This window comes from Enterobacter nematophilus (assembly GCF_026344075.1).
Taxonomy (GTDB): domain Bacteria; phylum Pseudomonadota; class Gammaproteobacteria; order Enterobacterales; family Enterobacteriaceae; genus Enterobacter; species Enterobacter nematophilus.
On the sequence record NZ_JAPKNE010000006.1, the window covers coordinates 114,287 to 171,957 of the forward strand.

52 protein-coding genes (2 of these 52 running past the window's edge) are annotated in these 57,671 nt (G+C 56.5%); 31 read left to right on the top strand and 21 right to left on the bottom strand.

What is annotated here, in order from left to right; translation table 11 throughout:
• Positions 1-644 carry the 3' portion of an AroM family protein gene (locus OSH03_RS16260; RefSeq protein WP_266179586.1) on the top strand. 34 nt of this gene lie to the left of the window's left edge, so the window shows 644 of its 678 coding nt (coding positions 35-678); its start codon lies off the left edge, out of view; the stop codon is at positions 642-644.
• Between the two features lie 71 nt (positions 645-715).
• A complete protein-coding gene (ppnP, locus tag OSH03_RS16265) occupies positions 716-1,003 on the top strand; it encodes a pyrimidine/purine nucleoside phosphorylase (RefSeq protein ID WP_008503270.1) in 288 nt (95 codons plus the stop codon).
• Between the two features lie 46 nt (positions 1,004-1,049).
• Here ppnP and rdgC read toward each other — a convergent pair whose 3' ends face one another.
• Entirely contained in the window at positions 1,050-1,964 is a 915-nt protein-coding gene (gene rdgC, locus OSH03_RS16270; protein WP_014882739.1) for a recombination-associated protein RdgC, read from the bottom strand.
• A gap of 123 nt (positions 1,965-2,087) precedes the next feature.
• Between rdgC and mak the strand changes: the two genes are divergently transcribed.
• Positions 2,088-2,993 (top strand): fructokinase, encoded by a 906-nt coding sequence (gene mak, locus OSH03_RS16275; RefSeq protein ID WP_266179587.1) that lies wholly within the window; start codon positions 2,088-2,090, stop codon positions 2,991-2,993.
• A gap of 98 nt (positions 2,994-3,091) precedes the next feature.
• On the opposite strand, the gene sbcC is transcribed toward mak, so the two are convergent.
• Positions 3,092-6,223, bottom strand: coding sequence for an exonuclease subunit SbcC (gene sbcC / locus OSH03_RS16280; protein WP_266179588.1), 3,132 nt, complete (start codon positions 6,221-6,223; stop codon positions 3,092-3,094).
• A complete protein-coding gene (gene sbcD / locus OSH03_RS16285; protein WP_266179589.1) occupies positions 6,220-7,425 on the bottom strand; it encodes an exonuclease subunit SbcD in 1,206 nt (401 codons plus the stop codon). The genes sbcC and sbcD overlap by 4 nt, the downstream gene beginning before the upstream one ends.
• A 187-nt stretch (positions 7,426-7,612) precedes the next feature.
• On the opposite strand from sbcD, the gene phoB reads away from it, so the two are divergent.
• The 7 genes from phoB to OSH03_RS16320 all read left to right on the top strand — a co-directional run bounded on the left by phoB (position 7,613) and on the right by OSH03_RS16320 (position 18,851).
• Positions 7,613-8,302, top strand: coding sequence for a phosphate response regulator transcription factor PhoB (gene phoB / locus OSH03_RS16290; protein ID WP_008503265.1), 690 nt, complete (start codon positions 7,613-7,615; stop codon positions 8,300-8,302).
• Positions 8,303-8,323: 21 nt separating this feature from the next.
• The gene (gene phoR / locus OSH03_RS16295) at positions 8,324-9,619 is read left to right on the top strand and encodes a phosphate regulon sensor histidine kinase PhoR (protein WP_253540899.1); all 1,296 of its coding nucleotides are present in this window, start codon (positions 8,324-8,326) and stop codon (positions 9,617-9,619) included.
• Between the two features lie 409 nt (positions 9,620-10,028).
• A complete protein-coding gene (gene brnQ, locus OSH03_RS16300; RefSeq protein ID WP_061099062.1) occupies positions 10,029-11,348 on the top strand; it encodes a branched-chain amino acid transporter carrier protein BrnQ in 1,320 nt (439 codons plus the stop codon).
• An 81-nt stretch (positions 11,349-11,429) separates the two neighbouring features.
• Entirely contained in the window at positions 11,430-12,803 is a 1,374-nt protein-coding gene (proY, locus tag OSH03_RS16305; protein ID WP_028012135.1) for a proline-specific permease ProY, read from the top strand.
• 140 nt (positions 12,804-12,943) lie between these two features.
• Entirely contained in the window at positions 12,944-14,761 is a 1,818-nt protein-coding gene (malZ, locus tag OSH03_RS16310) for a maltodextrin glucosidase (RefSeq protein ID WP_266179590.1), read from the top strand.
• 86 nt (positions 14,762-14,847) lie between these two features.
• The gene (locus OSH03_RS16315) at positions 14,848-17,469 is read left to right on the top strand and encodes a DUF2339 domain-containing protein (protein WP_266179591.1); all 2,622 of its coding nucleotides are present in this window, start codon (positions 14,848-14,850) and stop codon (positions 17,467-17,469) included.
• A complete protein-coding gene (locus OSH03_RS16320; RefSeq protein ID WP_266179592.1) occupies positions 17,466-18,851 on the top strand; it encodes a DUF3999 domain-containing protein in 1,386 nt (461 codons plus the stop codon). The genes OSH03_RS16315 and OSH03_RS16320 overlap by 4 nt, the downstream gene beginning before the upstream one ends.
• A gap of 43 nt (positions 18,852-18,894) precedes the next feature.
• On the opposite strand, the gene OSH03_RS16325 is transcribed toward OSH03_RS16320, so the two are convergent.
• Positions 18,895-19,497 carry a peroxiredoxin C gene (locus OSH03_RS16325; protein ID WP_003859113.1) on the bottom strand — a complete coding sequence of 201 codons (603 nt, stop codon included), beginning with the start codon at positions 19,495-19,497 and terminating at the stop codon, positions 18,895-18,897.
• 127 nt (positions 19,498-19,624) lie between these two features.
• Positions 19,625-20,206, bottom strand: a complete 582-nt coding sequence (gene acpH / locus OSH03_RS16330) for an ACP phosphodiesterase (RefSeq protein WP_061099057.1) — start codon at positions 20,204-20,206, stop codon at positions 19,625-19,627.
• Between the two features lie 92 nt (positions 20,207-20,298).
• Here acpH and queA point away from each other — a divergent pair, with 92 nt between their 5' ends.
• The 7 genes from queA to OSH03_RS16365 all read left to right on the top strand — a co-directional run bounded on the left by queA (position 20,299) and on the right by OSH03_RS16365 (position 26,966).
• On the top strand, positions 20,299-21,369 hold the full coding sequence (gene queA / locus OSH03_RS16335; protein ID WP_028012140.1) for a tRNA preQ1(34) S-adenosylmethionine ribosyltransferase-isomerase QueA: 1,071 nt from the start codon (positions 20,299-20,301) through the stop codon (positions 21,367-21,369).
• A 55-nt stretch (positions 21,370-21,424) separates the two neighbouring features.
• Positions 21,425-22,552: a tRNA guanosine(34) transglycosylase Tgt gene (gene tgt / locus OSH03_RS16340; protein WP_266179593.1), complete on the top strand. Its 1,128-nt coding sequence runs from the start codon at positions 21,425-21,427 to the stop codon at positions 22,550-22,552.
• Positions 22,553-22,574: 22 nt separating this feature from the next.
• Positions 22,575-22,907 (top strand): preprotein translocase subunit YajC, encoded by a 333-nt coding sequence (yajC, locus tag OSH03_RS16345; RefSeq protein ID WP_000007630.1) that lies wholly within the window; start codon positions 22,575-22,577, stop codon positions 22,905-22,907.
• 27 nt (positions 22,908-22,934) lie between these two features.
• The gene (gene secD, locus OSH03_RS16350; RefSeq protein ID WP_071888278.1) at positions 22,935-24,782 is read left to right on the top strand and encodes a protein translocase subunit SecD; all 1,848 of its coding nucleotides are present in this window, start codon (positions 22,935-22,937) and stop codon (positions 24,780-24,782) included.
• Positions 24,783-24,792: 10 nt separating this feature from the next.
• Positions 24,793-25,764 (top strand): protein translocase subunit SecF, encoded by a 972-nt coding sequence (gene secF / locus OSH03_RS16355; RefSeq protein ID WP_028012143.1) that lies wholly within the window; start codon positions 24,793-24,795, stop codon positions 25,762-25,764.
• Between the two features lie 141 nt (positions 25,765-25,905).
• A complete protein-coding gene (locus OSH03_RS16360) occupies positions 25,906-26,271 on the top strand; it encodes a VOC family protein (RefSeq protein ID WP_061099054.1) in 366 nt (121 codons plus the stop codon).
• Between the two features lie 14 nt (positions 26,272-26,285).
• Complete coding sequence (locus OSH03_RS16365; protein WP_061099053.1) at positions 26,286-26,966, top strand: helix-turn-helix transcriptional regulator; 681 nt, start codon at positions 26,286-26,288, stop codon at positions 26,964-26,966.
• Positions 26,967-27,086: 120 nt separating this feature from the next.
• Here the strand turns inward: OSH03_RS16365 and OSH03_RS16370 are convergent, their stop codons facing one another.
• Both OSH03_RS16370 and OSH03_RS16375 read right to left on the bottom strand, forming a co-directional pair.
• Positions 27,087-27,971 carry a nucleoside-specific channel-forming protein Tsx gene (locus OSH03_RS16370; RefSeq protein WP_028012146.1) on the bottom strand — a complete coding sequence of 295 codons (885 nt, stop codon included), beginning with the start codon at positions 27,969-27,971 and terminating at the stop codon, positions 27,087-27,089.
• Between the two features lie 269 nt (positions 27,972-28,240).
• The gene (locus tag OSH03_RS16375; protein WP_266179594.1) at positions 28,241-28,780 is read right to left on the bottom strand and encodes a SadB/YajI family lipoprotein; all 540 of its coding nucleotides are present in this window, start codon (positions 28,778-28,780) and stop codon (positions 28,241-28,243) included.
• Between the two features lie 153 nt (positions 28,781-28,933).
• Here OSH03_RS16375 and nrdR point away from each other — a divergent pair, with 153 nt between their 5' ends.
• The 5 genes from nrdR to thiL all read left to right on the top strand — a co-directional run bounded on the left by nrdR (position 28,934) and on the right by thiL (position 32,539).
• Positions 28,934-29,383 carry a transcriptional regulator NrdR gene (gene nrdR / locus OSH03_RS16380; protein ID WP_008503337.1) on the top strand — a complete coding sequence of 150 codons (450 nt, stop codon included), beginning with the start codon at positions 28,934-28,936 and terminating at the stop codon, positions 29,381-29,383.
• Between the two features lie 4 nt (positions 29,384-29,387).
• Positions 29,388-30,491 carry a bifunctional diaminohydroxyphosphoribosylaminopyrimidine deaminase/5-amino-6-(5-phosphoribosylamino)uracil reductase RibD gene (gene ribD / locus OSH03_RS16385; protein WP_266179595.1) on the top strand — a complete coding sequence of 368 codons (1,104 nt, stop codon included), beginning with the start codon at positions 29,388-29,390 and terminating at the stop codon, positions 30,489-30,491.
• A gap of 87 nt (positions 30,492-30,578) precedes the next feature.
• Positions 30,579-31,049 (top strand): 6,7-dimethyl-8-ribityllumazine synthase, encoded by a 471-nt coding sequence (gene ribH, locus OSH03_RS16390; RefSeq protein ID WP_006176874.1) that lies wholly within the window; start codon positions 30,579-30,581, stop codon positions 31,047-31,049.
• Between the two features lie 21 nt (positions 31,050-31,070).
• A complete protein-coding gene (gene nusB / locus OSH03_RS16395) occupies positions 31,071-31,490 on the top strand; it encodes a transcription antitermination factor NusB (RefSeq protein ID WP_006809908.1) in 420 nt (139 codons plus the stop codon).
• Positions 31,491-31,567: 77 nt separating this feature from the next.
• Positions 31,568-32,539 carry a thiamine-phosphate kinase gene (gene thiL / locus OSH03_RS16400; protein WP_061099051.1) on the top strand — a complete coding sequence of 324 codons (972 nt, stop codon included), beginning with the start codon at positions 31,568-31,570 and terminating at the stop codon, positions 32,537-32,539.
• 57 nt (positions 32,540-32,596) lie between these two features.
• Here the strand turns inward: thiL and OSH03_RS16405 are convergent, their stop codons facing one another.
• From OSH03_RS16405 to xseB, 4 genes are read right to left on the bottom strand one after another with little or no spacing between them, the layout of a single operon-like run.
• Entirely contained in the window at positions 32,597-33,571 is a 975-nt protein-coding gene (locus OSH03_RS16405; RefSeq protein ID WP_061099050.1) for an aldo/keto reductase, read from the bottom strand.
• 60 nt (positions 33,572-33,631) lie between these two features.
• Positions 33,632-35,494, bottom strand: a complete 1,863-nt coding sequence (dxs, locus tag OSH03_RS16410) for a 1-deoxy-D-xylulose-5-phosphate synthase (RefSeq protein ID WP_266179596.1) — start codon at positions 35,492-35,494, stop codon at positions 33,632-33,634.
• A gap of 24 nt (positions 35,495-35,518) precedes the next feature.
• Positions 35,519-36,418: a (2E,6E)-farnesyl diphosphate synthase gene (gene ispA / locus OSH03_RS16415; protein WP_008503332.1), complete on the bottom strand. Its 900-nt coding sequence runs from the start codon at positions 36,416-36,418 to the stop codon at positions 35,519-35,521.
• Positions 36,419-36,661: an exodeoxyribonuclease VII small subunit gene (gene xseB, locus OSH03_RS16420; protein WP_008503331.1), complete on the bottom strand. Its 243-nt coding sequence runs from the start codon at positions 36,659-36,661 to the stop codon at positions 36,419-36,421.
• Positions 36,662-36,852: 191 nt separating this feature from the next.
• Between xseB and thiI the strand changes: the two genes are divergently transcribed.
• Entirely contained in the window at positions 36,853-38,301 is a 1,449-nt protein-coding gene (gene thiI / locus OSH03_RS16425) for a tRNA uracil 4-sulfurtransferase ThiI (protein WP_253540916.1), read from the top strand.
• A 67-nt stretch (positions 38,302-38,368) separates the two neighbouring features.
• Here thiI and yajL read toward each other — a convergent pair whose 3' ends face one another.
• Entirely contained in the window at positions 38,369-38,959 is a 591-nt protein-coding gene (gene yajL, locus OSH03_RS16430; RefSeq protein ID WP_266179597.1) for a protein deglycase YajL, read from the bottom strand.
• On the bottom strand, positions 38,922-39,833 hold the full coding sequence (gene panE, locus OSH03_RS16435) for a 2-dehydropantoate 2-reductase (RefSeq protein WP_061099046.1): 912 nt from the start codon (positions 39,831-39,833) through the stop codon (positions 38,922-38,924). The genes yajL and panE overlap by 38 nt, the downstream gene beginning before the upstream one ends.
• A gap of 121 nt (positions 39,834-39,954) precedes the next feature.
• Here panE and OSH03_RS16440 point away from each other — a divergent pair, with 121 nt between their 5' ends.
• Positions 39,955-40,446 (top strand): YajQ family cyclic di-GMP-binding protein, encoded by a 492-nt coding sequence (locus OSH03_RS16440; RefSeq protein ID WP_023293165.1) that lies wholly within the window; start codon positions 39,955-39,957, stop codon positions 40,444-40,446.
• A 32-nt stretch (positions 40,447-40,478) separates the two neighbouring features.
• Here the strand turns inward: OSH03_RS16440 and OSH03_RS16445 are convergent, their stop codons facing one another.
• The 8 genes from OSH03_RS16445 to OSH03_RS16480 all read right to left on the bottom strand — a co-directional run bounded on the left by OSH03_RS16445 (position 40,479) and on the right by OSH03_RS16480 (position 49,350).
• Positions 40,479-41,840 carry an MFS transporter gene (locus OSH03_RS16445; RefSeq protein ID WP_266179598.1) on the bottom strand — a complete coding sequence of 454 codons (1,362 nt, stop codon included), beginning with the start codon at positions 41,838-41,840 and terminating at the stop codon, positions 40,479-40,481.
• Positions 41,841-41,988: 148 nt separating this feature from the next.
• A complete protein-coding gene (gene cyoE, locus OSH03_RS16450; RefSeq protein WP_119915243.1) occupies positions 41,989-42,876 on the bottom strand; it encodes a heme o synthase in 888 nt (295 codons plus the stop codon).
• A gap of 11 nt (positions 42,877-42,887) precedes the next feature.
• The gene (locus OSH03_RS16455) at positions 42,888-43,214 is read right to left on the bottom strand and encodes a cytochrome o ubiquinol oxidase subunit IV (RefSeq protein WP_006176899.1); all 327 of its coding nucleotides are present in this window, start codon (positions 43,212-43,214) and stop codon (positions 42,888-42,890) included.
• The gene (locus OSH03_RS16460; protein WP_003859057.1) at positions 43,214-43,828 is read right to left on the bottom strand and encodes a cytochrome o ubiquinol oxidase subunit III; all 615 of its coding nucleotides are present in this window, start codon (positions 43,826-43,828) and stop codon (positions 43,214-43,216) included. Before OSH03_RS16460 ends, OSH03_RS16455 begins: the two co-directional genes overlap by 1 nt.
• Positions 43,818-45,809 (bottom strand): cytochrome o ubiquinol oxidase subunit I, encoded by a 1,992-nt coding sequence (gene cyoB, locus OSH03_RS16465; protein WP_028012157.1) that lies wholly within the window; start codon positions 45,807-45,809, stop codon positions 43,818-43,820. Before cyoB ends, OSH03_RS16460 begins: the two co-directional genes overlap by 11 nt.
• A 16-nt stretch (positions 45,810-45,825) precedes the next feature.
• Positions 45,826-46,773, bottom strand: coding sequence for a cytochrome o ubiquinol oxidase subunit II (gene cyoA, locus OSH03_RS16470; protein ID WP_008503322.1), 948 nt, complete (start codon positions 46,771-46,773; stop codon positions 45,826-45,828).
• Positions 46,774-47,250: 477 nt separating this feature from the next.
• Positions 47,251-48,726, bottom strand: a complete 1,476-nt coding sequence (gene ampG / locus OSH03_RS16475; protein WP_266179600.1) for a muropeptide MFS transporter AmpG — start codon at positions 48,724-48,726, stop codon at positions 47,251-47,253.
• Positions 48,727-48,771: 45 nt separating this feature from the next.
• Positions 48,772-49,350, bottom strand: a complete 579-nt coding sequence (locus OSH03_RS16480; protein WP_023310568.1) for a lipoprotein — start codon at positions 49,348-49,350, stop codon at positions 48,772-48,774.
• A 305-nt stretch (positions 49,351-49,655) separates the two neighbouring features.
• Here OSH03_RS16480 and bolA point away from each other — a divergent pair, with 305 nt between their 5' ends.
• From bolA to ppiD, 7 genes are all read left to right on the top strand, one after another.
• A complete protein-coding gene (gene bolA / locus OSH03_RS16485; protein WP_003859051.1) occupies positions 49,656-49,973 on the top strand; it encodes a transcriptional regulator BolA in 318 nt (105 codons plus the stop codon).
• A 330-nt stretch (positions 49,974-50,303) separates the two neighbouring features.
• On the top strand, positions 50,304-51,602 hold the full coding sequence (gene tig, locus OSH03_RS16490) for a trigger factor (protein ID WP_008503318.1): 1,299 nt from the start codon (positions 50,304-50,306) through the stop codon (positions 51,600-51,602).
• Between the two features lie 260 nt (positions 51,603-51,862).
• Positions 51,863-52,486, top strand: coding sequence for an ATP-dependent Clp endopeptidase proteolytic subunit ClpP (gene clpP, locus OSH03_RS16495; RefSeq protein ID WP_014069126.1), 624 nt, complete (start codon positions 51,863-51,865; stop codon positions 52,484-52,486).
• A 125-nt stretch (positions 52,487-52,611) separates the two neighbouring features.
• The gene (gene clpX / locus OSH03_RS16500; protein WP_061099041.1) at positions 52,612-53,886 is read left to right on the top strand and encodes an ATP-dependent protease ATP-binding subunit ClpX; all 1,275 of its coding nucleotides are present in this window, start codon (positions 52,612-52,614) and stop codon (positions 53,884-53,886) included.
• Positions 53,887-54,069: 183 nt separating this feature from the next.
• Entirely contained in the window at positions 54,070-56,424 is a 2,355-nt protein-coding gene (gene lon / locus OSH03_RS16505) for an endopeptidase La (RefSeq protein ID WP_061099040.1), read from the top strand.
• Positions 56,425-56,634: 210 nt separating this feature from the next.
• Positions 56,635-56,907 carry a nucleoid-associated protein HU-beta gene (gene hupB / locus OSH03_RS16510; RefSeq protein ID WP_002444653.1) on the top strand — a complete coding sequence of 91 codons (273 nt, stop codon included), beginning with the start codon at positions 56,635-56,637 and terminating at the stop codon, positions 56,905-56,907.
• A 212-nt stretch (positions 56,908-57,119) separates the two neighbouring features.
• Positions 57,120-57,671, top strand: the 5' end (the start) of a protein-coding gene (ppiD, locus tag OSH03_RS16515) for a peptidylprolyl isomerase (protein ID WP_266179601.1). 1,320 nt of this gene lie beyond the right edge of the window; the window shows 552 of its 1,872 coding nt (coding positions 1-552); it begins with the start codon at positions 57,120-57,122; the stop codon falls past the right edge of the window.

The window sequence follows — 57,671 nt, forward strand, 5'->3', positions numbered from 1 at the left end:
TGGTCCCTGTAAGCGAAGTGTTACCGCTCTTAACCGAGCATGTATCTGAACAACAGATCACGCATCTCAGCCTGCTGGGTAAGATGAGTCGGGAAGAGGTCATGGAAGACTACGCTGTAGAGGCAGGGGAGGATCCCCTGGCGACGTTATTAAGCGACGGTAAACTGGCGCATGTTTCTCGACAGAAAATAGAGCGCTCGCTGCAGGCAGTAATAGAAGTACTCGATAATCAACAATATGACGTTATTTTGCTGATGAGCACCGCCCCCATTAAGGGACTCATTGCGCGCAATGCGATTTTGCTTGAGCCGATGCGCATTATTCCTCCGCTGGTGGCCTCCATTGTTGACGGGCATCAGGTGGGGGTAATTGTCCCCATTGAGGAGCTCATGGACAACCAGGAAGCAAAATGGCACATGCTCGAAAAAACGCCCCTGTATGCCCTGGCAAACCCCTTCTGGGACAGCGAGGCTAAACTTATTGCTGCCGGGAAGGAGCTGCTGGAGAGAGGGGCAGATGTATTGATTCTGGACTGTCTTGGTTTCCACCAGCATCACCGGGATTTACTGCAAAAGGCGCTGGACGTACCGGTGCTGTTGTCCAACGTTCTGATGGCTCGCCTGGCCTCAGAGCTTCTGACGTAATGATTTTGCGTGACAGGTGATGAGCATGGCCCCTATAGTGAATTTTTATCTCTGAATATAAGGGCCAGTTCATGCTTCAAAGTAACGAATACTTTTCCGGTAAAGTGAAATCCATCGGTTTTACCAGCAGCAGCACTGGCCGCGCCAGTGTGGGCGTTATGGCCGAAGGGGAATACACCTTTGGCACGGCGGAAGCGGAAGAGATGACGGTGGTCAGCGGCGCGCTGAACGTCTTACTGCCGGGTGAAACGGAATGGAAAGTTTACGCTGCCGGGCAAGTTTTCAACGTCCCTGGCCACAGCGAATTTCATTTGCAGGTCGCTGAACCGACCTCTTATCTGTGCCGCTACCTGAAATAATCTTCTTTCCTCTCCCCTTTGGGGAGAGGAGCAGTGTGAGGGGAAATTATCTCTGCGCTTCGCCGCCGAGACCTTCCACCAGATTCTGAATTAACGCGGCCAGCTCGCCGGTCATCAGGATAAAGTCCGCGTCAAAGCGCTGGGCGTAATCCTCCCGGTCGATATCTTCGTTTTGATCGCGCAGCTCGTCGCAGAACTTCAGACGCTTCACGGAGCCGTCGTCGCACATCACGAACTGAATGCGCTGCTGCCAGTCGAGCGCCAGTTTGGTGACCACTTTGCCCGCTTCAATGTGTACGGCGATCTCGTCGCTCACCAGATCCTGCTTTTTCGCGCGGATCACGCCGCCATCTTCCAGCAGGGCTTTCAGCTCGGCTTCGTCCAGGATCTGGAAACCTTGCGCCGCGGTACCGCTGCGGACCCACTCGGTCAGAGTCAGCTCAATCGGCGTTTCCAGCGCCAGCGGTACGACCGGTAAAGAGCCGATGCTTTTACGCAGCAGGGCTAGCGTGTCTTCCGCTTTTTTGGCGCTGGCGCAGTCCACCATGATCAGCCCGTTAACGGTATCGATCCACATCATCGTCTGGCTGAAGCGGCTGAAGGCGCGCGGCAGCAGAGAGTGCAGAACTTCATCTTTCAGCGAATCTTTTTCGGTTTTTTTCAGCTTGCGGCCCTGTTCGGCTTCCAGCTTGAAAATTTTTGCTTCAAGCGCCTGCTTAACCACCGGCGTGGGCAGAATTTTCTCTTCTTTGCGGGCGCAGACGATGATTTGACCCGTGCTGCTTGCGTGGGTCAGTGCATCGCTTTGTGAACCCATTGGCGGAACCCAACCGGTTTTCGCCATATCCTGGCTACCGCAAGGGGAAAAGCTATAAGCGGCTAACTGTTTTTCCATCTCTTCTGCGCGCAGCGAAACGTCGCGGCTGAGACGGTAAACCATCAAATTTTTGAACCACAGCATGATAATTTCCACGGCCTTGTCGTTAAATCAGCGGGCATGATAACGAATTGTCGCATCGCTTGCATTGCTAATCGGGAAGCGTGCTTCTACTCTGTTGATAATCAAAATAATGAGGAGAGTCTTGTGCGTATTGGGATTGATTTGGGCGGCACCAAAACAGAAGTCATCGCACTGAGCGAGCAGGGGGAACAGCTTTTCCGCCACCGTCTGCCGACGCCGCGCGATGACTATCACCAGACGATCGAGACGATTGCCCAACTGGTTGAGATGGCCGAGCAGGCGACAGGGCAAACCGGCAGCGTCGGAATGGGGATCCCGGGGTCGATCTCGCCGTATACCGGGGTGGTAAAAAACGCCAACTCCACCTGGCTCAACGGTCAGCCGTTTGATAAAGATTTAAGCGCGCGCCTGAACCGGGAAGTGCGTCTGGCTAACGATGCCAACTGCCTGGCGGTCTCTGAGGCCATCGACGGCGCGGCTGCCGGGGCGCAGACCGTGTTTGCGGTGATTATCGGTACCGGCTGCGGCGCGGGCGTGGCCTTTGGCGGACGTTCACATATCGGCGGCAACGGCACGGCGGGCGAGTGGGGACACAATCCGCTGCCGTGGATGGATGAAGATGAACTCAAATACCGCGCTGAAGTGCCGTGCTACTGCGGCAAGCAAGGCTGTATTGAGACGTTTATCTCCGGCACCGGTTTTGCGACCGACTACCACCGCCTGAGCGGCCAGCCGCTCAAGGGGAACGAGATTATGCGTTTGGTGGAAGAACAGGATCCGGTGGCCGAACTGGCGCTCAGCCGCTACGAAATGCGCCTGGCGAAATCGCTGGCGCACGTGGTGAATATTCTCGATCCGGACGTGATTGTGCTCGGCGGCGGCATGAGCAACGTTGACCGGCTGTACGCCACGGTACCGAACCTGGTTAAGCAGTGGGTCTTCGGCGGCGAGTGCGAAACCCCGATCCGCAAAGCCGTCCACGGCGACTCCAGCGGCGTGCGCGGCGCGGCGTGGCTGTGGCCGGAATAAACGCAAAACAGCAACGCAAGTTGCTGTTTTTGATGTTTTTACCCTCTCCCCGTGGGAGAGGGCCAGGGTGAGGGCACCAGACCGCACCATTCCACCATTCACCCCACCGCAAACTCCCTGTCCAGCCTGCTGTACCCCAGCCCGTTGATCTTCTTCACCTTGATCTGCACCGGAATGCGCTCTTTCATCGCCTCGACGTGGCTAATCACCCCGATGGTTTTCCCGGTGGCGTTCAGCGCGTCGAGCGCATCCAGCGCGGTATCCAGCGTTTCACTGTCGAGCGTGCCGAAGCCCTCATCGAGGAACAGGGAATCAATCCGCGTTTTGTGGCTTACCAGGTCAGAAAGCGCTAGCGCCAGCGCCAGGCTGACCAGGAAGCTCTCGCCGCCGGAAAGCGTGCGCGTATCGCGCACCGCATCGGCCTGCCAGGTGTCGACCACTTCCAGCTCCAGCGCCTCGCTGGCTTTGCGCTGCAGCAGATAACGCCCGTGCAGGCGGTTAAGCTGCTGGTTAGCCAGCCAGACCAGATTATCCAGCGTCAGCCCCTGCGCGAACTTGCGGAACTTGTCGCCGGTGCTGGAGCCGATCAGCGCGTTAAGATAGCCCCAGTCGTCGGCCTGGCGCGCGGCCTCTTCAATTTGCAGCATTAACGCCTGCTGATGCTGGCGGTTATCGCTGTCCTGCTTAAGCTGCTGGCGGATCTCGCCCTGATGCGTGGTGTTCTCGCGAAGCCGTTGCGCCAGCTGCTGCAGCTGGCTTTGCAGGGTAGACGCATCCGCGTCAAGTTTTTCCGGGCGCAGCGCAAGGTGCGCCTGCAGCTGCTGATTAGCCTGACCGGAAAGGGCCGCGGCCTGCTGTATCTGGTTTTCCAACGACTGTTTCAGCTGTTCGAGGCGGCGAATAGCGTCGTCATCCAGGAGCGCGGCAAGAAACGCGTCCCGATCGGCAAAACAGCTTGCGGAGAGCGCCGCGGTGAACTGCGTCTGCGACTGCTGCAGGCGCTCGCGCTCCAGCGCTTCCTGCTGCTGCTGGGCGGCGAGCTGGCTTTGCAGCGACACGCATTCATTATGGACGTCGCGCCAGTCATAAGGAATGGTCGGTTCAGCCTCTTCGCCGTGTGTTTCCGGAAGCGTGTCGAGCAGCGGCTTCAGCGCGCCCACGCGTTCCTGAAGCACGCCGTGCTGCGTTTGCTTCTCCTGCCACTGGGCAAATTCCGCTTCGCGGGCGTGCAGCCAGTCGGCTTCATTGCCCTCTTCGGGAACGCTAAGCGAGAGCGCGAGCAGGGTATGTTCCAGCGCCTGGCGCGTTGCGGTGCGCTGCTGCTGATACTGGCGTTCATGCGCTTCCTGCTCGCTCAGCTGGTGTTGCAGGGTCAGACGCTGGCTGTGCTGATAAAGCTGACGCTCGTAGTGTTCCTGCTCGTTCATCCACGGCGCGATATCCTCCTGAATATTCAATGTAATATTCAAGGACGTGCAGGCCTCCAGCCACGCTTTAGTGAGCGCTTGCTCCTCCTGAGACAAGGCCTGCGCTTCGTCTGTCTCACGCTGGATCTGCTGAGCCAGGGCATTAACTTGTCCCAGTACCAGCAGGCCTTCATCTTTAAGCGCGGCGACCTCTTTTTCCAGCGCATCACGGCGACGCTGGTTGTCCGTCAGCTCAAGCGACCGGTAGGTCTCCACGGCAGGATGCTCGTGGGAGCCGCACAGCGGGCAGGGTTTGCCTGCCTCAAGCTGTGAGCGATAGCTTTCCAGATCTTTAATCGTCGCTTCACGTTCGCACAGGGCTTTCAGGTCCAGATAGTGCTGATGTTTCTCTTTGTACTGCTGGCGGCGCAGCGCCAGGGTTTCATTGAGCTTGCTCTGCTCCGCCTGCGCTTTCTGCACGCTTTCACCGTTCTGGCTCAGGCGCTTTTGCAGCGGCTGATAGCGGGCATGCAGCGACGTCAGCTGCTGGCGCAGCGTGCGGGACCGGGACTGCTGCTCCATGGCCGCGCTGACCTCATCCGCCGTCAGCGTCAGCGTATTTTCCGGCATCTCAGCCAGCTTCTGACGAAGCTCTGTCATCCGCGCAGCAAGCGCGGCGAGCTGACTTTTGTCGCGATTTAGCTGTGAGAACTGGGCGCGCCAGCCGGCAATTTCCTGGCCCAGCAGGCGATAACGCTCGTTCTCCGCCAGCCACTGCGCCAGCGCCGTCAGTTCGGCCTGTAGCCGCTCATGGGTACGCAGAGCGGTATTGCGGATCCGCGCGCGCAGTGCGGTTTTGGCCTGTAAGCGAGTATTTACTTCGTTAATTCGCTGCTGGGTTTGCGTCAGACGTGCGGTTTGCTCCTGCTGATGCTCCCAGAGCGGACGGAGCTGGGCGGCGGGCTGGGCAAGCTGGAGTTTTGCCAGTTCCGGCGCCGCGTTCGACTGCGCCTGTTGCGCCTGCTGCTGCAGGGCGGTAACGCGCTGCTGCTCCCGCAAGAGCTCGTCATGGCGCGTAAGCCACTGAAAATCTTTCTGCTGGCTTTGCTGCTGGGCCAGCAGGGTTTTCTCTTCGTCAGTAAGCGCCTGCAAACTTTGCTGCAACTGCTGCTGCTGTTCTTCGCTGAGCAGCACGACGCCCGCCGCCTGCGCCTCGCATTTTTCCAGCACGCTGCGGGCGGCTTTGTGTTTCTCAAACACCATCGCGGAAATCTGGCCGTAGATTTCGGTGCCGGTGAGTTCTTCCAGCAGTTCTGCGCGATCGGCCGGTTTGGCATTCAGGAAGGCGGCAAATTGCCCCTGCGAGAGCAGCATTGAGCGGGTAAAGCGGCCGTAGTCCAGCCCGGTGAGCGCCGCGGTTTGCTCCAGCTTATCCGAGACCTTGTCGGCCAGAATCTTGCCGTCCTCGCAGCGGGCCAGCTCCACTCGCGGTGCCTGCAAGTTCCCGTCCGGCTGGTTGCGCGCCCGGTTCTGGCTCCAGAAGGCGCGATAGGCGACGCCTTTCACCTCAAACTCTACTTCCGCCAGGCACTCGGCGGTATCGCGCGTCATCAGGTCGTTTTGCGCCTGAGAGACCTTATTCAGGCGCGGCGTTTCGTGGTAGAGCGCCAGACAGATGGCGTCGAGCAGGGTGGTTTTACCCGCGCCGGTTGCGCCGGTGATGGCAAACAGGCCGTTGCTGGCAAAAGGCTCCGCGGTGAAGTCAATTTTCCACTCGCCCTTAAGGGAGTTGAGATTTTTCAGGCGCAGGCTCAGAATTTTCATGCGTTTTCTTCCTCGTCATTGAGGGCGTGCAGGGTATGGCTGAACAGCTCGTTGAGCCTGACGCGCTTCGCATCATCGATCTCTTCCTGCGACAGGCGGCGTTCAAATACCTCCTCTACCCGCAGTTCGCTGAGCGTTTCGCGCTGGGCGCCGAGCAGAATTTTCTCGCGCTGCTCGCGGCTGCGGCGCACCAGCAACACCTCTACCGGCAACTCTTCGGTCAGCGCCTGAATTTTCCGCTGCATATCGTGCAGGTAGTCATCGGTGGTGATTTCAATATCCAGCCAGACGGGCGGGTTAAGCTCCGCGCCGCGCCACTGCTCAAGCTGTTCCGTAATCGCGGCAAGATCGCCCTTCAGCACCGCCAGCGGCTGGGTGACCGGCACTTCCAGCGTCTCGACGGCGCTGAGTTTGCCCTCATCAAAGCTCACCAGATGTACGGATTTGGCTTTGCCGGTTTCATCGAAGCTGAGCGAAATAGGGGAACCGCAGTAGCGGATATGCTCGCAGCCGCCGATGACCTGGGCGCGGTGAATGTGCCCGAGCGCGATGTAGTCCGCGGGCGGGAAGTTTTGCGCGGGAAAGGCATCAAGCGTACCGATATAGATCTCGCGGACCGCGTCACTTTTGCTGGCCCCGACGGTGGTGAGGTGCCCGGTGGCAATGACCGGAATGGCCTGTTCACCGCGCAGGGCACAGGCTTGTGCGTGCTGCTGGTGATAATAGTCGGTGATGGCCTGTAATAAATGCTGCTGCTTTTCCGCGCCCGACAGTCCCGCCTGGCTTTGTACGATGTCCCGCGGGCGTAAAAAGGGAATCGGACACAGTACCGCGCCCGGCGATCCGTCGCGTTTTTTCAGGATCTGCGGCGCGTGCCCGGCGCTGGCGACCACGGTGGTATTGAGAAACGCCAGGATATCGCGGGATTCATTGAGCGTGGCGACGGAGTCATGGTTACCGGCGACAATCACCAGATGACAGCCGGTCTGCTGCAGGTTCACCACGAAGCGGTTATACAATTCACGCGCATAGCTCGGCGGCGAACCGGTATCGAAAATGTCACCCGCCACAATAATGGCATCCACCTCGTGCGCCTGGGCCGTTTCCAGAAGCCAGTTCAGGAACGCTTCATGTTCAGCCGCACGGCTTTTGCTGTAAAAATTTTGACCCAGATGCCAGTCCGAGGTGTGAAGTATGCGCATAGGAGATCCGTGGCGAAAAACGATGCGGGCGATTATAAACTGTCAGGGAGAGGAAAATAACCGCTGTAATAAAACAACAGTTTGCCATTTATAGTGGTACTGTTTTTCATAAATCTGTCATAAATCTGACGCATAATGGCGCCGCATTACAAACTTGTAACTTAAATAAGATAAGACAGGGCAAAGTATGGCGAGACGTATTCTGGTCGTAGAAGATGAAGCTCCAATTCGTGAAATGGTGTGCTTCGTGCTCGAACAAAATGGCTTCCAGCCGGTTGAAGCGGAAGATTATGACAGCGCGGTGAACCAGCTGAATGAACCCTGGCCCGATCTGATTCTGCTTGACTGGATGTTGCCCGGCGGCTCCGGACTGCAGTTTATCAAACACCTGAAGCGTGAAGCGCTGACCCGCGACATCCCGGTTGTGATGCTCACGGCGCGCGGAGAGGAAGAGGATCGCGTGCGCGGTCTGGAGACCGGCGCGGACGATTACATTACTAAACCTTTCTCTCCGAAAGAGCTGGTTGCCCGCATTAAGGCCGTCATGCGCCGTATTTCGCCGATGGCGGTGGAAGAGGTGATTGAGATGCAGGGCCTGAGCCTTGATCCTACGTCACACCGCGTGATGACCGGCGAAAATCCCCTCGACATGGGGCCTACCGAATTTAAACTCCTGCACTTCTTTATGACCCATCCGGAACGCGTTTACAGCCGCGAGCAGTTGCTGAATAACGTCTGGGGAACTAACGTGTATGTCGAAGACCGGACGGTTGACGTACATATCCGCCGCCTGCGAAAAGCGCTGGAACTGAGCGGCCACGATCGCATGGTACAGACGGTCCGCGGCACGGGTTATCGTTTCTCGACCCGTTTCTGAACAATGACAGGAGTGTGACGCGTGCTGGAACGTCTGTCATGGAAAAGGCTCGTCTTTGAACTGATCTTATGCTGTATTCCGGCCCTCCTTCTGGGGGCCATTATTGGGCACCTGCCGTGGTTTCTGCTGGCGGCGGTTACCGGGCTGTTAGTCTGGCATTTCTGGAACCTGCTTCGTCTCTCCTGGTGGCTGTGGGTTGACCGCAGTATGACGCCGCCGCCGGGAAGCGGCAGTTGGGAGCCGCTGCTGTACGGCCTGCACCAGATGCAGATGCGTAATAAAAAGCGCCGTCGCGAGCTGGGAAGCCTGATCAAACGCTTTCGCAGCGGCGCAGAGTCGCTGCCGGATGCGGTGATCCTGACGACAGAAGAAGGAACTATTTTCTGGTGTAACGGGCTTGCGCAACAGCTGCTGGGCCTGCGCTGGCCGGACGATAATGGTCAGAACATCCTCAACCTTCTGCGCTATCCCGAGTTCACGCTGTATCTTAAAAAGCGTGATTTCACCCGTCCCCACAATCTGAAGCTGAATAACGGCCGCCATCTGGAAATCCGCGTGATGCCCTACAGCGATCGCCAGTGGCTGATGGTGGCGCGCGACGTGACCCAGATGCACCAGCTGGAAGGGGCGCGTCGTAACTTCTTCGCCAACGTCAGCCACGAGCTACGCACCCCGTTGACCGTGCTGCAGGGCTACCTGGAGATGATGCAGGAGCAAACCCTGGAAGGCGCGCCGCGTGAAAAAGCGCTGCATACGATGCGCGAGCAAACGCACCGTATGGAAGGGCTGGTGAAGCAGCTGCTGACGCTGTCGAAGATTGAAGCGGCGCCGTCGCTTGCGCTGAATGACACCATTGATGTGCCCATGATGCTGCGCGTCGTCGAGCGTGAAGCGCAGACGTTAAGCCATAAAAAACATCAGCTGACCTTTGACGTCGACAATACGCTGAAGGTGCTGGGCAGCGAGGATGAACTGCGTAGCGCCATCTCCAACCTGGTGTACAACGCGGTAAACCATACGCCGGAAGGGACGGATATCGTGGTGCGCTGGCAGCATACGCCGGCAGGCGCCGAGTTTAGCGTGGAGGATAACGGGCCGGGGATCGCCCCGGAGCATATTCCGCGCCTGACCGAGCGCTTCTACCGGGTGGATAAAGCGCGATCGCGGCAGACGGGGGGGAGCGGCCTGGGGCTGGCGATTGTGAAACACGCGGTGAATCACCATGAAAGCCGTCTTGATATCCAGAGTACCCTGGGTAAGGGAACCCGCTTCAGTTTCGTTATCCCGGAACGATTAATTGCCAAAAAAAGCGCCTGACGGCAGGCGTGTCATTTTACCTTTCCACGGGTCAGCAATCGCTGGCCCGTTTGCTTTGCAGTCAAGCGAAACGCGTGTGAATTTTATACGGTTGGCTGTTTTTTGTTCGCATGATTAGCCATGGGTTTTTCCTATAATTAGCGCATTGTTCTGGTGTGCGTTTTCATACTGGCATATTGTTCTGGTTTTGCGATCCCTCCTTGCCTTTAAACGTTATAAGCGTTTAAATTGCCCCCCAGATACTGTCAGACCGACTGTATTTGCGTGGTAAATCGAAAAACTATTCTTCTCCACGCCAGGACGGGAGCATTTCCCGCTGAAATTGAGCAAATTTTCGGCTGTATCGTCCCGTCAGGGAAATCGAAAATCTCAACGTTTTCAACACCACATCCACAGGCAGTAAGGTTTTATGACCCATCACTTAAAATCGCGTGACATTATCGCGCTGGGCTTTATGACATTTGCGCTGTTCGTTGGCGCAGGCAACATCATTTTCCCTCCAATGGTTGGCTTACAGGCGGGTGAACACGTCTGGACCGCCGCGTTTGGTTTCCTGATTACTGCCGTGGGTCTGCCGGTACTGACCGTTATCGCGCTGGCGAAAGTCGGTGGCGGCGTGGATAGCCTCAGCACCCCGATTGGCAAAGTGGCTGGCGTTCTGCTGGCAACCGTCTGCTATCTGGCCGTTGGTCCGCTGTTTGCTACCCCGCGTACCGCGACCGTTTCCTTCGAAGTGGGTATCGCCCCGCTGACCGGCGACGGCGCGATGCCGCTGTTCATCTACAGCCTGATTTATTTCGCCATCGTTATTCTGGTTTCCCTCTATCCGGGCAAGCTGCTGGACACGGTCGGTAACTTCCTGGCGCCGCTGAAAATTGTGGCGCTGATCGTGCTGGCCGTGGCGGCCATCATCTGGCCAGCCGGCCCGATTAGCGACGCGATGGATGCCTATAAAAACGCCGCGTTTTCTAACGGCTTTGTGAACGGCTACCTGACGATGGATACGCTGGGCGCGATGGTGTTTGGTATCGTTATCGTTAACGCCGCGCGTTCCCGCGGCGTGACCGAAGCGCGTTTGCTGACCCGCTATACCATCTGGGCTGGCCTGATGGCCGGTGTGGGCTTGACGCTGCTGTATCTGGCGCTGTTCCGCCTGGGCTCCGATAGCGCGATGCTGGTCGATCAGAACGCGAACGGTGCGGCTATCCTGCACGCTTACGTTCAGCACACCTTCGGTGGGGCGGGCAGCATGCTGCTGGCGGCGCTGATCTTCCTGGCGTGTCTGGTAACCGCGGTTGGCCTGACCTGCGCCTGTGCAGAGTTCTTTGCGCAGTATCTGCCGCTCTCTTACCGTACCCTGGTGTTTATCCTCGGCATCTTCTCCATGGCGGTGTCTAACCTCGGTCTGAGCCACCTGATTCAGGTCTCTATTCCGGTGCTGACGGCGATCTATCCGCCGTGCATCGTGCTGGTGGTGCTGAGCTTCACCCGTCCGTGGTGGCATAACTCCTCACGAATTATTGCGCCAGCCATGTTTATCAGCCTGATTTTTGGTATCCTTGACGGGATTAAAGCATCAGCGTTCGCTGAAATTCTGCCAGCCTGGACACAGCGTCTGCCGCTGTCCGAGCAGGGCCTGGCCTGGCTGATGCCTACCGTTGTTGCACTGGTTCTGGCGGTTATCTGGGATCGTGCTGCAGGGCGTCAGGTCGCATCGAACGCTCATTAATCAACGGCAACAAACTGTTTAACCACGGGGCTTAAGGCCCCGTGGTTTTTTGTTTTTTTCGTGTTGAATGGCAAGATTTAAATGGAAAGCACTAACAAACTTAAACGTGGATTGAGCACGCGCCACATCCGCTTTATGGCGCTGGGCTCTGCTATCGGCACCGGTCTTTTTTATGGCTCGGCAGATGCCATCAAAATGGCCGGTCCAAGCGTTCTGCTGGCGTACATCATCGGCGGCGTGGCGGCGTATATCATCATGCGCGCCCTCGGCGAAATGTCGGTTCACAACCCGTCTGCCAGCTCCTTCTCCCGCTACGCGCAGGAAAACCTCGGCCCGCTGGCCGGGTTTATCACCGGCTGGACCTACTGCTTTGAAATTTTGATTGTGGCGATTGCCGACGTAACCGCATTCGGCATCTACATGGGCGTCTGGTTCCCGGCGGTGCCGCACTGGATCTGGGTGCTGAGCGTGGTGTTGCTCATTTGCGCCGTCAACCTGATGAGCGTGAAGGTGTTCGGCGAGCTGGAGTTCTGGTTCTCCTTCTTCAAGGTCGCGACCATCATCATCATGATTGTGGCCGGTTTCGGGATCATCATCTGGGGGATTGGCAACGGCGGCCAGCCGACCGGCATTCATAACCTCTGGAGCAACGGCGGCTTCTTCAGCAACGGCTGGCTCGGGATGGTTATGTCGCTGCAGATGGTAATGTTCGCCTACGGCGGCATCGAGATTATCGGCATCACCGCCGGGGAAGCGAAAGATCCGGAGAAGTCCATTCCGCGCGCCATCAACTCGGTACCGATGCGTATTCTGGTGTTCTACGTGGGGACGCTGTTCGTGATTATGTCCATCTACCCGTGGAACCAGGTGGGCACTAACGGTAGCCCGTTTGTTCTGACCTTCCAGCATATGGGCATTGCCTTTGCTGCCAGCATTCTGAACTTTGTGGTGCTGACCGCGTCGCTTTCCGCGATCAACAGTGACGTCTTTGGCGTGGGGCGCATGCTGCACGGCATGGCGGAGCAGGGCAGCGCGCCGAAGGTGTTCGCGAAAACTTCACGCCGCGGCACGCCGTGGGTGACGGTAGTGGTGATGACGGTGGCGCTGCTGTTCTCGGTTTACCTGAACTACATCATGCCGGAGAACGTCTTCCTGGTGATTGCGTCCCTGGCGACCTTCGCGACCGTGTGGGTGTGGATCATGATCCTGCTGTCGCAGATTGCCTTCCGCCGCCGTCTGTCGCCGGATGAGGCGAAAGCGCTGAAGTTTAAAGTGCCGGGCGGGGTGGCGACGACCGTGGTCGGGCTGATCTTCCTGGTGTTTATCATTGGCCTGATTGGCTACCACCCGGATACCCGCATTTCTCTGTACGTGGGCTGCGCGTGGATCGTTCTGCTGCTGATCGGCTGGGTGTTTAAGTGCCGCCGTGACCGCCAGCTGGCGGAAGCACAGTAATATCCATTTTCCCTCTCCCCGTGGGAGAGGGGATTTTTGCCTCATCCCCCGTCCTCCTCCCCCAATAAATCACGTCATGGTGAGCTATCCTTAACCACCCTGTGGCAAGGTGACGTCAATTTCATCAGAGGGGATTCGTGATGTTAAACGCCTGGCACCTTCCGGTTGCCCCATTTGTTAAGCAAAACAAAGACAACCTTGTGATTACGCTCTGGCTGGCGGGGGAAAATCAGCCGGAACGCGTGACGCTCCGCGCCGAAATTGATAACGAAGAGACCGGGCTGAAAATGCACAAGCTGCGCAGCCAGCCTCAGCCGGGGATTACGGCGTGGCGGGCAAATATCGATTTGCGCAGCGGGCAGCCGCGCCGCCGTTACAGCTTTAAGCTTTTGTGGAACAACCGCCAGCTGTGGTTTACCCCGCAGGGATTTAGCCGTTTCCCTCCCGCGCGGCTGGAGCAGTTTGCCGTGGATTATCCGGATAACGGCCCGCAGTGGGTTAACGATCGGGTCTTTTACCAGATTTTCCCGGACCGCTTTGCGCGCAGTGAAAAACGCACCGCCGGCCAGGACACGGTCTATTACCATCATGCCGCCGGTCACGACATCATCCTGAAAAAATGGGATGAACCGGTGACGGCGCAGGCGGGCGGCTCGACGTTCTACGGCGGCGATCTCGACGGCATCAGTGAAAAGCTGCCGTACCTGAAAAAACTCGGCGTGACGGCGCTGTACCTCAACCCGGTGTTTAAAGCCCCGAGCGTACATAAATACGATACCCAGGATTATCGTCACGTTGATGAGCAGTTTGGCGGCGACGAGGCGCTGCTGCGCCTGCGTGAGAACACGCAAAAGGAGGGGATGCGCCTGATCCTGGACGGCGTGTTCAACCACAGCGGCGATTCGCACGCGTGGTTTGACCGTCATAACCAGTCGATGGGCGGGGCGTGCCATAATCCGGACTCGCCGCAGCGCGACTGGTACAGCTTTAACGAGGAGGGGCGCGCGCTGGACTGGCTGGGCTACCCAAGCCTGCCTAAACTGGATTTCCAGTCGCCAACGCTCGTGAATGAAATCTACGGCGGCGAAGACAGCATCGTCCGCCACTGGCTGAAGGCGCCGTGGAACATGGACGGCTGGCGTCTTGACGTGGTGCATATGCTCGGTGAAGCGGGCGGGGCGCGAAATAACCTTCAGCACGTGGCCGGGATCGCGCGTTCGGCGAAAGCGGCCCAGCCGGAGGCGTTTGTCTTTGGCGAACATTTTGGCGACGCGCGCCAGTGGCTGCAAAACGATGCCGAAGATGCGGCGATGAACTATCGCGGCTTTACCTTCCCGCTGTGGGGATTCCTGGCTAACACCGATATCTCCTACGATCCGAACCATATTGACGCCGAAACCTGCGCAGCGTGGATGGATAACTATCGCGCTGGCCTGTCGCATCAGCAGCAGCTGCGGATGTTTAACCAGCTCGATAGCCACGACACCGCGCGTTTTAAATCCCTGCTCGGCAAGGATGTGGCGCGTCTGCCGCTGGCGGTCACCTGGCTCTTCACCTGGCCGGGCGTGCCGTGCATTTACTACGGGGACGAAGTGGGGCTGGACGGCAACAACGATCCGTTCTGCCGCAAAACCTTCCCGTGGGAGGCAGAGAAACAGGACAAGGTGTTGTTTAGCCTGTACCAGCGGCTGGCGAAACTGCGCAAGCAGAGTCTCGCCCTGCGCTACGGCGGCTGCCAGGTGGCGTACGCCCACGATAACGTGGTGGTCTTTGTCCGCGTCTATAACCAGCAGCGCGTGCTGGTGGCGATTAACCGGGGCGAGGCCTGCGAAGTGGTGCTGGATGATTCGCCTCTGCTTAAGGTGGCGAGGTGGACGAACAAAGAGGGCAAGGCGACGATACAGGATGGCGTGCTGGCGCTGCCTGCGGTATCCGCGACGGTCTGGCTCGGCAGCTAATGCGCTAATGTTTCCACCTTTTAAGATGGCGCAAATGCAACGATTTGTGTCAATCTTAACGGATCGTTTACGGTGAAGGTGGAAACATGGACGAGCTTTACATCCTTGGCTGTTTATTCCTGGTTTTTGCGCTGCTGGTTGCGCCCGTGCTTGCGGTTATCGGGTTTAATCGAAGCACGGCGGCGCAGCAGGAGATCGCCCGGCTACGCCAGCGCATTGAGGCGCTTGAGCAGCGCGGTGCGGCTGAGATAGCGCCGGAGCCAGAACAGGTGCAAGCGGCCACTCCGGCGGTTGAGGCCGCGCCGGTGGCTGAGGACGCGCCCGCGCCTGTCGATCCCTGGCGTCCCGAAACTCCCACAGCCGAGGCAAAACCCGCTCCGGCCTCTGCGCCTGCGGCTAAACAGCCTTCTGCCTTTGGCGGCATTGTGACGTCGCTGACGCGCTGGTTTATGCAGGGCAATCCGCTCGCGAAGCTTGGCATTCTGCTGCTTTTCCTCGGCCTCTCTTTCCTGCTGCGCTATACCGTTGAACACTCCCTGTTCCCGCTTGAGCTGCGCCTGGTGGCGACGGCGCTGTTTGCCATCGTGCTGCTGGCGGTTGGGTGGCGGCTGCGGCACAAGCAGCCTATCTACGCGCTTATCTTACAGGGCGGGGCGACGGGCATTCTTTACCTGACGGTCTTCGGTGCCTTCCGGCTCTGGCAGATGCTGCCGATGACGCTGGCCTTTGCGCTGCTGGTGGTGATTTGCGCCGCGAGCGTCGGGCTGGCCGTCCTGCAAAAGGCGCTGAGCCTTGCCATGCTGGCGAGCCTGGGCGGGTATCTTGCGCCGCTGCTGCTATCTACCGGGGGCGGCAGCTTTGTGGCGCTGTTCTCCTTCTATCTCCTGCTTTCCATCGGCATTCTCGCCATCAGCATCTGGCAGCACTGGCGCGAGCTTAACCTGCTCGGGCTGCTCTTTACCTTTGGCGTGGGCGGCCTGTGGGGGCTGAGTGATTACCAGCCTGAAGACTATTGGATCTGCCAGCTGTTCCTGATTGCCAATACGCTGATATTCGGCGTGCTGAGCGTGGCGCTGTCGCTGCGGGCGCAGGAGAAAGGGAAGCAGATTATTGACGGCGTGCTGCTGTTTGCCCCGCCGCTGATAGGCTTCGGGATGCAGTACGGCATGACCCGGCACTGGGAATATGGCCCGGCCCTGAGCGCGCTGGGATACGGGGCATTTTATCTTGCCCTCGCGTTCCTTGCGCTGCGCCGCTATCCGTCCATCGGGCGACCGCTGGTGATGGCGGCGCTGGCTATCGGCGGAGGGTTTGCCACGCTTGCGATTCCGCTGGCGCTCTCCGCGCGCTGGACGGCAATGGCCTGGGCGCTGGAGGGGCTGGGCATCCTCTGGCTGGGCATGCAGCAGAACCAGCGGCGCATGAGCTATAGCGGGACGGCGCTGCTGGTGCTGGCGCTCGGCAGCGCGCTGTGGGCGCAGATGAACGGCGTGACCTCGCTGAGCCTGCTGCTTATCTTCGCCATCCTCAGCCTTTGCTGGCTGGCTGCGGCCTGGCTGTGGCGGAACATCTTTCTGCCGGTTAGCTGGGCGCTGCTGGCAGGCGGGCTGCTGTTCTGGCTCGTGGCGCTATTTGGCGCGTCGCGGCTGGTGTTGAAGCAGGAATTGCCAGTTCTGGCTTGCGTGCTGGCGCTGACGGCGGCGTCGGTCTGGGGCTGGCGGCAGGCTGCCGCTCGTCTGGCGTGGCGGGAGCTGGATGCCAGCAAATGGCTGCTGTGGCCGCTGATGCTGCTGATGGTGGGCTATCAGCTCTCGCACCAGCAGATGTTTGCCGCCGGCTGGTCAAATCTGGCCTGGGGTATTGCGCTTCCTGCCGCGCTGATGCTGCTGCGGCGCGACGGCGCCCGTTTAGCGCCGCGCGTCTCTGGAGGGCTGCATCTGTCGCTGTTCTGGATGATTTTACTGGCGCTGGCGGCGGAGCTTTACTGGTTTGCCCAGTCGCTGCCGTGGGGCATGGCGGCCTGGGGCAGCGGGCTGGCGATGGCCGCAGGCGGCGGGATGATCGTGGCGCTCTCTGCAGTGGTGCGTCGTCGCGGGTGGCCGTTCCGGGAGTGGCCCGCGCTTTACGCGTGCATAGCACCGATCCCCGCGATCGCGGCGCTGCTGGTATTGCTGGTGGTGACCAATTTCCAGGACGGCGTGGTTTATCGTCAGACCTGGCTGCCGCTGGTGAACCCGCTTGAGGAAGGCGCGGCGTTCGCGCTGCTGGGGCTGGTGGTCTTTTACCGGGCGGTGGATCGCTACTATCCGGCATGGCTTGCGCAGGCCCGTCCGTGGCCTGCCGTCGCGATTATGGCGTTTGGCTTCTGGTGGCTTAACGGCGCGCTGATGCGCGCCCTGGCCTGGTACGGCGACGTGGCCTGGAATACGGCATCGCTGTGGGATTCGCGGCTGATCCAGACCGCGTTTGCCCTCTTCTGGATGCTGAGCGCGCTGGTGATCATGGTCCACGCCACCCGCCGGGCCTCCCGTCAGGAGTGGCTTGGCGGCGCCGCGCTGCTGGGTGTGGTGATGGTTAAACTGATGCTGGTGGACAGCGCGGGCGGAGGCGGTCTGTCGCGCGCGGTGGCGTTTATCGGCGTGGCAATACTGGTGCTGATCGTGGGGTATTTCTCGCCGCTACCGCCCAAAACAGGAGATGAAAAATGAAATGGATGAAAGCGGTATTATGTACCGCGCTGCTGGCGCTTGCAGGCCCGGCGCTCTGCGACGAGGTACAAACGGAATCGCCCCGGGACTATGCCTTTGGCCGCTCGCTGAATACGTCTGCTCCCTCCCAGTGGTATCGGGTGACGTTGCCGCTCGCCGTCTATGCGCAGAGCACGTCGCCGGATCTGCATGACGTTCGCGTCTTTAATCAGTCGGGCGAGCCGGTCCCCTTCAGCCTGGTCACCGCGACGCGCCCGCAGGCGGCAGCGCAATCCACGGCGCTGCGCCTCTTTCCTCTGGACGCCTCACCGCTTGCGCCTGCGCGAGGGGATGGGGAGAGCGATAAGATCCTGCTCCGTTCCGGAAACGGCGTCGAGATTGTGCTGGAGGGGCAAAAAGCCGCCGCAGCCGGGCAGCATTACCTGCTGACCCTGCCGGAGCAGGCTACGGGTGAGGTGGCTTTGTCCCAGCTGCAGCTGCTCTGGAATACCCCGCAGACGCCGTGGCAGGGAACGGCGTCGGTCTATTACAGCGACGATCTTAAGCGCTGGTATAGCCTGCGTGAGGATATGCCGCTGCTGGACGTGGTGAGCGGGCAGGATCGTCTTAAGCTCGACAGGATCGATACCGATATCGTTTTGTCTCCCGATACGAATCGCTATCTCCTGGTCGTGCTGAATGCCCAGAGCCAGGGGGTGACCTTAACCGGCGTTAACGCGATCAGCGCCCCTGCGCGGGCGGCGCCGGACGCGATCGATCTTGAAGGGGTAGGGGAGCAGCTATCGACAAGCGAAGCGCAGTGGCGCTGGGCGCGTCCGCAGCCGCTGAGCGCTGTCAGCATCTCACTGAACGGCGACGGCGTCCTTCCCGTCGAGATAGCGTGGCGGAGTTCGGATAAAGACACATGGCACCCCCTGAAAAAAGAGGTTCTTTACCGTCTGGAGGGGAAAACGTCTCCACCGGTTTCGCTTAACGGGGGCCTGGTGCAGGCGGTGAAGATCGCGACGCTGAATGCGCGTCTGCCGGAATACCTGCCGAGCGTCACCGGGCATCGCGACCGCTATGACCTGGTGTTCAACGCGCAGGGAAAAGCGCCATACGTGCTTGCCTGGGGCAATGGCGCTGCAAAGCCTGCCAGCGTGGAGCCTGACATGCTGATCCCAGCCGATCTGCGCAAAACCTATGATATGGCGAACCTGCCGCAGGCCGACATTCTGGATGATGTCGCGTTAGGCGGCGAGGGGCGTCTGACCGCGACCTCTGCGTCCGAGCGGGAGAGCCGGATGAACGCGCTGCTGGTGTGGGGCGTGCTGATTGCGGGCGTAATTCTGCTGGCGGGCATGGCCTGGCGCATCTGGCGAGAGACGCAGCGTAAGCCATAAAAAAAGGCCCGCATCAGCGGGCCTCTTTCGTAAACCGTGCCGATTACAGGCTGGATACGTTCTCGGACAGGTATTTAGCTACGCCGTCTGGGGAAGCAGCCATACCTTCTTTACCTTTTTCCCACTGAGCCGGGCACACTTCGCCGTGCTCTTCGTGGAACTGCAGCGCGTCAACCATGCGCAGCATTTCGTCGATGTTACGACCCAGCGGCAGATCGTTCACAACCTGGTGACGAACGATGCCGTTTGCGTCGATCAGGAAGGAACCGCGCAGCGCAACGCCAGCGTCCGGATGTTCGATACCGTAAGCCTGCTGGATTTCGCGTTTGATGTCCGCAACCATTGCGTATTTCACCGCACCGATGCCGCCGTTTTCGACAGGGGTGTTACGCCATGCGTTGTGTACAAATTCAGAGTCGAAGGAGACGCCAACCACTTCCACGCCACGCTTCTGGAATTCTTCATAACGTTTGTCGAACGCGATCAGCTCAGACGGGCAAACGAAAGTGAAGTCCATTGGCCAGAAGAACAGAACGGTCGCTTTACCGTTGGTGTGCTGTTTGAAGTTGAAGTTTTCAACGATTTCACCGTTGCCCAGAACTGCTGCAGCTGTAAAATCCGGAGCCGGACGAGTTACCAGAACCATATGATTCTCCTGTAGATACTAAGGTTATTTGGAACGCAACGCGAGCCAGTATAGAGAGTGTTCATGGATAAGACAAAGAGGTGGCGACAATCGTTCCGCCAGCTTTTACCTATCAATGTGAATTCTGTTACAGCTGTTTGTTTTTCGCCTGCACCATCATGCGCGGATAAAACTGCCAGAATTGGCTCTCCAGCGCATCGTAATGTTCATCCAGGTCATACCATGAGTCGCGCAGCGCGTCCAGCCGCGGGCGGCGGCTCGCCATCCCATTCAAGACATTCTGGATAAAGTCCATCTCGCGATAACGCTCCAGCCAGCGCTCCGACCACAGGTAGTTATTCAGATTCACAAAGCGCGGCGGCGAGTCGGGCAGAATTATCGACACCTGCTGGCGGGCGTAGCGCACAAACGCCGGCAACGGCATCTCCGGCGAGAGCTGTTCCCAGTGACGAGACAGGAAGTGGTCCCACATCACGTCGAGCGTGATCGGCGCAACGCGGCGCGTTTCAGGGCGAAACCACGCTTTTGCTTCCGTCACCTCGGGCAGGTTATCGGTGATGACATCAATGCGGCGGTGCATAAAAATCCCGTCGACAACCTCGGGGGAATACGCTTCAGCGGGGTTGCCGCGCACGAAATCGGCCAGCAAATTGCCGGAAAGGGAGCTGTCAGCGAGGTGTGCCAGATGCAGGTGAGCGAGAAAATTCATGCGTTTTATTTGTCCAGTGGCGGCTAGTTGTTGCAGCAAAAGGGTGTGAGCACTAGACTATGCCGCCTGTTTTTAAGTCACGAGTATACGTCATGCGCGTCGCCGATTTCTCCTTTGAACTACCTGAATCCCTGATTGCTCACTATCCCATGCCTGAGCGCAGCAGCTGTCGCTTACTGTCACTGGATGGGCCAACGGGCGAGCTGACGCACGGTACTTTCACCGATTTGCTCGACAAGCTCAACCCTGGCGATCTGCTGGTCTTTAACAATACCCGCGTGATCCCGGCGCGCCTGTTTGGCCGTAAGGCCAGCGGCGGCAAGATTGAAGTGCTGGTTGAACGTATGCTCGATGATAAACGTATTCTGGCACATATTCGCGCCTCTAAGGCACCGAAGCCGGGCGCGGAGCTGCTGCTGGGCGATGACGAAAGCATCAAGGCGACCATGACCGCGCGCCACGACGCGCTGTTCGAGGTGGCGTTCGACGACGAGCGCACGGTGCTCGACATCCTGAACGCCATCGGCCATATGCCGCTGCCGCCGTACATTGAGCGCCCGGACGAAGAGGCCGACCGCGAGCTGTACCAGACCGTCTACAGCCAGAAGCCTGGCGCGGTCGCGGCGCCGACCGCGGGCCTGCACTTTGATGAACCGCTGCTGGAAAAACTGCGCGCGAAGGGCGTGGAGATGGCGTTTGTGACGCTGCACGTCGGCGCGGGCACCTTCCAGCCGGTGCGCGTGGACAGCATTGAAGACCACATCATGCACTCCGAGTATGCCGAAGTGCCTCAGGATGTTGTGGACGCGGTGCTGGCGGCGAAAGCGCGCGGTAGCCGCGTCGTGGCCGTCGGTACGACGTCCGTGCGCTCACTGGAGAGCGCCGCGCAGGCGGCGAAAAACGGTTTGATCGAGCCGTTCTTTGGCGATACGCAGATCTTTATCTACCCGGGCTATCAGTACAAAGTGATTGACGCGCTGGTGACCAACTTCCATCTGCCTGAATCGACGCTGATTATGCTGGTTTCCGCGTTTGCGGGTTATCAGCATACGATGAATGCCTACAAGTCTGCGGTAGAACAAAAATATCGCTTTTTTAGCTACGGGGACGCGATGTTTATCACGTACAATCCGCTGGCTTTGAATGAGCGTGTCGGGGAATAAGTCCGCGGCACCGGAATAATGTGTTGGACTGTTTTTCTGGCACAGAGGAATAAAAATGAAATTTGAACTCGATACCACCGATGGCCGCGCGCGTCGCGGTCGCCTGGTGTTTGATCGCGGCGTGGTGGAAACCCCCGCGTTTATGCCTGTGGGCACGTACGGCACCGTAAAAGGGATGACGCCGGAAGAAGTTGAAGCCACTGGCGCACAGATTATCCTCGGCAATACCTTCCACCTGTGGCTGCGCCCGGGTCAGGAGATCATGAAGCTCCACGGCGATCTGCACGATTTTATGCAGTGGAAAGGCCCGATCCTGACCGACTCCGGCGGCTTCCAGGTCTTCAGCCTTGGCGATATCCGCAAGATCACCGAGCAGGGCGTACACTTCCGTAACCCGATCAACGGCGATCCGATTTTCCTCGATCCAGAAAAGTCGATGGAGATTCAGTACGATCTCGGCTCTGACATCGTAATGATCTTCGACGAATGTACGCCATACCCGGCAGAGTGGGACTACGCGAAACGCTCTATGGAGATGTCTCTGCGCTGGGCGAAGCGCAGCCGCGACCGTTTTGACTCCCTGCAGAACAAAAATGCGCTGTTTGGCATCATTCAGGGCAGCGTTTACGAAGATTTACGCGATATCTCTGTTAAAGGTCTGGTAGAGATAGGCTTTGATGGCTACGCTGTCGGCGGTTTGGCTGTGGGTGAGCCGAAGGAAGACATGCACCGCATTCTGGAGCACGTCTGCCCGCAAATCCCGGCGGATAAACCACGATACCTGATGGGTGTGGGTAAACCCGAAGATCTGGTGGAAGGCGTACGTCGCGGCATTGATATGTTCGACTGCGTGATGCCAACCCGCAACGCGCGTAACGGCCATCTGTTCGTTACCGATGGCGTGGTGAAAATCCGTAACGCGAAGCATAAGAGTGACACCAGCCCGCTCGATTCCGAGTGCGATTGCTATACCTGTCGCAATTATTCTCGCGCGTATCTGCATCATCTCGATCGCTGTAACGAGATTTTGGGCGCGCGTCTCAATACGATTCATAATCTTCGCTACTATCAGCGCTTAATGTCTGGTTTACGCAAGGCTATCGAAGAGGGTAAATTAGAGAGCTTCGTGACCGATTTTTACCAACGTCAGGGGCGGGATGTTCCACCGTTGAACGTTGATTAATATTAATAATGAGGGAATTTGAATGAGCTTTTTTATTTCTGATGCGGTAGCGGCAACAGGTGCTCCGGCGCAGGGCAGCCCGATGTCTCTGATCCTGATGCTGGTTGTGTTCGGTCTGATCTTCTACTTCATGATCCTGCGCCCACAGCAGAAGCGTACCAAAGAGCACAAAAAGCTGATGGACTCCATCGCGAAAGGCGATGAAGTGCTGACCAACGGTGGCCTGGTCGGTCGCGTAACCAAAGTGGCTGAAAGCGGCTACATTGCTATCGCCCTGAACGACACCACTGAAGTGGTTATCAAACGTGACTTCGTAGCTGCCGTTCTGCCGAAAGGCACCATGAAGGCGCTGTAATCCCAACTTTTCCCAAAGGGAACTGCCGTGTTAAACCGTTATCCTTTGTGGAAGTACATCATGCTGGTCGTCGTGATTATCGTCGGCCTGCTGTACGCGCTTCCCAACCTGTATGGTGAGGATCCGGCTGTTCAAATCACTGGCGCGCGCGGTGTCGCCGCCAGTGAGCAAACGCTGATCCAGGTCCAGAAAACGTTACAAGAAGAAAAAATTACCGCTAAGTCTGTGGCTCTGGAAGAGGGTGCAATTCTTGCTCGCTTCGACACCACCGACACGCAGCTCCGCGCTCGCGAAGCGCTGATGGGCGTGCTGGGTGACAAATATGTCGTGGCGCTTAACCTTGCTCCTGCAACCCCTCGCTGGCTGGCTGCGCTGAACGCAGAGCCAATGAAGCTGGGTCTTGACCTGCGTGGCGGCGTTCACTTCCTGATGGAAGTGGATATGGATACCGCGCTCGGCAAGCTGCAGGAACAGAATATCGACAGCCTGCGCAGCGATCTGCGCGACAAAGGCATCCCATACACTACCGTGCGTAAAGAAGATAACTACGGCATGAGCATCACGTTCCGCGACAGCGCGGCGCGCGATCAGGCTGTAGATTACCTGACCCAACGTCACCGTGACCTGGTGATCACCTCTCAGGGCAGCAACCAACTGCGCGCGGTGATGACCGATGCGCGTCTGAAAGAAGCGCGTGAATATGCCGTTCAGCAGAACATCAACATTCTGCGTAACCGTGTGAACCAGCTGGGCGTAGCTGAGCCGCTGGTACAGCGTCAGGGTGCTGACCGTATCGTGGTTGAACTGCCGGGTATCCAGGATACCGCGCGTGCTAAGGAGATCCTCGGTGCGACCGCGACGCTGGAATTCCGTCTGGTAAACTCTAATGTCGATCAGTCCGCCGCGGCGTCTGGCCGTATTCCGGGTGACTCCGAAGTGAAACAGACCCGCGAAGGTCAGCCGGTTGTGCTGTACAAACGCGTGATCCTGACCGGTGACCACATCACCGACTCCACTTCAAGCCAGGATGAGTACAACCAGCCGCAGGTTAACATCTCGCTGGATAGCGCGGGTGGTAACATCATGTCTAACTTCACCAAGGACAACATCGGCAAACCGATGGCGACCCTGTTCGTGGAGTACAAAGACAGCGGTAAGAAAGATGCAAACGGCCGTGCTGTGCTGGTGAAAGAGGAAGAGGTGATTAACATCGCCAACATCCAGTCTCGTCTGGGTAACAGCTTCCGTATTACCGGTATTAACAACCCGAACGAAGCGCGTCAGCTCTCGCTGCTGCTGCGTGCTGGTGCGCTGATTGCGCCAATTCAGATTGTTGAAGAACGTACCATTGGTCCAACTCTGGGTATGCAAAACATCCAGCAGGGTCTGGAAGCGTGTCTGGCCGGTCTGGCTGTCTCTATCCTCTTCATGATCTTCTTCTATAAGAAGTTTGGTCTGATTGCGACCTCCGCGCTGATTGCGAACCTGGTGCTGATCATCGGCATTATGTCCCTGCTGCCGGGGGCGACGCTGACCATGCCGGGGATTGCGGGTATCGTTCTGACCCTTGCGGTGGCGGTCGACGCCAACGTACTGATTAACGAGCGTATAAAAGAAGAGTTGAGCAACGGTCGCTCTGTTCAGCAGGCGATTGACGAAGGCTATAAAGGCGCGTTCAGCTCCATCTTCGATGCGAACGTAACAACACTGATTAAGGTTCTTATCCTGTATGCAGTGGGTACTGGCGCGATCAAAGGCTTTGCGATTACCACCGGTATCGGTGTCGCAACGTCAATGTTTACCGCTATTGTCGGCACCCGTGCCATCGTGAACCTGCTGTACGGCGGCAAGCGCGTCAAAAAGCTGTCTATCTGAGGAGTGCGTTGTGGCACAGGAATATACTGTTGAACAATTGAACCACGGCCGTAAAGTCTGGGACTTTATGCGCTGGGACTACTGGGCCTTCGGCATTTCAGGCTTACTGCTGATTCTGTCCATCATCGTTATGGGCGTGAAAGGCTTTAACTGGGGGCTGGATTTCACCGGTGGTACGGTCATCGAGATCTCCCTGGAAAAACCGGTCGATATGGACCAGATGCGCCTGTCTCTGCAGAAAGCGGGCTTTGAAGAGCCGCTGCTGCAGAACTTCGGCAGCAGCCGCGACATCATGGTGCGTATGCCGCCGGTGCACGATGCCAACGGCAGCCAGGAGCTGGGCAGCAAGGTCGTACAGGTCATTAACGAGACCACCAGCCAGAGCGCGGCGGTCAAGCGTATTGAGTTCGTCGGCCCGAGCGTGGGTGCGGACCTGGCGCAAACCGGCGCCATGGCGCTGCTGGTGGCGCTGATCTCCATCCTGGTTTACGTTGGTTTCCGCTTTGAGTGGCGACTGGCGGCCGGTGTGGTTATCGCCCTGGCGCACGACGTGGTGATCACCATGGGCATACTGTCTCTGTTCCACATTGAGATTGACCTGACCATCGTGGCATCCCTGATGTCCGTAATCGGTTACTCACTGAACGACAGTATCGTGGTATCTGACCGTATCCGTGAAAACTTCCGTAAGATCCGTCGCGGCACGCCGTACGAAATCTTTAACGTGTCGTTGACCCAGACGCTGCACCGTACCTTGATCACATCCGGTACCACCTTAATGGTGATCCTGATGCTGTTCCTGTTCGGTGGCCCGGTGCTGGAAGGCTTCTCGCTGACCATGCTGATCGGTGTCTCCATCGGTACAGCGTCGTCAATCTACGTCGCGTCAGCCCTGGCACTGAAACTGGGCATGAAGCGCGAGCACCTGCTCCAGCAGAAAGTCGAGAAAGAAGGGGCGGATCAGCCGTCCATTCTGCCGTAAGGCGACGTTTAGCGCGTTATCGGAATCCCGGTCTTTTGGCCGGGATTTTTTTATCTGCTCCTGACAAACACTCCTGACAGTATGCTGTCAGGAGCCCTGCCGTAGACTCCTTCTGAACCCAAACAACAGGCAGGAGGATGTATGAAAAGCGTAATTAACTGGTTTGAAATTCCGGTCTCGGATATGGATCGCGCCATCAAATTTTATGAGCCGGTGATGCAGCTCGCGCTGCGTCGCGAGAAAATGGACGTGGCTGAACTGGCGGTTTTCCCGCATGAGGATCCGTATACCGGGGGGGCGCTGGCAAAATTTGACGGCGTTACGCCGTCTTTGCAGGGCGCTATTATTTACCTGCATACTGACAACCTGGCGGCCACGCTCGATCGCATTGCCTCTGCGGGCGGCGAGTGCGTGTTTGGCCCGCTGGAACTGCCGCACGGTATCGGCACTATCGCACTGTTTACCGACAGCGAGGGTAACCGCGTCGGCCTTCATCAACCTGCCTGAGAGCGAATGACGTTATGACCCGACGCGCTGACCGTTTGTTTCAGATTGTGCAGATCCTGCGGGGCAGGCGTCTGACAACGGCAGCGCATCTGGCGGAGCGGCTTGGCGTGTCCGAGCGCACGGTCTACCGCGATATCCGCGACCTGTCGCTTTCCGGCGTGCCGGTGGAGGGCGAGGCGGGAAGCGGATATCGCCTCATGTCGGGCTTTGACCTGCCGCCGCTGATGCTGACAAATAAGGAGTCCGAGGCGCTGATGGTCGCGATTCGCCTGCTCAAAACCTGGGGTGGGGAATCGCTGTCGCGCGAGCTGGAGTCGGCCCAGGAAAAGGTGCTGGCTATCCTGCCCGAGGAGAGCCGCCGGAAGGCGGAGCAGACGCGGATCTACGCCCCGGAATTCTGCATGCAAAGCCACTCCCGCAGCGATTTTGACATGATCCATCAGGCGATTTCCGCCCAGCGCGTGCTGGCGCTGCATTATCGTGATGAAGCCGGTCAGCTCTCAAAGCGTGAGGTGCAGCCGCTGGGGCTGTTTTTCTGGGGGGAGCGCTGGCTGCTGGCGGCGTGGTGTGAACGGCGCGATGATTATCGCTGTTTCCGGCTCGACCGGTGTCTCAATATAGTGATGACGGAGAGGCGGTTCAGCGAGAGTGCGGACAGGTCTTTGGCGGATTTTTTGCGGAAAGTTAAGCAGTAAAAAGCCGGGTGGCGAGGTAAAAGCAAAACGGCAATGTCTATTGCCGTTTTTAGTGTTTGTTCCCTCTCCCTGTGGGAGAGGGTCAGGGTGAGGGCATCAGCCCGCACGGTCCCGCACTGATTAGAAGTTATAACCCACGACCAGGTAACCACCCCAGCCGGTAGAACGGACGCTGAAGTCGCCGTTACCGAAGTTCAGGCTCGCGTCGTCGTTCCACTGGCCACCGTTGTGCCAGTAACGCGCAACTACAGAGTAGTGCCAGTGATCGTAGTTCAGCGCCAGGATGTGGCTGGAGGCGATGGAATCGTTGGTACGCGCTTTCTTGCCGTTCAGGTCACGGAAATCGTCGTCGCCCAGGTCTGAACCCCAGTCAAAGTTGGTGAAGCCGATGTAGCTCAGATTACCGCCCCACAGCTGGGTAATTGGCACAAAGTATTTCACTTTGAAACGGTAGCCGTCCCACTCGTTTTCATTCGCAGCGCCGTAGTTCTGCCACTGGTATTTCGCGTACACGTTCAGGGACAGGCTCATTGGCAGGCCGGTGTCGATGTCGGTACCCAGACCCATATACCAGGTGCTCTGACGACCGGATTTATTGCGGCCCATGTCGTAGATATAGTTGTTCGCGAAGTACCACTCTTTAAACGGACCAAACGCCAGGCTGGTACCGGTCAGCTTGTCGATGGAGAAGCGCGGTTCGATCTCCATGAACAGTGGGGAACCGTGGTTCCAGATACCTTTCGCATCGGTGTTACCACCGAAGAATACAGGTGCATCCATATAGCCGTAGAAATCAAACCAGTCTTTCTTGGCGAACGCTTCGTATTCCAGGTAGGTATCGTTGCGGATCTGTGGTCCGAAACGGGTGTGGTAGCTGCCTACCACGTTAACGCTCTGGTGCCACCAGTCGGAGAGGTATTGTGGTTTCTCGTTTTCCGCTGCGTTAACAGTGAAAGAGGAGGACAGTGCCAGAACTGCACCGGCTGCGAGTAATGTTTTTTTCATAATCATGCCACTGATTGAAATTCCCTTCCGGGAGTGAAAAATGCGCGAATTGCGTTTCTAAATATTTCGTGTTTCTGCGGTGCCTATTATAGGAATCCCTGCTCACAAAAATATGTGTTGTTTCACATATCTCTCACGCGCGTAATCGATTGCGTTCACGTTTGCGTACTTTAAACGGCCGGGATTGTAGCGGCAATCATTTCTGTTGCCAATCCATACGAAATGTAAATGTTAGCGGAGTGACATTTCACTCCGCTCAAAAGGAGGGATTATTGCGCGGCGGGTTGGATATCGTGAATGCGGATAAAGCCTAGCTGCTCGGGGGATAGGCCGCTTAGCTGAAGGGGAATATCCACATCGCTTGGCGCTAACACGCTGGCCGGAGCGGTGAAAAGCTGATTCTTCACGTTCACCTCCTGGTAGCTCTCCGTGGTGCCCTGGATCTGGCCCCACTCTACGGTGCCGCTGAAGGCGGGCAGCGGATCGTTAGATTCGCCGTGAATACGCAATGTTGCGCGCGTACCATCCGCGTTCGCCGCCACGTTCACCAGCGACATTTTCAGCGTGCCGATCTGGCTGTTAAGCAGGGCAGGCGTGTTTGCCCCCGGCAGCAGATATACCCCGCTGGTGGATTTAACGTTCAGCGCGTTTTGCTGGGTGATCTTCACCGTTTCTTTGTTCAGTTTGTCCATCGCCGTGTTAAGCGTATTCACGCTTTGTTTCATCTGGCGGACTTCGGTTTGCTGTGCACAGGCACTGAGGGTGAAGAGGCTCCCCACCAGTAAAATTCTCAGATAACGTCTTGTCATAGCGTTTATTTCCTTGAAATAACGGATCCCCATAATGGTAGCCAGCAACGTACCGCCAGACATAGATCCTTTGTCTCAAAAAAGCTCTTCCTTTGTTGTCAGGCCAGATCAGGGTAAAATGAAAATCAGTTAACCAGATAACAGGGATACCGTATGCATTGCCCATTCTGCTCCGCTGTGGATACCAAAGTCATCGACTCTCGCCTTGTGGGCGAAGGGTCTTCAGTGCGCCGTCGTCGGCAGTGTCTGGTGTGCAACGAGCGTTTCACGACCTTTGAGGTTGCAGAGCTGGTAATGCCGCGCGTGGTAAAAAGTAACGATGTGCGCGAGCCGTTTAACGAAGAGAAACTGCGCAGCGGAATGCTGAAGGCCCTCGAAAAACGGCCCGTCAGCGCGGATGACGTTGAAATGGCGTTAAACCATATTAAATCTTACCTGCGTGGCCTGGGTGAGCGTGAAGTGCCGAGCAAAATGATCGGCAACCTGGTGATGGAGCAGCTGAAAAAGCTCGACAAGGTCGCCTATATCCGCTTCGCCTCTGTCTACCGCAGTTTCGAAGATATCAAAGAGTTTGGCGAAGAGATCGCCCGCTTACAGGATTAAGCTCATGCAGGATGAGATTTACATGGCGCGAGCCATGAAGCTGGCGCAGCGCGGTCGTTTTACCACTCATCCCAACCCGAACGTCGGGTGCGTTATCGTGAAAGATGGCGAGATCGTGGGGGAAGGGTTTCACTATCGCGCAGGCGAGCCGCATGCGGAGGTCCATGCGCTGCGCATGGCCGGTGAGAAGGCGCGCGGTGCCACCGCCTATGTGACGCTTGAGCCCTGCAGCCACCACGGGCGGACGCCGCCGTGCTGCGAAGCGCTGATCGCGGCGGGCGTGGCTCGCGTGGTGGCATCGATGCAGGATCCGAATCCGCAGGTGGCCGGGCGCGGTCTGTACCGCCTGCAGCAGGAAGGGATCGACGTCAGCCATGGGCTGATGATGCAGGATGCGGAAGCCCTGAATAAAGGCTTCCTGAAGCGCATGCGCACCGGTTTTCCGTACATTCAGCTCAAGCTGGGCGCCTCGCTGGACGGCCGTACGGCGATGGCAAACGGTGAAAGCCAGTGGATCACCTCGCCGCAGGCAAGGCGCGATGTGCAACGCCTGCGCGCGCAAAGCCATGCTATCCTCACCAGCAGTGAAACGGTTCTCGCTGACGATCCGGCCATGACCGTGCGCTGGAACGAACTGAATGCCGATACCCAGGCGCTTTATCCGCAGGAGAACCTGCGCCAGCCGCTGCGTATTATCATTGATAGCCAGAACCGCGTGACGCCGGAGCACCGCATCGTCCAGCAGCCGGGTGAAACCTGGATTGCGCGCACCAAAGAAGATTCGCGCGAGTGGCCGGAAGGCGTGCGCAGCGTTATGGTGCCGGAGCACAATGGCCGCCTCGATTTAGTGGTGCTGATGATGCTGCTCGGCAAGCAGCAGGTGAACAGCATCTGGGTCGAAGCCGGTCCGACGCTCGCCGGCGCGCTGCTTCAGGCGGGGCTGGTGGATGAACTGCTCGTCTACGTTGCGCCTAAACTGTTAGGTCACGACGCGCGCGGCCTGTTTGTGCTGCCCGGCCTTGAAAAACTGGCCGACGCACCGCAACTCACATTCAGCGAGATTCGTCCGGTGGGTCCGGATGTCTGCCTCCATTTAACGACAGCGTAATTGCTCCCGAAATAGGGAAGCAGTGCGCAAAGTATTATGATAAAATCCGCCCCCCTGCGGGGCCAAATGAACCCGTAAAGGAAGAGTATGAACATTATTGAAGCTGCTGTAGCTACCCCGGACGCTCGCGTCGCCATCACCATTGCGCGTTTCAACAACTTCATCAACGACAGCCTGCTGGAAGGTGCGATTGACGCCCTGAAACGTATCGGCCAGGTTAAAGATGACAACATTACCGTTGTTTGGGTTCCAGGCGCTTACGAACTGCCACTGGCGGCGGGCGCGCTGGCGAAAACCGGTAAATACGACGCGGTGATTGCGCTGGGTACCGTTATTCGTGGCGGCACTGCGCACTTCGAATACGTTGCGGGCGGTGCAAGCAACGGTCTGGCACACGTTGCGCAGGATGCTGAAATTCCTGTCGCGTTCGGCGTGCTGACCACCGAAAGTATTGAACAAGCCATCGAACGTGCTGGCACCAAAGCCGGTAACAAAGGTGCAGAAGCTGCACTGACCGCGCTTGAAATGATCAATGTATTGAAAGCCATCAAGGCCTGATTTTTTTGTAAGGGGAATTCCGTGAAACCTGCTGCTCGTCGCCGCGCCCGTGAATGTGCCGTTCAGGCACTTTACTCCTGGCAGTTGTCCCAGAACGACATCGCTGATGTTGAATACCAGTTCCTGTCAGAACAGGACGTGAAAGACGTTGACGTTCTGTACTTCCGTGAACTGCTGTCGGGAGTGGCGACTAATAGCGCGTATCTCGATGGCCTGATGAAGCCATACCTGTCCCGTCTGCTCGAAGAGCTGGGCCAGGTGGAAAAAGCAGTGTTGCGTATCGCGCTGTTTGAGCTGTCTAAACGTGATGATGTGCCGTACAAAGTGGCCATCAACGAAGCGATCGAACTGGCGAAAACCTTCGGCGCTGAAGACAGCCACAAGTTCGTTAACGGCGTACTTGATAAAGCAGCACCTGCGATCCGTCCCCACAAAAAGTGATCCGCAAACCGGAGTTCTGCATTGCCTGACGGGCAGTGCGGCTCCGGTTTTTTCTTTTATTTGCTGAGGCATAACGTATGGCATGCGGCGAATTCTCCCTGATTGCCCGTTATTTCGACCGTGTCAGAACCTCTCGTCTTGATGTTGAAACCGGCATTGGCGATGACTGTGCACTTCTCAATATTCCTGAAAAGCAGACGCTGGCAATCAGCACCGACACCTTAGTGTGCGGACGTCATTTCTTACCGGATATCGATCCTGCCGATCTGGCGTATAAAGCGCTGGCGGTCAACGTCAGCGATCTGGCCGCGATGGGTGCCGATCCTGCCTGGCTGACGCTGGCCCTGACGCTACCAGAGGTGGATGAAGCCTGGCTGGAAGCCTTTAGCGACGCGCTGTTTGAGCAGCTGAATTATTACGATATGCAGCTGATTGGCGGCGATACGACTGCCGGGCCGCTGTCGATGACGCTGGCGATCCACGGCTATGTGCCGCTCGGTCGCGCGCTGAAGCGCTCGGGCGCTAAGCCGGGCGACTGGATCTACGTGACCGGTACGCCGGGAGACAGCGCGGCGGGGCTGGCGATCCTTCAGGATCGCTTAACCGTGAAGGACGCTGACGATGCGGCGTATCTGGTGAAGCGCCACCTGCGCCCGACGCCGCGTATTCTGCACGGTCAGGCGCTGCGCGAGCGGGCCAGCTCGGCTATCGATCTCTCTGACGGGCTGATTTCCGATCTCGGCCATATCCTGAAGGCCAGCGGGGTGGGCGCGCGCGTTGACCTGGACCTGTTCCCGCTGTCGGAGCAACTGCTTCGCCATGTGGAACCTGAGCAGGCGCTGCGCTGGGCGCTGTCCGGGGGGGAAGACTACGAGCTGTGCTTCACCGTACCTGAGCTGAACCGCGGAACGCTGGACGTGGCACTGGCCCATCTCGGCGCAAAGTTTACCTGCATCGGTCAGATCATGCCGGAAAGTGAGGGGCTGAAGTTCGTGAAAGACGGTGCGCCCGTTACGCTGGACTGGAAAGGGTACGATCACTTCGGGTAAGTTTGTGCCTCTGTATTGCCGGGTGGCGGCTACGCCTTACCCGGCCTACGGATTAGATTACTTAAACCCCACGACTGGATGCGGCTGATACGGCGTCTCCAGCTCGGCAATCTGCTCCGGCGTCAGGGATAAATCCACCGCGCTCAGCAGCTCGTCCAGCTGCTCTTCCCGCGACGTGCCGATAATCGGTGCCGCAACCCCGCGCTTGCTCAGCAGCCACGCCAGCGCCACCTGCGCACGGGTGGCACCGGTATCGTCGGCGATCCCGGCTAACCGTTCGGCAATTAGCGCATCGCTGGCTTCGGTACCGGAATAAAGATTTTTTCCCACTTCATCTGATACCAGACGAGCTGTAGTTTCTCCCCACGGGCGGGTTAAACGTCCGCGCGCCAGCGGGCTCCATGGGATCACCGCCACGCCTTCCTGATAGCAGAGCGGCAGCATCTCGCGCTCTTCTTCGCGGTAGATCAGGTTGTAGTGATCCTGCATGGTGACAAAGCGCGCCCAGCCGTGCTGCGCCTGGAGATCCAGCGCCTGGGCAAACTGCGACGCGTGCATAGACGACGCGCCGATATAGCGTGCCTTACCGGCTCTCACCACGTCGTTGAGCGCCTCAAGCGTCTCCTCGATCGGCGTGTTGTAATCCCAGCGGTGAATTTGCAGCAGGTCGACGTAATCCATGTTCAGGCGTCTGAGGCTGTCATCAATAGAGCGGAGGATCTGCGCGCGGGAAAGGCCCTGAGCCAGGTCGCCCACCGGGTAGTAAACCTTGGTGGCGACGACAATCTCATCCCGACGGGCAAAATCGCGCAGGGCGCGGCCGACAATCTCCTCGCTGCTGCCGTCGGAGTAGCTGTTGGCGGTGTCAAAGAAGTTAATGCCGCCTTCAATGGCGCGTTTGATAATCGGGCGGCTGCTCTCTTCAGGCAGTGTCCAGGCGTGGTTTCCCCTGTCGGGCTCGCCAAAGGTCATACAGCCCAGGCAAAGTCGGGAAACGTTAAGGTCGGTTTTTCCTAATGTTGTGTATTGCACGGTCCGCTCCTGCTGTTTAAACATTACGTTTAAGCATAGCAGGAGCGGAAAAGGGGAGAGTCAGTCCAGCCAGCTGCGGATTTTGGCTTCGATACCGGCAGCGTCCAGGCCAATCGCCGCACGCGCTTCGTCCTGGGTACCCTGAGGAATGAAATAATCCGGCAGGCCGAGGTTCAGCACCGGCACGGCCTTACGGTTTGCCATCATCACCTCGTTCACGCCGCTGCCCGCACCGCCCATGATGGCGTTTTCTTCCAGCGTGACCAGCACGTCATGCGTCTCAGCCATATTCAGGATCAGGGACTCATCCAGCGGCTTCACAAAGCGCATATCCACCAGGGTAGCGTTCAGCGTTTCAGCCGCTTTTGCCGCCTCCGGCATCAGCGTGCCGAAGTTCAGGATCGCCACCTTCTCGCCGCGACGCTTCACCAGACCTTTACCGATCGGCAGTTTTTCCAGCGGCTGGAGCTCAACGCCCACCGCATTGCCGCGCGGGTAGCGAACCGCGCTTGGGCCATCCTGATAGTGGTAGCCGGTAAACAGCATCTGACGACATTCGTTCTCGTCGCTTGGCGTCATGACAACCATATCCGGGATACAGCGCAGGAAGGAGAGATCGAACGCGCCCTGGTGCGTCTGGCCGTCGGCACCGACGATGCCCGCACGGTCGATGGCAAACAGCACCGGCAACTTCTGAATAGCAACGTCGTGGATCACCTGATCGTAGGCGCGCTGCAGGAAAGTGGAGTAAATCGCCACAACCGGTTTATAGCCGCCAATCGCCAGCCCCGCGGCAAACGTCACCGCGTGCTGCTCGGCAATCGCCACGTCGAAATACTGGTCAGGGTATTTTCTGGAGAACTCCACCATGCCGGAGCCTTCGCGCATGGCCGGGGTGATCGCCATCAGCTTGTTGTCTTTCGCTGCGGTTTCGCACAGCCAGTCGCCGAAGATTTTGGAATAGCTCGGCATGCCGCCGCTGCTTTTCGGCAGACAGCCGCTGGACGGGTCGAATTTGGGCACCGCGTGGAAGGTGATCGGATCTTTCTCCGCCGGCTCGTAGCCACGCCCTTTTTTGGTCATGATGTGCAGGAACTGCGGGCCTTTGAGGTCGCGCATGTTCTTGAGCGTGGTCACCAGCCCCAGGACATCGTGACCGTCAACCGGGCCAATATAGTTAAAGCCCAGCTCTTCAAACAGCGTGCCCGGCACGACCATGCCTTTGATATGTTCTTCGGTACGCTTGAGCAGCTCTTTAATCGGCGGTACGCCGGAGAAGACTTTTTTACCGCCTTCGCGCAGCGACGAGTAAAGCTTGCCGGAAAGCAGCTGCGCCAGATGGTTATTCAGCGCGCCGACGTTCTCGGAGATCGACATTTCGTTATCGTTGAGGATAACCAGCATGTCCGGCTTGATATCGCCCGCGTGGTTCATGGCCTCGAAGGCCATCCCAGCGGTGATGGCTCCGTCGCCAATCACGCAGACGGTGCGGCGCTGCTTGTTCTCTTTCTCGGCGGCAACGGCAATACCGATGCCCGCAGAAATGGAGGTCGATGAGTGGCCGACGCTCAGCACGTCATACTCGCTCTCACCGCGCCACGGGAACGGGTGCAGGCCGCCTTTCTGACGAATAGTGCCAATTTTATCGCGACGTCCGGTCAGAATTTTGTGCGGATAGGCCTGGTGGCCGACGTCCCAGATAAGCTGATCGAACGGCGTGTTATAGACGTAGTGCAGCGCCACGGTCAGCTCTACCGTGCCAAGCCCGGAGGCGAAATGGCCGCTGGAGCGGCTTACGCTGTCGAGCAGGTAGCGACGCAGCTCGTCGCACAGCTTCGGCAGGCTCTCTTTCGGCAGCAGACGTAACTCCTGGGTGGAGTCAACTAACGCCAGTGTCGGGTATTTGGCAATATCAAAACTCATCAAAGGCTCATCGAGATATATAGTTTATTTATCACGCTGGATTATATAGTCCGCTAGCGCTTCCAGTGCCGAGGTATCCAGCGATTGCGCGGCCAGTTCATTCAGCGACTGGCGGGCATCGTCAATCAGATCCCGGGCTTTACGTTGGGCTTGCTCAAGACCCAGCAGGGCGGGGTAGGTACTTTTGCCAAGCTGCTGGTCGGCACCCTGACGTTTACCCAATGTTGCAGTATCGCCCACCACATCCAGAATGTCATCCTGAACCTGGAATGCCAGACCGATACTTTCTGCGTATCTGTCCAGAATCGGCAGGGCTTTGCGCCCTTGCTCACCCGCGCTCAGCGCGCCCAGGCGAACGGCGGAACGAATAAGCGCGCCCGTCTTATGGCGATGAATACGCTCCAGCTGTTCCAGATTAACCTGACGTCCTTCCGCTTCTAAATCCAGTGCCTGACCGCCGCACATGCCGGCCACGCCGCTGGCCATCGCCAGCTCGGAGATCATCGCCAGGCGGTCACGATCGGCCACTTCCGCCATCGGCGCGTCGCTCAGAATCGAGAACGCCAGCGTTTGCAGAGCATCACCCGCCAGAATGGCATTCGCCTCGCCAAACTTAATGTGGCAGGTTGGCTGACCCCGGCGCAGATCGTCGTCGTCCATCGCCGGGAGATCGTCGTGAATCAGTGAATAAGCGTGGATGCACTCAACGGCGGCTGCCGGGGCGTCCAGCGTGTTATCGCTGATGCCAAACATATTGCCGGTGGCGTATACCAGAAACGGGCGCAGGCGCTTTCCACCCAAGAGTGCGCCATAGTGCATGGCTTCAACCAGTGGAGTGTTCTGAAAAGGCTGTGGCGCAATAAATCGGCGCAGGGCGTCGTTGGCGCGCACGACGCGCGCCTGAAGCTCGTTGGCAAAATCCATTTACTCGGCGTCCGGTGTGAAAGGCGTGGTTTTCGCGTCTTCGCTGTCGGAGAGCAGGATCTGCACGCGCTGCTCGGCCTGCTGCAGTTTGACCTGCCCCTGGCGCGCCAGCTGCACGCCACGTTCGAATTCGTTAAGCGCCTCTTCCAGCGGGAGATCGCCGCTTTCAAGACGGGTAACGATTTGCTCCAGTTCACTCAGCGCAGTTTCAAAACTGGCCGGTGCGTCGTTCTTCTTCGGCATAGTGAATTGACTCTTATATTCTCAGCCCTGATATGGTAACGGACTCGGGCGGATAAGCAAATAACGCGCAATGTGCACAGGAGCGGCGCGATGGTGGTATACTTGCGCGCCTGGATGCAGCCACGGGTGTGGGCTGCTGTACTCTTTTCCATTACAAGCCTTAATACGCTTGCCTAAGAAACATTGCCGCCATGAAGTTTATCATTAAATTGTTCCCTGAAATCACCATCAAAAGCCAATCTGTGCGTTTGCGCTTTATTAAAATTCTCACCGGGAACATTCGTAACGTATTAAAGCACTACGACGAAACCCTCGCCGTGGTGCGCCACTGGGACCACGTGGAAGTGCGCGCCAAAGACGAAAATAAACGTCAGGATATTCGCGACGCCCTGACCCGTATTCCGGGGATCCACCATATTCTGGAAGTGGAAGATGTTCCGTTCAGCGATATGCACGACATCTTCGAGAAAGCGCTGGTCCAGTACCGCGACCAGATCGAAGGCAAAACCTTCTGCGTGCGCGTGAAGCGTCGCGGCAAGCACGAATTCAGCTCCATTGAAGTGGAACGTTACGTCGGCGGCGGTCTGAACCAGCACGTTGAGACCGCGCGCGTGCGCCTGACCAACCCGGACGTGACCGTTAACCTGGAGATCGAAAACGATCGCCTGCTGCTGGTGAAAGGGCGCTATGAAGGCATCGGCGGCTTCCCGATCGGCACCCAGGAAGATGTGTTGTCCCTGATCTCAGGCGGCTTCGACTCCGGCGTCTCCAGCTATATGCTGATGCGTCGCGGCTGTCGCGTGCATTACTGCTTCTTCAACCTGGGCGGCGCGGCGCATGAAATCGGCGTTCGTCAGGTGGCGCACTACCTGTGGAACCGCTTCGGCAGCTCCCACCGCGTGCGTTTTGTGGCGATTAACTTTGAGCCAGTGGTCGGCGAAATCCTCGAAAAAGTGGACGACGGCCAGATGGGCGTGATCCTGAAACGTATGATGGTGCGCGCAGCGTCCAAAGTGGCTGAACGCTACGGCGTGCAGGCGCTGGTCACCGGCGAAGCGCTGGGCCAGGTCTCCAGCCAGACGCTGACCAACCTGCGTCTGATCGACAACGTCTCTGATACGCTGATCCTGCGTCCGCTGATCTCCCACGACAAAGAGCACATCATCGACCTGGCGCGCGAAATCGGCACCGAAGATTTTGCCCGCACCATGCCGGAATACTGCGGCGTGATCTCGAAAAGCCCTACGGTGAAAGCGGTGAAGGCGAAGATCGAAGCGGAAGAAGAGAACTTCGACTTTAGCATTCTGGAAAAGGTGGTGGCGGAAGCGTCCAACATCGATATCCGCGAAATTGCCCAGCAGACCGAGCAGGAAGTCGTTGAAGTTGAAACCGTAAGCGGTTTCGGCGCAAACGATGCGATTCTGGATATTCGCTCTATTGACGAGCAGGATGACAAGCCGCTGGTGGTGGACGGCGTGGAGGTGGTTTCTCTGCCGTTCTATAAGCTGAGCACTAAGTTTGGCGACCTCGATCAGAGCAAAACGTATCTGCTGTGGTGTGAGCGTGGGGTAATGAGCCGCCTGCAGGCGCTGTATCTGCGCGAGCAGGGCTTTGCGAATGTGAAGGTGTATCGCCCGTAGTGTATTGCCGGGGAGTGCGGCCTGTTGCCCTCACCCCGGCCCTCTCCCAAGGTGAGAGGGAGAACATCTATTCGTAATAATTATAAATCCCCGCCGGCATTACCAGCGATGACGCCACTTCGTAGGCCTTCTCCCGCCCAACCAGCAGATCAATAATCTTCAGCGCAAAATCAATCGCGGTGCCCGGTCCTTGGCTGGTGAGCAGGTTGACGCGCGGATCCCAGACGACGCGTTTGTCCACCCACTGGTCTTCCGGGATCGTATCCTTCAGCCCCGGGAAGCCGGTCATATTGCCGATGGGGAAGATATCGTGCGGAACCAGAACCGTTCCAGCGGCGGCACAGATTGCCGCGACGATACGGCCAGATAAATGGAACTGACGCACGGTCTCGACCAGCAGCGGGCTGTCGCGAAAACATTCCGCGCCTTTTAAGCCGCCGGGCAGGACGATGATGTCGTAATCGCCGTCAGCAACCTGAACAAGCGGCGCGTCTGCCAGGATTTTCACCCCTCGGGAACAGGTGATTGCCAGATTGCCGTCGCTGGCAACGCTGGCGGTTGTTACCTTAATGCCGCCACGTACCATTAAATCAATGGCGGTGACCGCTTCCATCTCTTCGCTACCAGGGGCGAGGCAGATCAGTGCCGACGCGCTCATATTCACTCTCCTTACGTTTAACCAGGTCATACAGACGGGCGTTTTCCGGCACGGCGATGCCGTGCGCGCGGGCGCGCTTTAGCAGATAGCCGGTGATGTAGTCTATCTCCGTATGGCGTAATGCCCGAACGTCCTGCAGCATCGAGGAGATGTTCTCAGCCGTACTCTCAATAACCTGCTCGACATAACAGCGTAAATCCTCTGCTGAGGTGTGCAGGCCTTCTCGCTCAATGACCGACGCGACTTCTGCACAGAGGGACGCCACCTCCTGCGGATGGTTTTTCAGTTCCCCGTTCGGGCAGTTCCACAGCGCCGTCAGCGGATTGATCACGCAGTTTACGGCCAGCTTACGCCACAGCTGAGGGCGGATGTTGTTGTGCCAGGCGACGTCCGGCAATACCTTTTGCAGCACGTCTGCCAGATAGCTGTAGTCCCCATCCTGTGTTCTGGCCGGGCCGATGTGCGTCACGCCGCTGGCGACATGCACAATAATAGTCCCGTCGCGACGGGCGGCGTGGGTGGTGGTCGCCATCAGCAGAGGCTGCGGGACGCTTTTCAGCTCATCAAGGGTTCCCATACCGTTATGCAGCAGCAGAATGGGGGACGTGGGGGGGAGCTGCGCGGCCAATGTCTTGACCGCATCCGAGACCTGCCACGCCTTGAGCGTCACCAGCAACAGGTCGCTTTGCGCCAGGAAATCAGGATCGTTCGCGGTGAGGGATTCGTTAAAAATGCTTCCGTCTTCACCAATCAGGTTGACGCTGCAATAGGGCTGGGGCACGCGCAGCCAGCCCTGAACCTCATGTCCGTGCTTGCACAGCGCGGTTAGCCACAGCTGACCGAGCGCTCCGCATCCGAGCACCGTAATTTTCATTGTTCCTCCTCACCTGCAACTGCGCCAGGTGTTACAGCTTAATTATACAGCTAAGCTTCTGTTGAGTTATGCCTCGTAGCGGGTATTATGCAACGCAACAAAAGTGAAGGGAGAAGAAAAGATGCCATCTTTCGATATTGTTTCCGAAGTTGATATCCAGGAAGTTCGCAACGGCGTTGAGAACGCAACCCGCGAAGTTGAGTCACGTTTCGATTTTCGCGGCGTTGAGGCGTCGTTTGAGCTGAACGACGCAAATAAGACCATTAAGGTGCTGAGCGAGTCTGATTTCCAGGTGAATCAGCTGCTCGACATTCTGCGCGCTAAGCTGTTAAAACGCGGCATTGAAGGGACGTCTCTGGACGTGCCGGACGAGTTTGTCCACAGCGGTAAGAACTGGTTTGTAGAAGCCAAACTGAAGCAGGGCATCGAGAGCGCGGTGCAGAAGAAGATCGTTAAGCTTATCAAAGACAGCAAGCTGAAGGTGCAGGCGCAGATCCAGGGCGAAGAAATTCGCGTGACCGGTAAATCTCGCGATGACCTCCAGTCCGTGATGGCGCTGGTGCGCGGCGGGGATTTGGGACAGCCGTTCCAGTTTAAAAACTTCCGCGATTAAGACAGAAAAGCCCGGTTCAACCGGGCTTTTTTTCAGGCTTTGAGCGCCTGCTCGACCTCAAAGCGGTTCGTCACTTTGCTGTCTATTTTGACGTAAGCGCTGCGCTCTTCCGGGACAATGAGCACTTCTGTCACGCCCTCTTTTGCTTCCAGACGCTGCTTCAGCGCATCGCTGATTTCCACCTCATCCGGGATTTCTACCCGCAGGCTGCTTACGTAGCGCGGCTCTTTCATGGTGCTGGCGACCAGCAGCCAGACTGTTGCCAGCAGCGCGCCCGCGAGAAATACGGTTTGGGAATCAAACAGGCCGTCCACCCAGCCGCCGAGCGAGCCGCCAATCGCCACGCCGAGAAACTGGCTGGTGGAGTAGATACCCATCGCCGTGCCTTTGTAACCGGCCGGAGACTCTTTGCTGATAAGCGACGGCAGCAGCGCTTCCATCAGGTTAAATGCCAGGAAGAACAGCTGTACGCCGGCAACCAGCTCCCAGAAGTGCGGGCCGGAGCCCCAGAGCACGATCTCGGCGATCAGCAGCAGCGCCACGCAGCCCACGAAGACGCGCTTCATTTTGCGCTTCACTTCGGCATAGATAATGAACGGCACGACGGAGACAAACGAAATCAGCATCGTCACCAGATAGATTTTCCAGTGCTCAGCCGCCGGGAAACCTGCCGCGGCAAGCTGGCCGGGCAGGGCGACAAAGGTCGACATCAGCAGAATGTGCAGGCACATGATGCCGAAGTTCAGCTTCAGCAGGCGCGGTTCGACGAGCACTTTGCTGAAGCAGCCTTTTACCATGCCTGACTCACGGTTCAAAACGTGGTTTTTGCTGTCCGGCACAACCCACAAAGTCAGCGCGATCCCGATGGTCGCCAGCGCGGCAATCATCCAGAACAGGGCGTGCAGGCCGAGCGTATGGGTGATAATCGGGCCCAGCACCATCGCAATAGCGAAGGTCACACCAAAGCTCACGCCGATAAACGCCATCGCCTTCGTGCGGTTCTGTTCGCGGGTGAGGTCTGACAGCAGCGCCATCACGGCGGCGGCAATCGCGCCGGAGCCCTGCAGGGCGCGGCCAAGAATAATGCCCCAGATGGAGTGGGAGAGGGCGGCAATGACGCTACCGAGAACAAAAATAAGCAGACCGCCGACAATCAGCGGCTTTCGGCCCACCCTATCGGAGAGCAGACCAAACGGGATCTGAAATATCGCCTGGGCAAGGCCGTAGATACCAATTGCCAGGCCAATCAGCGCCTCGCTGGCTCCTTGAAGCGCCATGCCGTACGTGGTCAGAACAGGCAGGACCATAAACATGCCAAGCATCCGTAGCGAGAAGACAGTCCCTAAGCCCCAGGTCGCGCGTAGCTCGCCTGGCGTCATTTTATAATCGTTCATTACCACCTCAGTTCAAAAGCAGGCCATAGTGTAGTGCGGGGAAGGGGCGGGGTAAATAAAGGGTTATTTAACAAATATTACATGCGTTATTAATGGATTTGATGAATAAAAAAGGGTGCCGAAGCACCCTTTTATTCACCTGCGAATCTTACCAGACGTAAGTCAGCAGGTTATGTGAATCCGGCACCATGAAGTCTACGGACATCATCACGGACAGCGAGGTGATGGCAACGATAGAGAACACAAACAGCTTGCGCGCCCAGACTTTGTCATCTTCCACTTTATAACCGCGCAGGGCCATACCGAGCCACCAGACGCTCACCGCAGCCGCTACCGCCAAATATTTATACCCGGCGTAACCACCCAGAGAGAGCATCAGCGTTGCCACGGCAAAAGCGATGATGTAGAGCGTGATGTGGTTCTTGGCAACCGAAATGCCCTTCACGACCGGCAGAACCGGGATGTTCGCTGCCTGATAATCCTTAAAGCGGAAAATCGCGATGGCATAGGAGTGCGGCATCTGCCACAGGCTAAAGATAGCCAGCAGGATCAGTGCACCGCTGTCGAACTCGTTCGTGACCGCGCAGTAGCCAATCACCGGCGGCGCAGCGCCGGAGAGAGAACCAATCAGCGTGCCGTAGACGGAGTGGCGTTTCATATACAGGCTGTAGATGCCTACATACACCACGAACCCCATCACCCCCAGCCAGCAGGCCAGCGGGTTAGCACCAAACCACAGCAGCATAAAGCCAGCAATACCCAGCAAGGTGGCGTACACCAGCGAGACGGAAGGGGCGATCAGGCCTTTAACCAGCACCCGATTTTTGGTCCTTTCCATCTTCTTGTCGATATCCATGTCGATGTAGTTGTTAAATACACAACCGGACGCAACAACCAGTGACACACCGACCAGCGTAGAGATAAAGAGGGCGTAATCAATGCTGCCTTTAGAGGCCAGCAGGAACCCTCCGATCACGGAGATCAGGTTGCCAAAGATGATGCCTGGTTTCGTTACTTGCAGGTATTGCTTAAACATACTCGCCGCTCTTAGTGAACCATCATGTTGTAGTTGAGGTTCCACATAATCCAGATGGAACCGACTACCAGGATAGCGATGATAATCACGGTAAAGATAAAGGCCGTCATATTCCAGCCTTCATCGGACTTGGTGTTCATGTGCAGGAAGCAAACCAGATGCACCAGAATCTGAATCACCGCGGTCACCAGGATTGCTCCCAGGATAACCGGCTTGGACGCAGAACCGCTCATCACCATCCAGAACGGGATCACCGTCAGGATGATCGACAGGATGAAACCTGTCATGTAGGTTTTTACGCTGCCGTGGGAAGCGCCATGATCGTTAGAATGACTCATTACATCGCCCCCATCAGATAGACAACAGAGAACACACAGATCCATACCACGTCCAGGAAGTGCCAGAACAGGCTCAGGCACATAATACGGGTACGGTTAGTGCTGGTCAGGCCGCGGCGGGAGATCTGGAACATCAGAACTGCCATCCAGATCAGACCCGAGGTCACGTGCAGACCGTGGGTACCCACCAGCGCGAAGAACGCGGACAGGAAGCCACTGCGATCCGGGCCGAAGCCTTCCATAATCAGGTGATGGAATTCATAGATTTCCATCCCGATAAAGCCAGCACCAAACAGCCAGGTCAACGCCAGCCAGGAGACAACCTGGCTCTTGTTGTTTTTGTACATGGCGATAGCCGCCATGCCGTAGGTGATGGAGCTGAATAACAGCAGTGCGGTTTCAACCAGAACGAACGGCAGTTCAAAGATGTCCTTGCCGGTCGGGCCGCCCGCTGTGCCGTTCACCAGAACGGCATAGGTCGCGAACAGACAGCAGAACAGAATGCAGTCGCTCATCAGGTAGATCCAGAAACCGAAGACTTTGGTCGGTCCTGTATCATGGTGCGCATGTTCATGCGCGTGGGCAGTTGAGTGCGCCAGAGTATCAGTTGCCATTTTTCAGCCCCGCTTTAGAAATCTCGTCGAAATGCTGATTTTCCAGCTTTTCAACTTCACGGACTGGTACGTAGTAGTCCACGTCCTCGTCAAAGCTCTTCACAATCCAGCTGATTACGATGCCAGCGAAGCCAACAATCGCCATCCACCAGATGTGCCAGATCATTGCGAAACCAAATACCGTTGCGAAAGCGGCAATCACGATGCCCGCAGCGCTGTTTTTCGGCATATGGATCTCTTCGTAATGCTCAGGTTGCTTGTACGCTTCACCTTTTTCTTTCATTTCCCAGAATGCATCACGCTCGTGAATGTGCGGCACTACGGCAAAGTTATAGAACGGCGGTGGAGAAGAGGTTGCCCACTCCAGCGTACGGCCACCCCATGGGTCACCGGTCAGGTCGCGGTTCAGGTTACGGTCGCGGATGGACACGTAGTACTGAATCAGCTGGCACAGAATACCGCAGGCAATCAGCGCTGCACCGCCCGCTGCAACCATCAGCATTGGGTGGAACTGCGGATCGATCTGCTGGCTCAGACGACGGGTCATACCCATGAAGCCCAGCACGTACAGCGGCATAAACGCCACGAAGAAGCCAATGATCCAGAACCAGAACGCGCGTTTACCCCAGGTTTCGTTCAGCGTGAAGCCAAACGCCTTAGGCCACCAGTAAGTCACACCTGCGAAGCAGCCGAAGACCACGCCGCCGATGATAACGTTATGGAAGTGCGCAATCAGGAACAGGCTGTTGTGCAGAACGAAGTCAGCACCTGGTACCGCCAGCAGTACGCCGGTCATCCCACCCACGGAGAAGGTCACGATGAAGCCGATGGTCCACAGCATTGCTGAGTGGAACACGATACGGCCCTGGTACATGGTGAACAGCCAGTTGAAGATCTTCACCCCGGTAGGGATGGCGATAATCATGGTGGTGATACCGAAGAAGGCGTTTACGTTCGCGCCCGCACCCATAGTGAAGAAGTGGTGCAGCCAAACGATGAACGACAGAACGGTAATACACACGGTTGCCCACACCAGCGAGGTGTAACCAAACAGACGTTTACGCGAGAAGGTTGCCGCGATTTCGGAGAACACACCGAAGACAGGCAGAACCAGAATGTACACTTCCGGGTGACCCCAGGCCCAAATCAGGTTGATGTACATCATCATGTTGCCACCCATATCATTCGTGAAGAAATGGGTGCCCAGGTAGCGGTCCAGGGTCAGCAGCGCGATGGTGACGGTCAGAATTGGGAACGATGCGATAATCAGTACGTTGGCGCACAGAGATGCCCAGGTAAATACCGGCATCTTGAACATCGTCATACCAGGAGCACGCATCTTCAGGATGGTCACGAAGAAGTTGATACCGGTCAGAGTTGTACCGACACCGGAGAGCTGAAGCGCCCAAATCCAGTAGTCAACGCCAACACCCGGACTGTACTCAATTCCCGACAGCGGCGGGTACGCCAGCCAACCGGTCTGCGCGAATTCGCCCACGCCCAGTGACAGGTTAACCAGGATTACGCCGACAACCGTGAACCAGAAGCTCAGGTTGTTCAGGAACGGGAACGCGACGTCGCGCGCGCCGATTTGCAGCGGAACGACAACGTTCATCAGACCGATTACCAGCGGCATCGCCACGAAGAAGATCATGATAACGCCGTGGGCGGTAAAGATCTGGTCGTAGTGGTGCGGTGGCAGGAAGCCGGCTTCGCCTGCAGACGCAAGTGCCTGCTGGCTACGCATCATGATTGCATCCGCAAAGCCACGAATTAACATGACGATACCGACGATGCAGTACATGATACCGAGTTTTTTGTGGTCAACCGAAGTCAGCCACTCATTCCACAGGTAGCTCCACTTACCGAAGTAAGTGATCAGGCCAACTAAGGCCGCGCCACCAATGATAATTGCAGCCACCGTAACCATGATAATCGGTTCATGGTAGGGCACTGCATCCAGTGTCAATTTTCCGAACATTTTCTTCCTCGGCCCCTTAGTGAGCGGTTTCCGCGTGGCTCATGTCCATGCCTTCCATACCTTCGTGCGCGCTGTGCTCGCCTTCTGGCTGGGTCATGTCCATGCTCTTGCCGTGATCCATAAATTTGCCAATAACGTCTTTGAACAAATCAGGTTTCACGTTAGAGAAGTACTCCACCTTGTTGTATTCGCTAGGTGCAGCCACTTTTTCGAACGCCGCCATGTCAGACATGGTGTTTGGAGACTGCTTCGCTTTTTCAACCCACTGGTCGAAAGCGGCACGGTCCGGCGTCGCAATAGCTTTGAACTTCATACCTGAGAAGCCCGGGCCGCTATAGCTGGCGGAGATACCATCGTAGGTGCCTGCTTCATTCGCGATCAGATGCAGGTTTGTCTGCATACCGGCCATCGCGTAAATCTGGCTACCCAGACGCGGGATGAAGAAGGAGTTCATTACGGAGTTGGAGGTCACTTTGAACTGAACCGGAGTGTTCGCCGGGAAGGCGATTTCATTCACGGTAGCAATGCCCTGCTCTGGATAGATGAAGAACCATTTCCAGTCCATGGAGACCACTTCAATGGTAATAGGTTTTTCATCGTGAACCAGCGGCTTGCTTGGCTCTAGTGCGTGAGTGGTTTTCCAGGTCAGTACGGCAAGGAACAGGATGATCAGAATAGGTACCGTCCAGACCACAGCTTCAACTTTGTTGGAGTGTGACCAGTTCGGGCTATACTTCGCATCTTTATTGCTCGCACGATACTTCCAGGCGAAACCAACAGCCATCAAAATGGCAGGAATAACCACAATCAACATCAGGCCAAAAGCCGTCAATATCAGTGAACGTTGTTCCAGTCCAATCTGTCCTTTGGGGTCTAGTAGTGCAGAATCACAGCCACTGAGTAATACAGTGCCTGCGAATAATGACAACCATCCCAAACTTTTATTGTATTTCCTGAGTCTCATTTAACGACCTCAATTCCACGGGAGTCTGGTGGCGTTTAAAGTGTGCGGGCATTTTACGGGAAGGTTACATTACTGTAAACATCATTAGGCCTGTGTCAGGAAGGTGTTACCGGGTTCTGCCGCACGTGTCACAAGTGTTGCAGATTATGTCGGTTTTTATGACCGAAGCCGCATGATATGGGCTTTATAACGAAAGGACCCCCAAGCATACCCTAAAAGGGGCAATTGGTATAACCATTGTTAAAAATATACAAAAAATTAACAATTAATTATCAATAAAAAGACATCTAAAAAACGAAAAATCAAACTTTCCAATGCTGAATCGTTTAATGAAAAATAGCGTTTTGGAATTGGCTCCAATAATTTCCAAATCCTATCCCGCACAAAACAACAAATATTTTTTTAGCGGCTGTTGGCTATTTCACCGTTATAATTTCGGTTAGTGATTACAACGGGAAATAACCTTTCACTTTTTCTTCAGGCCATCTGCGTTTTACGCAATGCCATAAAATCGAGCAGACCGCCCGTCAAGATCCCGGCGATGGCCAGCAGGGCTCCGGCGTCCAGCAGAAGGGCTTCGAGAGGGATCGCCAGAGACGTACTGGCGTTAACGATAAGTACCACAAGCCATAGCGCCAGCGCGGCGCAGCCCGCCATGAGCAGACGTAACGCAAAACGGTAAGCGCGATGATATTCAGTGCGTGGCATAAAGTGTTCGGTCCGCTGGGTATATTCCAGCGTCTGGCGACACACCAGCAATAATAAAATCCCCGGCACGGCAGCCGCGACCGAGAAAAGATAAAACGTTGGCCAGCCGTGGGCTTCCACAAACCAGCCGGCAATCGGACCCACGTACACGCGGCCAACGGCCGAGAGCGCCGAGAGCAGCGCAAACTGCGTGGCGGAAAATGATTTATTGCACAGGGTCATCAGCAGGGCGACAAATGCCGCCGTCCCCATGCCGCCACAGAGGTTTTCGAAGAACACCGCCGCGGCCATGCTGAACATATGCTTGTCGGTCACCGACAGCAGCCAGTATCCCGCGTTTGATGCGCCCTGAAGAATGCCGAAGATCAGCAGCGCGCGGAACAGCGTCAGGCGCTGCATCAATACGCCGCCGTAAAGCGCGCCGACGATGGTCGCAAACAGCCCCAGCGTTTTATTCACTACACCCACTTCACCGGCATCAAAACCGACGCCGCGGATCAGGAAGGTGGTGGTCAGGCTCATGGCAAAGGCATCGCCCAGCTTATAAAGGACGATGAGCAGCAGGATCAGCCAGGCATTGTTGCGGCCAAAAAAGTCGCGCAGCGGTTCGGCCACGGCCTGCTCCAGAGAGCGGGGAACCGGAATGACGTCGCTCGGTTCGGGAGCAAACAGGGTTGCGATAATGCAGGGGATAAGCAGGGCGGCCATCAGCCAGTACATGCCCTGCCAGCCGAGGTATCGGTCGGCCAGCCACAGCGCCAGCCCGCCGGAGACCAGCATCCCGAGGCGATAGCCCAGCACGCTGATGGCTGCGCCGGCCCCGCGCTCCTCGGCAGGTAAGACGTCAGTCTTCCAGGCGTCGAACACAATATCCTGGGAGGCGGAACAGAAGGCTATCACCACCGCAAGCGCGGCCATCCAGCGGAGCTGTGTGGTCGGCTCAAGAAAGCCCATCCCCGCAATCGCCAGCAGCAGCAGAACCTGCGTCATCACTAACCAGCCGCGACGACGTCCCAGGAACGGCGGCGTATAGCGATCCATCACCGGCGACCACAGGAACTTAAAGACATACGCCTGACCGACCAGCGAGAAGAAACCAATGGTTTTGAGATCGATGTTCTCAACCGTCATCCACGCCTGAAGCGTGCCGGAAGTGAGCGCGAGGGGTAAACCGGAGGCAAAGCCGAGGATCAGCAGAATCGCTGATTTCGGTTGCTGGAAAATGCGTAAGTAGTGACTGGACATGGTCTTATGAACTGACCCGGTGAAGCACCGGGCCAGCGAGCAGGATTAACGTGCGTTCTGCTTGATAAAGTCGTGAATGCTGGTGTCCTGCGCCATATCGGCGATGGTGTCAGTCAGCACGCTGTTAACGGCGTTAGCGATGTTCTGGTTAGATGCCTGGAACGCGCCTTCAACGGAGTAGCTGGCGCGGTAGTTTTTGGTCATCTTGTTGCCGTTCTTCGCGGTGGCAATGATGGCGATATCCGCTTTGGTTGCGATGTTGTAGCGCACGTTGCCCTGAGAGACGTCTGCGTAAAGGTTGTTGACGATGATCTGCAGATCAACCGCGCCGCTTGGGCCAATCATGTAGCCGCGAGCGGTCATTTGCTTCTCAAGCACTTCCTGCAGCAGGAAGCGCAGGTCGCGGGACGCGGTCAGCGTTACCTGCTGGTTATCGCGGGTCACTTTTGCCAGCGCCTGGTCCTGACGCTGATCGGCACCGTTAATGCTCACGGTGACGCCCATCAGGCTAGGGTCCTGCTGAGGCAGGGTGATTTTTGGTGAGACATCAATAGTGGTAGGCGGAGTAGCACAGCCTGCCAGCATAAAAAGGGCTACCAACGGAAAGAAGAGTTTTTTTAACATTTTCAGGTTCTCAACGAATCGTAAGCATAAAGAGAGAGAAATTGCCGCCATCATAACATCGACAACGGTCAGGGGAAGTGGTCAACGCATGTAAATTCATCGTCTTGTCTGAAAACTGACCAGCTCACCCTTTTTCTCCTCCCGCGAGTGACGAAAGGTATGAGTCTCACAGTGAACTTCATGCATTTGAATGAGAAAATAAGACGAAAGCTAAATATTTGTTGTCAAGGTGTAATGGAAACGGTAAAAGCGGCTAACATTTAAAGGGATGGGTGACATCTTAGCGTTGTCGGAGGAGTAATTTCATGATGATACGTGAACAGATAGAAGAAAAATTAAGGGCAGCGTTTAACCCTGTGTTCCTCGAAGTCGTCGACGAAAGCTATCGTCATAACGTGCCGGCAGGTTCTGAAAGCCACTTTAAAGTGGTTCTGGTTAGCGATCGCTTCACGGGAGAACGTTTCCTGAACCGACATCGCCTGATCTACAGCACCTTGACGGAAGAACTCTCCACAACCGTGCATGCGCTGGCGCTGCATACCTACACCATTAAGGAATGGGAAGGCCTGCAGGATACGGTTTTCGCGTCGCCGCCTTGTCGCGGTGCAGGCACCATCGCCTGATAAATCGGATTTGCAACGGCTGGAGCTTTTCCAGTATGTTGCTTACAGATTTCCTCAAAACGGCCTCCGGGCCGTTTTGTTTTGTCTGAGTTTTGAGCGGATGGTGCGATTTTAAGGCTAAAAATAGCCTTAAAGTGTGAAAAAAGCCGCAGCAACATGCTCCAACCGTTCTCGACTCACCTAAGTGATGCCGCTATAATGCCGCGTCTTATTGAATGTCTTCGGGATGATTCTGGCGACAGGGAATGTGAATCTGCACTAAGAGAGCATCCCGGTATAACAGACAGATTCAGAGTTGACCGAGCACTGTGATTTTTTTGAGGTAACAAGATGCAAGTTTCAGTTGAAACCACTCAAGGCCTTGGCCGCCGTGTAACGATTACTATCGCTGCTGACAGCATCGAAACTGCTGTGAAAAGCGAGCTGGTCAACGTAGCAAAAAAAGTACGTATTGACGGCTTCCGTAAGGGCAAAGTACCAATGAATGTTGTTGCTCAGCGTTATGGCGCTTCCGTGCGTCAGGATGTGCTGGGTGAACTGATGAGCCGCAACTTTATCGACGCGATCATCAAAGAAAAAATCAATCCAGCTGGCGCACCAAACTACGTGCCAGGCGAATACAAACTGGGCGAAGACTTCACCTACTCCGTAGAGTTCGAAGTGTACCCGGAAGTTGAGCTGAAAGGTCTGGAATCTATCGAAGTTGAAAAACCGATTGTTTCCGTCACTGACGAAGACGTTGACGGCATGCTGGACACCCTGCGTAAGCAGCAGGCGAACTGGAAAGAGAAAGAAGGCGCTGTTGACGCGGAAGACCGCGTAACCATCGACTTCACCGGTTCTGTAGACGGCGAAGAGTTCGAAGGCGGTAAAGCGTCTGACTTCGTACTGGCAATGGGCCAGGGCCGTATGATCCCAGGCTTCGAAGACGGTATCAAAGGCCACAAGGCTGGCGAAGAGTTCACCATCGACGTGACCTTCCCGGAAGAATACCACGCTGAAAACCTGAAAGGTAAAGCAGCGAAGTTCGTCATCAACCTGAAGAAAGTGGAAGAGCGCGAACTGCCAGAACTGACTGAAGAGTTCATCAAGCGTTTCGGCGTTGAAGATGGTTCTGTTGCTGGCCTGCGTACCGAAGTGCGTAAAAACATGGAGCGCGAGCTGAACGGTGCTGTGCGTAACCGTGTGAAATCTCAGGCGATTGAAGGTCTGGTGAAAGCGAACGAAATCGACGTTCCTGCTGCCCTGATCGACAGCGAAATCGACGTGCTGCGCCGTCAGGCTGCACAGCGTTTCGGTGGCAACCAGCAGCAAGCGATGGAACTGCCGCGCGAGCTGTTTGAAGAGCAAGCGAAACGCCGCGTTGTTGTTGGCCTGCTGCTGGGCGAAGTGATTCGTACCCACGAGCTGAAAGCTGACGAAGAGCGTGTGAAGGGCCTGATCGAAGAGATGGCGTCTGCATACGAAGATCCATCAGAAGTGATCGAGTTCTACGGTAAGAACAAAGAGCTGATGGACAACATGCGCAACGTCGCACTGGAAGAGCAGGCTGTTGAAGCGGTACTGGCGAAAGCGAAAGTGACCGAAAAAGCGACCTCTTTCAACGAACTGATGAACCAGCAGGCGTAATTTCGCCCTAACGGTTTAAAGTTTGAACAAAAAACCCGTTGCCCTCCGGCGACGGGTTTTTTTTATCGCTGCATGGGTTCTGGAAGGGTGCTAAAACGCCCTTTCAGTGTTAGCGTTACAACAAAAGGTTGTTATGCTTGAAATAGGGCGTGGCGAACCCCATAAGTATGTAATCACGATGATTGAGACTGGCTGATAATCCGTCCATAAGGTTACAATCAGTACAGCAGGTGTTTTCAATTTTGAACCAGGAGACGGAAATGTCATACAGTGGCGAACGAGATAACTTTGCACCCCATATGGCGCTGGTGCCAATGGTTATTGAACAGACCTCACGTGGTGAGCGTTCTTTCGATATCTATTCCCGTCTGCTCAAGGAACGCGTTATCTTTCTGACCGGCCAGGTAGAAGACCATATGGCTAACCTGATCGTGGCGCAGATGCTGTTCCTGGAAGCGGAAAACCCGGAAAAAGACATTTACCTGTACATCAACTCGCCTGGCGGTGTGATTACGGCGGGCATGTCCATTTATGACACCATGCAGTTCATCAAGCCAGATGTCAGCACTATCTGTATGGGTCAGGCTGCATCCATGGGAGCCTTCCTGTTAACCGCAGGGGCTAAAGGTAAGCGTTTCTGCCTGCCTAACTCCCGCGTGATGATTCACCAGCCGCTGGGTGGTTACCAGGGGCAGGCGACGGATATCGAAATCCACGCCCGCGAAATTCTGAAAGTAAAAGCGCGCATGAATGAACTTATGGCGCAGCATACAGGTCAATCTCTTGAGCAGATCGAGCGCGATACCGAGCGCGATCGCTTCCTCTCTGCTCCAGAGGCAGTTGAGTACGGCTTAGTCGACTCCGTATTGACCCATCGTAATTGATGCCCGCGACGCGAGTGTGCCGCTATACTAAGGTAGGGCGGCACGCTGCTTAAAGCACACGCGTCTTAGAATGGCATTTGCGTCGTCATGTGCGGCACAAAGAACTTAAAAAGAGGTTTGGACTCATGACAGATAAACGCAAAGATGGTTCGGGCAAACTGCTGTACTGCTCTTTTTGCGGCAAAAGCCAGCATGAAGTGCGTAAACTGATTGCCGGGCCGTCCGTGTATATCTGCGACGAATGCGTCGATTTATGTAACGACATCATTCGCGAAGAGATTAAAGAAGTTGCGCCGCACCGTGAGCGTAGCGCATTGCCAACGCCGCATGAGATTCGTCATCACCTTGACGACTATGTCATCGGCCAGGAGCAGGCCAAGAAAGTGTTGGCTGTAGCGGTGTATAACCACTACAAACGTCTGCGTAACGGCGACACCAGCAATGGCGTAGAACTGGGCAAAAGTAACATCCTGCTGATCGGGCCAACCGGCTCCGGTAAAACGCTGCTGGCTGAAACCCTGGCGCGCCTGCTGGATGTTCCATTTACCATGGCGGATGCCACCACCCTGACCGAAGCCGGTTATGTGGGTGAAGACGTTGAGAACATCATTCAGAAGCTGCTGCAGAAGTGCGATTACGACGTTCAGAAAGCACAGCGCGGGATTGTTTACATTGATGAGATCGACAAGATCTCCCGTAAATCAGACAACCCGTCCATCACTCGTGACGTGTCGGGTGAAGGCGTGCAGCAGGCTCTGCTGAAGCTGATCGAAGGTACGGTTGCTGCCGTTCCGCCGCAGGGTGGTCGTAAACATCCGCAGCAGGAGTTCCTGCAGGTTGATACCTCCAAGATCCTGTTCATCTGCGGCGGCGCGTTTGCTGGTCTGGATAAAGTCATTTCCCACCGTGTTGAAACCGGCTCCGGCATTGGTTTTGGCGCAACGGTGAAGGCGAAGTCCGAGAAAGCCAACGAAGGCGAACTGCTGTCGCAGGTTGAGCCTGAAGATCTGATCAAATTTGGTCTGATCCCTGAATTCATTGGCCGTCTGCCGGTTGTGGCAACGCTGAATGAGCTGAGTGAAGAGGCGCTGATCCAGATCCTTAAAGAGCCGAAGAACGCGCTCACCAAGCAGTATCAAGCGCTGTTCAATCTTGAAGGCGTCGATCTGGAATTCCGTGACGAAGCGCTGGATGCGATTGCCAAGAAAGCGATGATCCGTAAAACCGGCGCGCGTGGCCTGCGCTCTATCGTTGAAGCGGCATTGCTCGATACCATGTACGATCTGCCGTCGATGGAAGATGTCGAAAAAGTGGTTATCGACGAGTCCGTGATCGGCGGCCAATCCAAGCCGCTGCTGATTTACGGTAAACCGGAAGCCCAGCAGGCATCTGGCGAATAATTCACCAAATCATACAAGCAGTTAATCAAAAAGGGGGGATTTTATCTCCCCTTTACTTTTTCCGTATTCATAGCGTTGAATGTGTGGGAAACATCCCCATATACTGGATACATGTTAATGGTTATGTGAAGCACTGTGACATGACCAGCTTACCTGGCGGACACTAAACTAAGAGAGAGCTCTATGAATCCTGAGCGTTCTGAACGCATTGAAATCCCCGTATTGCCGTTGCGCGATGTGGTGGTTTATCCGCACATGGTCATACCCTTATTTGTAGGGCGGGAAAAATCTATCCGTTGCCTCGAAGCCGCCATGGATCATGATAAAAAAATCATGCTGGTGGCCCAGAAAGAAGCATCAACGGATGAGCCGGGTGTAAACGATCTTTTCACCGTCGGGACCGTGGCCTCTATTTTGCAGATGCTGAAGCTGCCTGACGGCACCGTGAAGGTGCTGGTGGAAGGGCTGCAGCGTGCGCGTATTACCACCCTGTCTGACAATGGCGAACACTTCTCTGCCAAGGCAGAGTACCTTGATTCGCCTCAGCTTGATGAACGCGAGCAGGAAGTGCTCGTGCGCACCGCAATTAGCCAGTTTGAAGGCTATATCAAGCTGAACAAGAAAATTCCACCAGAAGTGCTGACGTCGCTGAACAGCATCGACGATCCTGCGCGTCTGGCGGACACCATCGCTGCACACATGCCGCTGAAGCTGGCTGACAAACAGTCCGTGCTGGAAATGTCCGACGTTAACGAACGTCTGGAATACCTGATGGCGATGATGGAGTCTGAAATCGATCTGCTGCAGGTTGAGAAGCGCATTCGTAACCGCGTGAAAAAGCAGATGGAGAAATCTCAGCGTGAGTACTATCTGAATGAGCAAATGAAGGCCATTCAGAAAGAGCTGGGCGAGATGGACGATGCGCCGGACGAAAACGAAGCGCTGAAGCGTAAGATCGACGCGGCGAAGATGCCGAAAGAGGCGAAAGAGAAAGCCGAAGCAGAACTGCAGAAGCTGAAAATGATGTCTCCAATGTCGGCTGAAGCCACCGTCGTGCGCGGCTACATTGAGTGGATGGTGCAGGTTCCGTGGAACGCCCGCAGCAAGGTCAAGAAAGACCTGCGTCAGGCCCAGGAAATCCTCGATACCGACCACTACGGCCTGGAACGCGTCAAAGACCGCATTCTTGAGTACCTCGCGGTACAAAGCCGTGTAAACAAAATTAAAGGCCCAATTCTGTGCCTGGTAGGACCGCCGGGGGTGGGTAAAACCTCTCTGGGCCAGTCCATCGCCAAAGCGACCGGACGTAAATATATCCGTATGGCGCTGGGCGGCGTGCGTGATGAAGCGGAAATCCGCGGTCACCGCCGCACCTACATCGGTTCTATGCCGGGTAAACTGATCCAGAAAATGGCGAAAGTGGGCGTTAAAAACCCGCTGTTCCTGCTTGATGAGATCGACAAAATGTCGTCGGACATGCGCGGCGACCCGGCGTCTGCTCTGCTGGAAGTGCTTGATCCAGAACAGAACGTGGCTTTCAGCGATCACTACCTGGAAGTGGACTACGATCTGAGTGACGTGATGTTCGTGGCGACCTCCAACTCTATGAACATTCCGGCACCGCTGCTGGACCGTATGGAAGTGATCCGCCTCTCCGGCTATACCGAAGACGAAAAGCTGAACATTGCTAAACAGCACCTGCTGCCGAAGCAGATTGAGCGTAACGCGCTGAAAGCCAACGAGCTGACCGTCGAGGACAGCGCGATTATCGGCATCATCCGCTACTACACCCGTGAAGCGGGCGTGCGTAGCCTTGAGCGCGAAATCTCTAAACTGTGCCGTAAGGCGGTGAAACAGCTGCTGCTGGATAAGAGCTTGAAGCACATCGTGATTAATGGCGATAATCTGCATGCCTACCTGGGCGTCCAGCGCTTCGACTACGGTCGCGCGGACAACGAAAACCGCGTGGGCCAGGTCACCGGTCTGGCATGGACGGAAGTGGGCGGCGATCTGCTGACCATCGAAACCGCGTGTGTACCGGGCAAAGGCAAGCTGACCTACACCGGCTCGCTGGGTGAAGTGATGCAGGAGTCTATTCAGGCTGCGCTGACCGTGGTGCGCGCGCGCGCGGAAAAACTGGGTATCAACCCGGATTTCTACGAAAAACGCGACATTCACGTTCACGTTCCGGAAGGGGCGACGCCGAAAGATGGCCCAAGCGCGGGTATTGCGATGTGTACGGCGCTGGTCTCCTGTCTGACGGGCAACCCGGTACGTGCCGATGTGGCAATGACCGGTGAAATCACCCTGCGCGGTCAGGTCCTGCCAATCGGCGGGTTAAAAGAAAAACTGCTGGCGGCACACCGCGGTGGGATCAAAACCGTATTGATTCCATACGAAAACAAACGCGATCTGGAAGAGATTCCGGACAACGTGATTGCCGATCTGCAGATCCATCCTGTTAAGCGAATTGAGGAAGTACTTACTCTCGCATTGCAGAATGAACCGTCCGGAATGCAGGTTGTAACCGCAAAATAGTGACCTCGCGCAAAGAGCGTCAATAAAAACAAGGCTGGTAAGTCATTTCGCACTTGCCAGCCTTTTTTTGTATAGCTAATTTAGATTGCTGATTAGGTCAGCCATCAACAACGGGTGTTGTAAGGTCATGGCAGGCCTGATATAACTGCTGCGCGGTCGCGTTGTGAAGGACTCAGGCGCGATATAAATTATAAAGAGAGGAAGAGAACAGTGAATAAATCTCAACTGATTGACAAAATTGCTGCTGGTGCTGATATTTCTAAAGCTGCAGCTGGACGTGCGTTAGATGCATTAATTGCTTCTGTTACTGAATCTCTGCAGGCTGGGGACGACGTTGCACTGGTAGGCTTCGGTACTTTTGCTGTTAAAGAGCGTGCTGCCCGTACTGGCCGCAACCCTCAGACCGGTAAAGAGATCACCATTGCTGCTGCTAAAGTGCCGGGTTTCCGTGCAGGTAAAGCGCTGAAAGACGCAGTAAACTGATTGCTTTCCCGTTTCAGGGAAGCCGGATAGTACAAGGGCGCATCGTTTGATGTGCCTTTTTTGTTTGTCCAGACCTGATTTGTGCGAGTTTATGCGAGTTGTGGGCTGACAATCGCCCCGTTTTCTTGTCACAATACGCCTTTACGCGCGACGGGCAGGATTTTCCGTCAGCGTCAGGTAACCAGTCACCTACAGCGGAGTGTTGTTACACCATGATGGACAGCTTACGCACGGCTGCTAACAGTCTCGTGCTCAAGATTATTTTCGGTATCATTATCGTGTCGTTCATATTGACCGGCGTGAGCAGTTACCTTATTGGCGGTGGCGCGAACTATGCCGCAAAAGTGAATGGCCAGGAAATCAGCCGCGGTCAGTTCGAGAATGCTTTTGCCGGTGAGCGTAACCGTATGCAGCAACAGCTGGGCGACCAATTCTCTGAACTGGCGGCGAACGAAGGGTACATGAAAACCCTGCGCCAACAGACACTGAACCGTCTTATCGACGAAGCGCTGCTGGATCAGTATGCCAAAAAGCTTGGTCTTGGCATCAGCGACGAGCAGGTGAAAAAAGCGATCTTCGCCACTCAGGCATTCCAGTCTAACGGTAAATTCGACAACGCGCGTTACAACAGCATCGTTAACCAGATGGGCATGACGGCGGATCAGTACGCTCAGGCGCTGCGTAACCAGCTGACAACCCAGCAGCTCATCAACGCTGTCGTGGGTACCGATTTCATGCTTAAAGGTGAAACCGACGAACTGGCC

What these genes read in the sequence shown, in the direction of transcription:
- sbcC (WP_266179588.1), bottom strand. Translation starts at nt 6,223, where the DNA reads ATGAAAATTCTGAGCCTGCGCCTGAAAAATCTCAACTCCCTTAAGGGC.
- clpP (WP_014069126.1), top strand. Translation starts at nt 51,863, where the DNA reads ATGTCATACAGTGGCGAACGAGATAACTTTGCACCCCATATGGCGCTG.
- OSH03_RS16370 (WP_028012146.1), bottom strand. Translation starts at nt 27,971, where the DNA reads ATGAAAAAAACATTACTCGCAGCCGGTGCAGTTCTGGCACTGTCCTCC.
- queA (WP_028012140.1), top strand. Translation starts at nt 20,299, where the DNA reads ATGCGCGTCGCCGATTTCTCCTTTGAACTACCTGAATCCCTGATTGCT.
- proY (WP_028012135.1), top strand. Translation starts at nt 11,430, where the DNA reads ATGGAAAGCACTAACAAACTTAAACGTGGATTGAGCACGCGCCACATC.
- phoB (WP_008503265.1), top strand. Translation starts at nt 7,613, where the DNA reads ATGGCGAGACGTATTCTGGTCGTAGAAGATGAAGCTCCAATTCGTGAA.
- rdgC (WP_014882739.1), bottom strand. Translation starts at nt 1,964, where the DNA reads ATGCTGTGGTTCAAAAATTTGATGGTTTACCGTCTCAGCCGCGACGTT.
- ribD (WP_266179595.1), top strand. Translation starts at nt 29,388, where the DNA reads ATGCAGGATGAGATTTACATGGCGCGAGCCATGAAGCTGGCGCAGCGC.
- OSH03_RS16445 (WP_266179598.1), bottom strand. Translation starts at nt 41,840, where the DNA reads ATGAACGATTATAAAATGACGCCAGGCGAGCTACGCGCGACCTGGGGC.
- cyoE (WP_119915243.1), bottom strand. Translation starts at nt 42,876, where the DNA reads ATGTTTAAGCAATACCTGCAAGTAACGAAACCAGGCATCATCTTTGGC.
- OSH03_RS16320 (WP_266179592.1), top strand. Translation starts at nt 17,466, where the DNA reads ATGAAATGGATGAAAGCGGTATTATGTACCGCGCTGCTGGCGCTTGCA.
- nrdR (WP_008503337.1), top strand. Translation starts at nt 28,934, where the DNA reads ATGCATTGCCCATTCTGCTCCGCTGTGGATACCAAAGTCATCGACTCT.
- OSH03_RS16325 (WP_003859113.1), bottom strand. Translation starts at nt 19,497, where the DNA reads ATGGTTCTGGTAACTCGTCCGGCTCCGGATTTTACAGCTGCAGCAGTT.
- OSH03_RS16460 (WP_003859057.1), bottom strand. Translation starts at nt 43,828, where the DNA reads ATGGCAACTGATACTCTGGCGCACTCAACTGCCCACGCGCATGAACAT.
- cyoA (WP_008503322.1), bottom strand. Translation starts at nt 46,773, where the DNA reads ATGAGACTCAGGAAATACAATAAAAGTTTGGGATGGTTGTCATTATTC.
- panE (WP_061099046.1), bottom strand. Translation starts at nt 39,833, where the DNA reads ATGAAAATTACGGTGCTCGGATGCGGAGCGCTCGGTCAGCTGTGGCTA.
- OSH03_RS16365 (WP_061099053.1), top strand. Translation starts at nt 26,286, where the DNA reads ATGACCCGACGCGCTGACCGTTTGTTTCAGATTGTGCAGATCCTGCGG.
- OSH03_RS16480 (WP_023310568.1), bottom strand. Translation starts at nt 49,350, where the DNA reads ATGTTAAAAAAACTCTTCTTTCCGTTGGTAGCCCTTTTTATGCTGGCA.
- thiL (WP_061099051.1), top strand. Translation starts at nt 31,568, where the DNA reads ATGGCATGCGGCGAATTCTCCCTGATTGCCCGTTATTTCGACCGTGTC.
- xseB (WP_008503331.1), bottom strand. Translation starts at nt 36,661, where the DNA reads ATGCCGAAGAAGAACGACGCACCGGCCAGTTTTGAAACTGCGCTGAGT.
- yajC (WP_000007630.1), top strand. Translation starts at nt 22,575, where the DNA reads ATGAGCTTTTTTATTTCTGATGCGGTAGCGGCAACAGGTGCTCCGGCG.
- ppnP (WP_008503270.1), top strand. Translation starts at nt 716, where the DNA reads ATGCTTCAAAGTAACGAATACTTTTCCGGTAAAGTGAAATCCATCGGT.
- ampG (WP_266179600.1), bottom strand. Translation starts at nt 48,726, where the DNA reads ATGTCCAGTCACTACTTACGCATTTTCCAGCAACCGAAATCAGCGATT.
- OSH03_RS16360 (WP_061099054.1), top strand. Translation starts at nt 25,906, where the DNA reads ATGAAAAGCGTAATTAACTGGTTTGAAATTCCGGTCTCGGATATGGAT.
- brnQ (WP_061099062.1), top strand. Translation starts at nt 10,029, where the DNA reads ATGACCCATCACTTAAAATCGCGTGACATTATCGCGCTGGGCTTTATG.
- dxs (WP_266179596.1), bottom strand. Translation starts at nt 35,494, where the DNA reads ATGAGTTTTGATATTGCCAAATACCCGACACTGGCGTTAGTTGACTCC.
- OSH03_RS16315 (WP_266179591.1), top strand. Translation starts at nt 14,848, where the DNA reads ATGGACGAGCTTTACATCCTTGGCTGTTTATTCCTGGTTTTTGCGCTG.
- malZ (WP_266179590.1), top strand. Translation starts at nt 12,944, where the DNA reads ATGTTAAACGCCTGGCACCTTCCGGTTGCCCCATTTGTTAAGCAAAAC.
- ribH (WP_006176874.1), top strand. Translation starts at nt 30,579, where the DNA reads ATGAACATTATTGAAGCTGCTGTAGCTACCCCGGACGCTCGCGTCGCC.
- tgt (WP_266179593.1), top strand. Translation starts at nt 21,425, where the DNA reads ATGAAATTTGAACTCGATACCACCGATGGCCGCGCGCGTCGCGGTCGC.
- OSH03_RS16440 (WP_023293165.1), top strand. Translation starts at nt 39,955, where the DNA reads ATGCCATCTTTCGATATTGTTTCCGAAGTTGATATCCAGGAAGTTCGC.
- clpX (WP_061099041.1), top strand. Translation starts at nt 52,612, where the DNA reads ATGACAGATAAACGCAAAGATGGTTCGGGCAAACTGCTGTACTGCTCT.
- tig (WP_008503318.1), top strand. Translation starts at nt 50,304, where the DNA reads ATGCAAGTTTCAGTTGAAACCACTCAAGGCCTTGGCCGCCGTGTAACG.
- sbcD (WP_266179589.1), bottom strand. Translation starts at nt 7,425, where the DNA reads ATGCGCATACTTCACACCTCGGACTGGCATCTGGGTCAAAATTTTTAC.
- ispA (WP_008503332.1), bottom strand. Translation starts at nt 36,418, where the DNA reads ATGGATTTTGCCAACGAGCTTCAGGCGCGCGTCGTGCGCGCCAACGAC.
- bolA (WP_003859051.1), top strand. Translation starts at nt 49,656, where the DNA reads ATGATGATACGTGAACAGATAGAAGAAAAATTAAGGGCAGCGTTTAAC.
- acpH (WP_061099057.1), bottom strand. Translation starts at nt 20,206, where the DNA reads ATGAATTTTCTCGCTCACCTGCATCTGGCACACCTCGCTGACAGCTCC.
- OSH03_RS16375 (WP_266179594.1), bottom strand. Translation starts at nt 28,780, where the DNA reads ATGACAAGACGTTATCTGAGAATTTTACTGGTGGGGAGCCTCTTCACC.
- yajL (WP_266179597.1), bottom strand. Translation starts at nt 38,959, where the DNA reads ATGAGCGCGTCGGCACTGATCTGCCTCGCCCCTGGTAGCGAAGAGATG.
- lon (WP_061099040.1), top strand. Translation starts at nt 54,070, where the DNA reads ATGAATCCTGAGCGTTCTGAACGCATTGAAATCCCCGTATTGCCGTTG.
- cyoB (WP_028012157.1), bottom strand. Translation starts at nt 45,809, where the DNA reads ATGTTCGGAAAATTGACACTGGATGCAGTGCCCTACCATGAACCGATT.
- OSH03_RS16455 (WP_006176899.1), bottom strand. Translation starts at nt 43,214, where the DNA reads ATGAGTCATTCTAACGATCATGGCGCTTCCCACGGCAGCGTAAAAACC.
- thiI (WP_253540916.1), top strand. Translation starts at nt 36,853, where the DNA reads ATGAAGTTTATCATTAAATTGTTCCCTGAAATCACCATCAAAAGCCAA.